Raw genomic sequence first — 57,671 nt, forward strand, 5'->3', positions numbered from 1 at the left:
TTGAAATTAAAAGGCCTGAGTCCGGTAGAATACCGAACCCAGACCCTGAAAGCCGCTTAACATGAACTGTCCAACTTTACGGGGTCAGTCCAAAGTGCGGGCTTTGGCTATCTGTAATCTTGAATCAGTTCAAAAAGGCCGGCTGATTCTTTTCATACTCGGTGATAGACGCTTCGTGTTGCAGCGTCAGGCCGATGCTGTCTAATCCGTTGATCATACAGTGACGACGGAAGCTGTCGATTTCAAACGGATAGCTTTTGCTACCCGCCTGAACGACCTGATTTTCCAGATCGACGATGAAGTTAATGCCTTCCTGCCCGTCAACCAGCTTGAACAGTTCGTCTATTTCCGCGTCGCTCAGTTTCACCGGCAGCAGTTGGTTGTTAAACGAGTTGCCGTAGAAGATATCAGCGAAGCTTGGGGCGATAACGACTTTGAAGCCGTAATCGGTCAGCGCCCACGGTGCGTGCTCACGGGAAGAGCCGCAGCCGAAGTTTTCCCGCGCCAGCAGGATGCTCGCCCCTTTGTAATGCGGCTTGTTCAGCACAAACTCAGGGTTAGGCTGTTGACCCGCATCGTCCAGAAAGCGCCAGTCGTGGAACAGATGTTGGCCGAAACCGGTACGCGTCACCTTTTGCAGAAACTGCTTGGGAATGATGGCGTCGGTATCGACGTTAGCGGCATCCAGAGGAACCACCAGACCAGTGTGTTGAGTAAATTTAGCCATGTCGGTTTCTCTCTTAATTCAACTCGCGGACGTCGGCAAAGCGACCCGTTACCGCGGCAGCCGCAGCCATTGCCGGGCTGACCAGATGGGTGCGGCCAGCGCGCCCCTGACGGCCTTCAAAGTTACGGTTGCTGGTTGAAGCGCAACGTTCGCCGGGGTTCAGGCGGTCATTGTTCATCGCCAGACACATAGAGCAGCCCGGTAAGCGCCACTCAAAACCCGCTTCGATGAACACTTTATCCAGCCCTTCCAGCTCTGCCATGGTTTTGACCGGGCCGGAGCCAGGTACAACGATAGCCTGAACGCCAGCGGCGACTTTGCGCCCTTTGGCGATTTCTGCCGCAGCGCGCAAATCTTCGATACGCGAGTTGGTGCAGGAGCCAATGAAGACTTTATCGATCTTCACGTCGGTCAGTTTAATGCCGGGTTGCAGATCCATATAGGCCAGCGCTTTGGCCGCGGAGGCGCGTTCTACCGGATCGCTGAAAGAGTCAGGGCTAGGGATTTCCTGATTGACGGCGATAACCTGACCGGGGTTGGTGCCCCAGGTAACCTGCGGTGCGATCTGCGCGGCGTCCAACGTGACAACCGTATCGAACTGCGCATCATCATCCGATTTCAGCGTGTTCCAGTATGCAACGGCGGCATCCCAGTTGGCGTCTTTCGGCGCAAACTGACGGCCTTTCAGGTAATTGAAGGTGGTCTCGTCCGGCGCGACCAACCCGGCTTTCGCACCCATTTCAATCGCCATGTTGCACAGCGTCATACGGCCTTCCATGCTCAGCGCACGAATAGCGGTGCCGCAGAATTCAACCACATGACCGGTGCCGCCTGCGCTACCGGTTTTACCGATGATCGCCAGCACGATGTCTTTTGCGGTGATGCCGTGTGGCGCATCGCCGGTGACTTCAATCTTCATGGTTTTAGCGCGACCCTGCTTCAGGGTTTGTGTCGCCAGCACATGTTCCACTTCCGACGTACCGATGCCGAAAGCCAGTGAACCAAATGCGCCGTGCGTTGCCGTGTGCGAATCACCGCAGACAATGGTCATGCCCGGCAGCGTCATTCCTTGCTCAGGCCCAATAACGTGAACGATGCCCTGATACGGGTGGTTCAGGTCATACAGCTGAACGCCGAATTCCGCACAGTTTTTGATCAGCTCCTGCATCTGGATGCGAGCCATCTCGCCGCTGGCGTTGATGTCTTTGGTTTGCGTGGACACGTTGTGGTCCATGGTCGCGAAGGTTTTCCCCGGCTGACGAACCTTGCGGCCCATCGCGCGCAGGCCGTCGAAAGCCTGCGGGGAAGTTACTTCGTGTACCAGATGTCTGTCGATATACAGCAGCGGCGTTTCGTTTGGCGCTTCATGAACCACATGCGCTTCGAACAATTTTTGATATAACGTCTTACCCATGGTTATGCCCCTTGCGCCACAAAACGCGCAATCACGTCGCCCATTTCATTGGTACCAATCGCGTTGCTGGTACTTGCCAGGTCGGCGGTGCGGTAGCCTTCAGCCAGTGCGGTATTGACCGCTTTTTCGATCGCCTCTGCGGCATCATCCGCGCCCAGGCTGTAACGCAGCAGCAGCGCCAGTGACAGAATCTGCGCGATCGGGTTGGCAATGTCTTTACCCGCGATATCCGGTGCAGAACCGCCAGCAGGCTCGTACAAACCGAAGCCTTGCTCATTCAGACTTGCGGAAGGCAGCATGCCCATTGAGCCAGTAATCATAGCGCACTCGTCGGACAGAATGTCACCGAACAGGTTAGAACACAGCATCACGTCAAACTGAGACGGATCTTTAATTAACTGCATTGTCGCGTTATCGATATACAGATGGGACAGCTTCACGTCTGGATAGGCTTTGGCGACTTCCGTGACGATCTCACGCCACAGAATAGAACTTTGCAGCACGTTGGCTTTATCGATAGAGGTCACGATGCTGCGACGCTTACGGGCGGATTCAAACGCGATGTGTGCGATACGCTCAATCTCGAAACGGTGATACACCTCGGTATCGAAAGCACGCTCATACTGACCGCTACCTTCACGTCCTTTAGGCTGACCGAAGTAGATGCCACCCGTCAGTTCGCGGACGCACAGAATATCAAAGCCCTTCGCGGCGATGTCGCTGCGCAGCGGGCAAAACGCTTCCAACCCCTGATACAGGCGAGCAGGGCGCAGGTTGCTGAACAGTTTGAAGTGCTTACGCAGAGGCAACAACGCACCGCGCTCCGGCTGCTCTGCCGGTGGCAAATGTTCCCATTTCGGGCCGCCCACGGAACCGAACAGAATCGCATCGGCCTGCTCGCAGCCTGCGACAGTCGCTTGCGGCAGCGGCGTGCCCTGACGGTCAATGGCGATACCGCCAACGTCGTATTCGCTGGTGGTAATGCGGATGCCAAAACGCTGGCGTACCGCATCCAGCACTTTGTGCGCCTGTGCCATTACTTCCGGGCCAATGCCGTCTCCGGGTAAAACGGCGATATGGTAGCTCTTTGTCATCACACTGTTTCCTGACTGTTTTGTTGTTTGCTATCGTTTTGTTGTTGGTTATTGTGCTGCTGCAGACGTTGAATTTCTTTTTCTACCTGCTGAGCACGTTTGATGTTGTTTAATACATTTACCATTGCCTGTGCGGAAGATTCAACGATATCCGTCGCCAGACCGACACCGTGGAAACGGCGGCCCTGATAATCTGCAACGATATCAACCTGACCCAGCGCATCACGACCCTGACCTTTGGCGGTCAGTTGGTATTTAACCAGAGAAACCTGATAGCCCGTAATGCGGTTGATTGCCTGATAAACGGCATCTACCGGGCCATTCCCCGTCGCGGCTTCTGACTGGGTTTCTTCACCACAGATCAGTTTGACAGAAGCGGTGGCCATCACGCTGGAACCGGACTGAACGCTGAAATAATCCAGATGGTAGAACTCTGGCTCTTCCTGCTGACGGTTGATGAAGGCCAGCGCTTCCAAGTCGTAATCAAAGACCTGGCCTTTCTTATCGGCCAGTTTCAGGAAGGCGGAGTACAGATCGTCCAGATTGTAATCGCTATCCTGATAGCCCATCTCTTCCATACGGTGTTTCACCGCGGCACGACCGGAACGGGAAGTCAGGTTCAATTGCACTTCTTTCAGGCCGATGGATTCCGGCGTCATGATTTCGTAGTTTTCACGGTTCTTCAGCACGCCATCCTGGTGAATACCGGAAGAGTGGGCGAAGGCGTTGGCACCCACAACCGCTTTGTTAGCGGGGATAGGCATATTACAAATCTGGCTGACTAACTGGCTGGTGCGGTAGATTTCCTGATGATTGATATTGGTATGCACATTCAGGATGTTATGGCGGGTTTTGATCGCCATGATGACTTCTTCCAGTGAACAGTTACCAGCACGCTCGCCGATACCGTTCAATGTGCCTTCTACCTGACGAGCGCCTGCGTGCACTGCCGCCATGGCGTTGCCAACGGCTAAACCCAGATCGTCATGGGTGTGAACAGAAATAATGGCTTTATCGATATTAGGAACGTGTTGGTACAACGAGGAGATGATGTTGCCGAACTCATGCGGCATGGTGTAGCCGACGGTGTCCGGGATATTAATGGTACGAGCACCCGCGTTGATGGCGGCCTCAACCACGCGACACAGGTCTGGGATTGGCGTACGACCCGCATCTTCACAGGAGAACTCGACATCGTCTGTGTAGTTACGCGCGCGCTTAATCATGTAGATAGCGCGTTCGATGACTTCGTCCAGCGTGCTGCGCAGCTTCGTGGCGATGTGCATCGGTGAGGTTGCGATAAAAGTGTGAATACGGAAGGCTTCTGCGACACGCAGCGCTTCTGCGGCAACATCGATATCCTTTTCGACGCAGCGGGTCAGGCCACACACACGACTGTTTTTGATATTGCGGGCAATAGTCTGAACGGATTCAAAATCGCCGGGAGAGGACACAGGAAAGCCAACTTCCATGACATCAACACCCATACGCTCCAGGGCGAAGGCGATTTGCAGTTTTTCTTTTACACTCAGACTCGCCTGTAAAGCCTGTTCACCATCGCGTAATGTGGTATCAAAAATAATGACTTGCTCGCTCATTGGTTTAGTTCCTTGTCGTGTCTACTTGTACTTGGCGCTCGGCGAGTAAAAAAAAACCCGCGCATTAGCGCGGGTTTTTTGTATCGTGTGGCGAGAAACTTAGTTCTGAACTCTGCCCACAAACCTACCGCGCAAGAAGGATGCGTTTAGTAGTAGGCCTAGTAGGACAGTAAAGTTGAACATGGTGTCTCGTCATCTAAAATTCAGTGTTGCTTTATTGGTACGCGATTATTGGGGCTATGTCAACTTTTGATTGGTGTGATGTGCGTCAAGTAAACCAGCGATAGCCTGCGACGAATGAACGAAAGATCGTTGCGGTTTTGAACAAGGACGGTAGACTGCACGCCAAATAATGTACAGCTGTACGCTGAAACGCTGTCGACTTCACTTCCCTTATAAATTCTTTTACAGATGACTAATCATTTACAGCCATATCATGTGGTGCACCGGGTTCAAGATCGGATCAATCACTGCGCGGGTCGTATTGCGCTGCGCGAGTGGACGCCTGCGGGCGAACAACAGCTCACCTGGACACAGGCCGGACAGCGCATTCGGCGGATTGCCAGCGCGCTCCTGGCGCTGAGAGTCGACGTTCAGGAACGAGTCGCGATTTTCTCTCATAACTCGATGAATTGGTCGCTGGCCGACCTGGCGCTGCTGCACCTGCGTGCGATCAGCGTGCCAATCTATGCCACTAATACGGCGGCACAGGCGGCGTTCATCATCAATGATGCCGATATCCGTACGATATTCGTTGGTGGTCAGGAGCAGTTGGATGCGTTGCTGTCGTTACGCGAGAGCTGCCCGCAACTGCGAAATATTATCGTGATGGATGAGGGCGTTAACCTGCGCGGTAGCGACATTGTTCAGTCCCTACATGAGTTTGAAGCGCAGGCGGTAGATGATTTCTGGCGTGATGAATGGCAAACGCGCGTCGACAGCCGCGATCTCAACGATCTGTTTACGCTGATTTATACCTCTGGCACCACCGGTGAGCCGAAAGGCGTCATGCTGGATTACACCAACATGGCGATGCAGCTTAAGCTACACGACGATCGTCTGGATATGTCAGAAAATGACGTATCGCTCTGTTTCTTACCGCTTTCCCACGTATTTGAGCGCGCCTGGAGCTTTGTCATTATGCACCGCGGCGCGCAGAACGTGTATCTCAGCAACACGAATCTGGTGCGTGAGGCAATGCAGGCGGTGAGGCCAACGGTGATGTGCGCCGTACCGCGTTTTTATGAGAAAGTGTATAGCGCAATCCATGAAAAAGTGGCGCAGGCGCCGTGGTATCGCCAGCGGCTCTTCAACTGGGCTGTTACGCAGGGGAAACACGTGTTTCTGGCTAGTCAGACGGCGAAAAAAGCAGGGCTCTTCCGCCGCGTTATGCATCGCTATGCCGATCGTCTGGTGTTAGGGAAACTTCGCCAGCTTCTGGGAGGCGAGATTCGCTTTATGCCAGCGGCAGGCGCGCGGCTGGATGACAACATCATTCTGTTTTTCCGCTCGATCGGGATTCGTATCATCTATGGTTACGGCATGACCGAAACCTGCGCGACGGTTTCCTGCTGGGAAGAGAACCATTTCCGCTTAGGCTCTATTGGTACGCCGCTGCCGGGCATTGAAGTCCGCATTGGCGAGGAAAAAGAGATTCAGGTGCGCGGGGCGACCATCATGCGCGGCTATTTCCATCGCCCTCAGGAAACCGCAGAAACCTTTACCGAAGACGGCTGGTTGAGAACCGGCGATGCGGGAGAGCTGGATGCCAACGGTAACCTGTTTATTACCGAGCGCTTGAAAGATCTGATGAAAACCTCGGGCGGTAAATATATTGCCCCGCAGCATCTGGAAGGGACGCTGGGACAGGATCGCTTCATCGAACAGGTTGCCATTATCGCAGACACGCGTAAGTACGTATCTGCGCTGATTGTTCCCTGTTTCGAGGCGTTGGAGGAATACGCGCACTCGATCAACCTGAAATACCACGATCGTCTGGAGTTGCTGCGCCACAGCCATATTATTGAGCTGTTCGAGCAGCGCCTGCGGGAGATGCAGAAGGAACTTTCCCGCGTGGAGCAGGTAAAGAAATTCACGCTGCTGCCTGTGCCGTTTTCGATGGCGGAAGGGGAGCTGACGCCAACGCTCAAGCTGCGCAGAAAGATCATCAACCAGCGTTACCAGCTGGAAATTGATGCGATGTACGCGGAATCCTGATGGCGTTGGAGGCCGGATAACCCGTTTCCTGAAAAGAAAGAGGGTTTTTCGGCCTCAAGATTTCACTCTGTAATTTATGGCCTTCATGGACGATCTCTCAGGTTTGAAGGTTCCCGGTTAGTATTTTATCTCAGTTCTTTTTTCCCTCACGTTCGATTCCCCCTAGTCCTGATTAAGGGCGGTGGTTTTTTGCCGTTTGTCTGCGTCATAATCTGGCGTTATGTTAATGGGTTATCAGTAATCCCTATAATATTTCGTATTCTTGTACTAAAAGTTAACAGTATTAATACAATGTGAGTTCGGGGATTTCTCCCGAATCAATACAGAAGCGGATTCCGCTTTCTGAACAAAAGAGGCAGACCCATGGAGATGTTGTCAGGCGCCGAAATGGTGGTCCGATCGTTGATCGATCAGGGCGTAAAACATGTGTTCGGTTATCCGGGCGGTGCGGTGCTGGATATTTATGATGCCCTGCATACGGTTGGGGGAATCGAGCATATTTTGGTGCGGCATGAGCAAGGTGCGGTACATATGGCCGATGGCTACGCGCGTGCGACGGGCGAGGTCGGCGTTGTGCTGGTCACGTCCGGCCCCGGTGCGACCAACGCGATTACCGGTATCGCCACGGCGTATATGGACTCCATTCCTATGGTGGTGTTGTCCGGTCAGGTTGCGACTTCGTTGATTGGCTATGATTCCTTTCAGGAATGCGACACGGTCGGCATTTCCCGTCCTATCGTGAAGCACAGTTTTCTGGTCAAGAAAGCGGAAGATGTCCCGACGATTCTGAAAAAAGCGTTTTATCTGGCATCGACCGGACGCCCAGGGCCGGTGGTGGTCGACCTGCCGAAAGACATCATGAATCCGGCGAATAAACTGCCGTACGTTTATCCTGAAAGCGTCAGCATGCGTTCCTATAATCCGACGGTTCAGGGCCACAAAGGTCAGATTCGTCGCGCGCTGCAAACCCTGCTGGCAGCAAAAAAACCGATTATCTACAGCGGCGGCGGCGTAATTAATGCGGAATGTCACGAAGAGCTGCTGACGCTGGCGGAAAAACTGAACCTGCCAGTGACCACCTCTCTGATGGGGCTGGGCGGCTTTCCCGGCACGCACCGTCAGTGCCTCGGTATGCTGGGGATGCACGGGACGTATGAAGCCAATACGGCTATGCATAACGCCGATGTGATTTTCGCCGTAGGGGTGCGTTTCGACGACCGTACGACGAACAATCTGGCGAAGTACTGCCCGAATGCGACGGTACTGCATATTGATGTCGATCCCGCGTCGATTTCCAAAACGGTAAACGCCGATATCCCTATCGTTGGCGATGCTAAACAGGTGTTAACCCTGATGCTGGAGTTGCTGGCACAGGATGGCGCACAGCAGCAGTTTGATGCGCTGCGCGACTGGTGGCAGGGTATTGAACAGTGGCGTGGGCGTCACTGTCTGAAATACAGCACCGAAGGCGACAAGATTAAACCGCAGGCGGTGATTGAAACGCTGCATCGGCTGACCGAAGGTAAAGCCTATGTGGCATCGGACGTCGGCCAGCACCAGATGTTCGCCGCGCTGTATTATCCGTTCGATTTACCGCGTCGCTGGGTGAACTCCGGTGGGTTGGGCACGATGGGCTTTGGCCTGCCTGCGGCACTGGGTATTAAACTCGCGTTGCCGGAAGAGACTGTGATTTGCGTAACGGGCGATGGCAGTATTCAGATGAATATTCAGGAGCTTTCTACGGCGCTGCAATATGATTTGCCTGTGGTGGTAATTAACCTGAACAACCGTTTCCTCGGTATGGTGAAGCAGTGGCAGGATATGATCTACTCTGGCCGCCATTCCAGTTCTTACATGGAATCGTTACCGGATTTCGTCAAGCTGGCTGAAGCGTACGGTCACATCGGGATTTCTATCGATACGCCGGACGAACTGGAAAGTAAGCTGTCGCAAGCGCTGGCACAGAAAGATCGTCTGGTGTTTGTTGATATCAACATCGACAGCAGCGAGCATGTTTACCCCATGCAGATTCGTGGCGGGGCGATGGATGAAATGTGGCTGAGCAAAACGGAGAGGACCTGATCATGCGGCGGATTTTATCAGTATTACTTGAGAATGAATCGGGCGCCTTGTCACGTGTCGTCGGCCTGTTTTCCCAGCGCGGCTACAACATTGAAAGCCTGACGGTAGCCCCAACCGAAGATCCTACGCTATCCCGTATGACGATTCAGACGGTAGGCGATGAGAAAGTGCTGGAGCAGATCGAAAAGCAACTGCACAAGCTGGTGGATGTCCTGCGCGTCAGTGAACTGGGGCAGGGCGCGCACGTTGAGCGTGAGATCATGCTGGTGAAGCTGCAAGCCACAGGATATGGTCGCGAGGAAGTGAAACGCTGCGCCGATATTTTCCGCGGCCAGATCGTGGATGTTACCGCTTCGCTTTATACCGTACAGCTTGCTGGCACCAGCGATAAACTGGACGCCTTCCTCAGCGCGGTGCGTGAAGTTGCAGAAATTGTTGAAGTGGCACGCTCTGGTATCGTCGGCGTATCACGCGGCGATAAAATCATGCGTTAATCGACTTTTCGCTGCTTTTTCTTTTAAGAGGCCCGATAATAGTATTGGGCCTTTTTATTTCCCTTATCTTATATATACCCGTCATACTTCAAGTTGCATGTGCGTTGGCTGCGTTCACTCACCCGAATCACTTACCTGAGTAAGCTCATCGGGATTCCTTCTCTTGCCGCCTTCCTGAAACTCGAATTATTTAGGGTATAGGCGCAATATATTTCAGGTTAAAAGACGTCCATTATTGATATGGCAGCTTGAAATATGTCGGTAACGTGATAAAAGCAGTTGCCGTACAAAAGCTTCTGCTGTTAGATCTACGCCATATCCATGATGATTTTATGGTCATCACACTATTTATTGAGCCGGCCTACTTATTTTCCGGCCTACTAAGGGGTTACCGTGAAACTGGATGAAATCGCGCGTCTTGCGGGTGTTTCACGCACGACAGCCAGCTATGTCATTAACGGGAAAGCAAAACAATATCGCGTTAGCGATAAGACCGTTGAGAAAGTCATGGCTGTCGTCAGGGAGCACAATTATCATCCCAACGCCGTCGCGGCTGGATTACGTGCTGGACGCACACGTTCAATTGGTTTGGTTATTCCCGATTTGGAAAATACCAGCTATACACGCATCGCCAATTATCTGGAGCGTCAGGCCAGACAGCGCGGATATCAGCTATTAATTGCGTGTTCAGAAGATCAGCCAGACAATGAGATGCGGTGTATTGAGCATCTGTTGCAGCGCCAGGTTGACGCGATTATTGTGTCTACCGCATTACCGCCGGAGCACCCGTTTTATCAACGTTGGATAAACGGCAGCCTGCCGATTATTGCGTTAGACAGGGCGTTAGATCGTGAGCACTTCACCAGCGTGGTGGGGGCCGATCTTGAAGATGCCGAAATGCTGGCGCAGGAATTACGCAAAGTGCCTGCGAAATCGGTACTGTATCTTGGCGCCTTGCCTGAGCTTTCCGTCAGCTTCTTGCGTGAGCAAGGGTTTCGTCAGGCGTGGGCGGGCGATCCGCGTGAAGTGAATTACCTTTATTCTAATAGCTATGAACGCGTAGCTGCCGCTGCCGCGTTTATGGATTATTTGAAAAATAATCCTATGCCCGAAGCGTTATTCACCACTTCATTCCCGCTATTGCAGGGAGTGATGGACGTCAACCTGAAGATTAACGGTCGCTTGCCGAATAATCTGGCTATTGCGACCTTTGGTGATAATGAGCTGTTGGATTATCTGGAATGCCCGGTATTGTCTGTCGCTCAGCGCCATCGTGAAGTCGCGGAACGCGTACTGGAACTGGTGCTGGCCAGTCTGGATGAACCGAAAAGGCCTAAGCCAGGTTTGAATCGTATCCGGCGTAACCTGTACCGTCGTGGCTCACTGAGCCGCGCGTAATCTCTCTCTGCCTTTATGCGCCATAGATGACTATGGCGCTTCTCTTTGACTACTTTCTACTGCTCAATCTCAATTCACGGCCCACGCTTACTTCGCTTTTATGGCAATGCCACGCGGAATAGCCGACGGCAATATTCCAGGAAATAACCGTATATCACGCCTGTCACCATCGATATCACCAGGTTACTGGTAACGGCCGTCAGGATTTGGGCGGGATTCGCCCCGATAGACCAGAGAATGATGGCGTAAACTGGGGATTGGAAACTGACATAGGCAAACAGATCGGCAACGCTGCGCACTAGAAAATGCTCACCACCGTGACGTCTGGCGATATTCAACACGCGATCGCGATACTGCCCGTACGGCCAGGCAATGGCAATATTCACGGGGATAGACAGTAAACGTGAAGACAGCGATTGCTCGAAGCTCATCCCGGAAAGCATGATTTCTATTGCCATGCCGGTGATGAAACAATAGACAACGAGCGCAAAGGTATCTGCGGTGGCACTTCGCAATCGTGACGTCGGGGAAAACATACCGGGCTGCTCCATTCTTAGGGCGGATAAACTGGTGTAATGGATTTGTATGGTTTTTTGTCATGACTTATTTTGTTTGTGTAGTTTACATCACTGAATGATTGGCTTTGTACTAGGTAAAAATATTTATTTGTGATTGTTTTTTATACTTTCCCGCTACTTTATGTCTATCCGATAAATTTCCCGTTTTTTTATCGCGACAAGAGATTTAAAATTATTTAAAAACAAATCGTTATGGTTTTTTCAGTACGAGGCGTTTCCGCGGGGAGGTAATTGCATTAAAGCGTTAAAGGAAGTGAGTAAATGACCGATAAAAAAGGGCTGCTTGTGACGCCGCTTTTCATGCTTCTCTTGGGGGAGGCGTTGCACACGTAATTCGACCCGTTTTCTGAGCCTGTATTCCTGTTCAGAAAGCCGTATTCGTTGGTGAGGGGAGCCTTGAGTAAGGTAAATCAGCTGATTAATCAAGAATCGATGATGTTGATGTTAAAAATGTGACATTGAGCAACTGTTACCCATAGCGGTATGATTCTGCAGACTCACGCAGGCCTTGGTATTCAAGGTGTTCTGGGCTAGTAAGACAATTCTGAAAACCGTTGTCTTTGGTATCTGCTTGTGACAAGAAAAATAATCGAGATGTTGATGTGGATAGCGATATGTGTGTAATGCTCCCATTCCGTTATGAATTTTTCTCAAATTATCATGACGTTAATCTTCGTTAATTTTGACTCCTTATTCCTTTTATCTCTATGCCGGCCCCAATTCATTCAGGAATAATCCCAAAGCGCGCCAGCTCTGGCTTGACAAGGTTTTCATACCCTCCGTACACTCTTAAAGGTGGGATTTTGTGGGATAAAGTGGTGAAAAAGGTTATGAAGGGGTAACTCAGGTATGTTTCGTGGGGCTACGCTGGTTAACCTCGACAGTAAAGGGCGCCTTGCTGTGCCTACCCGATACCGGGAAATGCTGAACGGGGAATCGCAAGGTCAAATGGTTTGCACCATTGATCTGCATCAGCCATGCCTGCTGCTTTATCCCTTACCTGAATGGGAAATCATTGAACAAAAGCTGTCTCGCTTATCGAGCATGAACCCAGCTGAACGCCGCGTTCAGCGGCTGTTATTGGGGCATGCCAGCGAGTGCCAAATGGATAGTGCAGGGCGTTTGTTGATTGCGAATACGTTAAGGCAGCATGCGGACCTTAAAAAAGAAGTGATGCTAGTCGGACAGTTCAACAAGTTTGAGCTGTGGGATGAACAGACTTGGTATCAACAGGTCAGGGATGATATTGACGCTGAACAATCGACTCAGGAACCCTTGTCTGAGCGGTTGCAGGACCTATCGCTATAGTCATGCTGGAAAATTATAAACATACCACCGTCCTGTTGGATGAGGCCGTAAATGGTCTGAACATTCGCAGCGGCGGCATATACATCGACGGCACATTTGGCCGCGGTGGTCACTCTCGTCTGATTCTTTCCCAACTGGGGCCGGAAGGACGTCTGTTAGCTATCGATCGCGATCCTCAGGCTATTGAAGCTGCCAAGGCGATTGACGATCCTCGTTTCTCTATTATTCACGGGCCGTTTTCCGCTATGGCGGAGTATGTGGCGGAACTCGGGCTGACCGGGCAGATCGACGGTGTTCTGCTCGATCTTGGCGTTTCTTCCCCACAGCTTGATGACCCTGAACGTGGATTCTCATTTATGCGCGATGGCCCGCTGGATATGCGTATGGATCCGACGCGCGGCTTGTCTGCTGCCGAATGGTTGATGAAAGCGGAAGCTGACGACATTGTCTGGGTCTTGAAAACGTTCGGCGAAGAGCGTTTTGCTAAACGCATTGCCCGCGCGATTGTCGAGCGTAATCGCACTGAGCCGATGACGCGGACAAAAGAGCTGGCCGAATTGATTGCGGCAGCCAGCCCGGTGAGAGAAAAACATAAGCACCCGGCGACACGCAGTTTTCAGGCGATCCGCATTTACATCAACAGTGAGCTGGAAGAGATCGAGCGTGCGTTAGAAGGCGCGTTAAGCGTACTGGCTCCGCAGGGACGTCTGTCGGTTATCAGCTTCCACTCGTTAGAAGATCGAATCGTGAAACGGTTTATTCGCCATCAGAGCCGTGGGCCACAGGTGCCTGCTGGCCTGCCGTTAACGGAAGAGCAGTTGCGCAGTCAGGGCGGCCAGACGTTAAAAGCCGTCGGAAAGAAACTGATGCCTTCGGAAGCAGAAATTGCAGAAAACCCGCGCGCGCGTAGCTCCGTGCTGCGGTTCGCTGAGAGACTGCCGGCATGATCGGTAACGAACGGCACACTCTGGTTGGCGTCATCGGTGAGGATCTGCTGCGTAATGCAAAGCTCCCCATGTTGCTGATGATTGCCGTACTGGTTTCTGCCGTTTTTGTGGTGACAACGGCGCACAAGACGCGCTTGCTGACTGCGGAGCGCGAGCAGCTTCTGCTGGAGCGTGATGCGCTGGATATCGAATGGCGAAATCTGATCCTGGAGGAGAACTCTCTCGGGGATCATAGCCGCGTTGAGCGGATCGCGACGGAAAAGCTGCAAATGGGGCATGTCGATCCGTCACAGGAAAATATTGTGGTTAAGCAATGAACTCAATAGGCAACTAGTCAAGCATGAAAGCAGCCCGTACAGGAAAGTTAAAGCGTCAGGAAGATCAAGCCAGCTTTGTTAGCTGGCGTTTTGCGTTGCTTTGCGGCTGTATCCTGCTTGCGATGTTTGGCTTGATGGCGCGCGCGGCTTACCTTCAGGTGATCAACCCAGACAAACTGGTGCGCGAAGGCGATATGCGTTCCCTGCGCGTGCAGGAAGTGCCGACGGCACGCGGTATGATCAGCGATCGCGCAGGTCGTCCTTTGGCTGTCAGCGTACCGGTGAATGCCGTTTGGGCAGATCCGAAAGAAGTGAACGATCGTGGCGGTATTACGTTGGATACGCGCTGGAAAGCACTGTCTGACGCGCTCGATATCCCATTGGATCAATTGGCCACGAAGATCAACGCTAACCCGAAAGGGCGCTTTGTTTACCTCGCTCGCCAGGTGAATCCTGCTATTGGCGAATACGTCCATAAACTGAAACTGCCGGGCATTAATCTGCGGCAGGAATCTCGTCGGTACTATCCTTCCGGACAAGTGACCTCTCACCTTATCGGATTCACTAATATCGATGGACAGGGCATTGAAGGGGTAGAGAAAAGCTTTGATCGCTGGCTGACCGGGCAACCCGGTGAACGAACCGTGCGTAAAGACCGGTTTGGTCGTGTGATTGAAGATATCTCCTCTGTCGATAGTCAGGCGGCGCATAATCTGGCGCTGAGTATTGATGAACGTTTGCAGGCGCTGGTTTACCGTGAACTCAACAACGCGGTTGCCTTTAACAAAGCCGAGTCAGGTACGGCCGTGCTGGTTGATGTGAATACCGGTGAAGTGCTGGCGATGGCGAATAGCCCGTCTTATAACCCGAACAATTTGGCGGATACGCCGAAAGAGATTATGCGTAACCGCGCCATCACCGATATCTTCGAACCGGGTTCTACGGTGAAACCGATGGTGGTGATGACGGCGCTGCAACGCGGTGTCGTCAAAGAAAATAGCGTGCTCAACACGCTGCCTTACTACATCAATGGTCATGAAATCAAAGACGTGGCGCGCTACAGCGAATTGACGCTGGCGGGCGTGCTGCAGAAATCGAGTAACGTCGGTGTTTCCAGACTGGCGTTAGCGATGCCTTCCTCTGCGCTGGTAGATACTTACTCGCGTTTTGGATTAGGAAAAGCGACCAATTTGGGGTTGGTCGGAGAAAGCAGTGGCTTATACCCTCAAAAACAACGGTGGTCTGACATAGAGAGGGCCACCTTTTCTTTCGGCTACGGGCTGATGGTAACACCGTTACAGTTAGCGCGAGTCTATGCCACGATCGGCAGTTTCGGCATTTATCGTCCGCTGTCGATTACTAAAGTTGATCCACCGGTTCCTGGCGAGCGTGTCTTCCCTGAAGCGCTGGTGCGTTCCGTGGTGCACATGATGGAAAGCGTTGCGCTGCCCGGCGGCGGCGGTACCAAAGCGGCTATCAAAGGCTACCGTATCGCGATTAAAACCGGTACAGCTAAAAAAGTCGGCCCGGATGGTAAGTACATCAATAAATATATTGCTTATACAGCGGGCGTAGCTCCAGCCAGTAACCCGCGTTTTGCTCTGGTTGTCGTGATCAACGATCCGCAGGCAGGGAAGTACTACGGCGGTGCAGTTTCTGCACCAATCTTTGGCGCCATCATGGGTGGCGTTCTGCGTACGATGAATATCGAACCGGATGCGTTGCCGTCAGGCGACAAAAACGAGTTTGTAATTAATAGAGAAGAGGGATCAGGTGGCAGATCGTAATTTGCGCGATTTACTTGCGCCGTGGGTGCAAGACACCCCGGTGCGCGCGCTGCGGGAAATGACATTAGACAGCCGCGTTGCGGCTGCCGGGGATCTGTTTGTCGCGATTGTCGGGCACAAAACAGATGGACGGCGCTATATTCCGCAGGCAATTGCGCAAGGCGTAGCAGCGATCGTTGCTGAAGCAGAAGGTGAAGCTGCCGATGGCACCGTTCGCGAAATGCACGGTGTGCCAGTGGTCTACCTCAGTAATCTGAACCAGCGGCTTTCCGCGCTGGCGGGCCGTTTTTATCAGCAACCCGCGGAAAAGTTACAGCTGATTGGTGTAACAGGAACCAACGGAAAAACGACGACGACTCAGCTTCTGGCGCAGTGGAGCCAGGCGCTGGGCGAAACGAGTGCCGTAATGGGCACCGTAGGCAACGGCCTATTAGGCCGGGCTATTCCGGCAGAAAATACGACTGGGTCGGCTGTCGATGTTCAGCAGGTGCTGAGCCAGTTGGTAGAACAGGGCGCGACATTTGCCGCAATGGAAGTCTCTTCCCACGGGTTGGTGCAGCATCGTGTAGCGGCATTGCCATTCGCGGCAGCGGTGTTCACTAACCTGAGCCGCGATCATCTTGATTACCACGGCGATATGGAAAGCTATGAAGCGGCCAAATGGTCGCTGTTCGCCGAGCATCGTGTTGGGCAGATGATTATCAATGCCGATGATGAGGTCGGGCTGCGCTGGTTGGCGAAGTTACCGGATGCAGTTGCTGTAACCATGGGAAATAATCTGGTTCCTGGTTGCCGTGGGCGCTGGCTGAAGGCGACACAGATTGATTATCACGACAACGGGGCCACGATTGCATTTGATTCAAGCTGGGGGCACGGCGAAATCGAAAGTCGCCTGATGGGCGCGTTTAACGTCAGCAATATGCTGCTGGCGCTGGCAACGCTGCTGTCTCTTGGCTATCCGCTCGACAAGTTGGTCATTGCGGGCTCTCAGCTGCAACCCGTATGTGGCCGCATGGAAGTTTTCCATGCAGAAGGAAAACCAACGGTCGTTGTTGATTACGCCCACACGCCGGACGCGCTGGAAAAAGCGCTGGAAGCGGCGCGTTTGCACTGCCAGGGAAAACTTTGGTGTGTGTTTGGCTGCGGCGGCGATCGTGATAGAGGTAAGCGCCCACTTATGGGCGGCATCGCAGAACAACTGGCCGATCGCGTTGTGGTGACTGATGATAACCCGCGCAGCGAAGAACCGCAGGCCATTGTTGCCGATATTCTCTCCGGGCTGCTGGATGCCGGGCGCGTTCAGGTTATTCACGGACGTGCTGAAGCGGTCACTAGCGCGATTATGCAGGCGCAGGAAAATGACGTGGTGCTGGTTGCGGGTAAAGGGCACGAAGACTACCAACTGGTCGGCAATCAGCGTCTTGATTATTCCGATCGTATCACCGTTGCTCGTCTGCTGGGGGTGATTGCATGATTCGCGTCTCCTTGCAGCAACTTGCCACGGTGCTGAATGCGCAGCTGATTGGCGAAAGCATTGATATTGAAGATGTTTCAACCGATACGCGTAAGCTGATGTCTGGCGGTTTATTTATCGCGCTGAAAGGCGAGAAATTCGACGCGCATGATTACGCTGCGGATGCAGTGAAAGGCGGTGCGGCGGCTCTGTTAGTCAGTAAGCACTTACCTGTCAATGTGCCACAGCTGCTGGTGAGCGATACGCGTCTGGCGCTGGGCCAATTGGGTGCCTGGGTTCGTCAGCAGTCAACGGCGCGCGTTGTCGCCCTGACAGGCTCTTCCGGCAAAACCTCAGTTAAAGAAATGACGGCAGCGATTCTGCGCCAGTGTGGCTCCGTGTTGTATACCGCTGGTAACTTCAACAACGATATCGGTGTGCCGCTCACGCTGTTGCGTCTGACGGCGGAACACCAGTTCGCCGTGATTGAGCTGGGGGCAAATCACATTGGTGAGATTGCCTATACCACCGATCTGGTGCGGCCGGAAAGCGCGCTGGTCAACAATCTGGCTGCCGCGCATTTGGAAGGTTTTGGTTCATTAGCTGGTGTAGCGCAGGCGAAAGGTGAGATTTTTGCCGGTTTGCCAGCAGACGGCGTGGCGATTGTGAATGCAGACAGCAACGATTTCCCGCACTGGCAGGTCATGCTGAATCATAAAACTGTTTGGCGTTTCTCGCCGCAGGCCGCTTGCGATATCGATTTTTTTGCCAGCGACGTAGACGTTTTGGCGCAGGGTACGCGCTTCACTCTGCACACGCCATTTGGTGAAACGCAGGTTCTGCTGCCTTTACCAGGTCGACATAACATTTCTAATGCACTGGCGGCGGCTTCGCTGGCGATGTCCGTCGGGGCGACGCTGGAAGCGGTTAAAACCGGGTTATCCCAACTGCAGGCAGTGCCGGGGCGGCTGTTCCCGATTGCCCTGTCTGAAGGCAAGCTGCTGCTGGATGACAGCTACAACGCTAATGTTGGCTCAATGACGGCGGCGGCACAGGTATTGGCGGAGATGCCGGGTTACCGCGTGATGGTCGTTGGTGATATGGGCGAACTGGGTGATGAAGCCCCTGAATGTCATCGTCAGGTGGGTGAAGCGGCGCGGGTTGCGGGCATCGATCGCGTACTGAGTGTAGGAACGTTGAGTGAATTGATCGGCACTGCCAGTGGCAATGGTGAGCATTTTCAGGATAAAGCTGCGCTGGTTTCACGTTTGAAGGTACTGATGTCAGAACATAACGTCATCAGTGTATTGATCAAAGGCTCACGCAGTGCTGCGATGGAGCAGGTTGTACATGCATTACAGGAGAATGCTCAATGTTAGTATGGCTGGCCGAACATTTGGCCAAACTTTATACCGGCTTTAACGTCTTTTCTTATTTGACGTTCCGCGCCATTGTCAGCCTGCTGACCGCATTGGTTATTTCCCTATGGATGGGGCCGCACATGATCGCCTGGCTGCAACGTTTGCAGATTGGTCAGGTGGTGCGTAACGAAGGGCCTGAATCACATTTCAGTAAGCGTGGAACCCCGACGATGGGGGGCGTGATGATCCTGGTGGCGATTATCGTTTCCGTTTTGATGTGGGCGAATCTGTCTAACCCGTATGTCTGGTGCGTACTGCTGGTGTTAGCGGGCTACGGCGCGGTCGGTTTTGTCGATGATTACCGCAAAGTGGTCCGTAAGGATACCAAAGGGCTGATTGCCCGCTGGAAATATTTCTGGCAGTCCGTGATTGCGCTTGTGGTGGCTTTCACCATGTATTCCATCGGTAAAGATACGCCAGCTACACAGCTTGTTGTGCCGTTTTTCAAAGATGTGATGCCGCAACTGGGCCTGCTTTATGTTGCGTTAGCCTACTTTGTGATTGTCGGCACCAGTAATGCCGTAAACCTGACTGATGGTCTGGACGGACTGGCAATCATGCCGACCGTGTTTGTCGCTGCTGGCTTTGCGCTGGTTGCATGGGCAACAGGAAACATGAATTTTGCCGGCTACCTACATATCCCGTATATCCGCCATGCCAGTGAACTGGTGATCGTCTGCACCGCGATTGTGGGCGCAGGGCTTGGGTTCCTGTGGTTTAACACTTATCCGGCACAGGTCTTCATGGGGGACGTCGGGTCGCTAGCGCTGGGTGGCGCGTTGGGCACTATCGCGGTTCTCCTGCGTCAGGAGTTTTTGTTGGTGATTATGGGCGGCGTCTTCGTGGTCGAAACGCTGTCGGTGATTCTGCAAGTCGGGTCCTTTAAGTTGCGCGGGCAGCGGATTTTCCGCATGGCGCCGATTCATCATCATTATGAACTTAAGGGCTGGCCGGAACCGCGCGTGATTGTGCGTTTCTGGATTATTTCGTTGATGCTGGTGCTGATTGGCCTGGCAACGCTGAAGGTACGATAAGACATGGTGGACTATCAGGGTAAAAAAGTCGTCATTATCGGGTTGGGCCTGACTGGGCTCTCCTGTGTTGATTTCTTTCTCGCACGTGGTGTGGTACCGCGTGTGGTGGATACCCGTATCAGTCCGCCGGGTTTGGATAAGCTGCCTGAGCAGGTAGAGCGACACCTCGGCAGTCTGAATGAAGACTGGCTGATGAACGCGGATTTGATCGTCGCCAGCCCCGGTGTTGCGTTGGCGACACCGGTTCTGTGTGATGCCGCCGACGCTGGCATTGAAATCGTTGGCGATATTGAACTGTTCTGCCGTGAGGCGCAGGCTCCGATTGTGGCGATTACCGGTTCTAACGGTAAAAGCACGGTGACGACGCTGGTCGGTGAAATGGCGCGTGCTGCAGGCTGGCAGGTGGGGGTTGGCGGTAATATCGGTCTCCCCGCGCTGCAACTGCTTGAGCAGCCCGCTCAGCTTTATGTGTTGGAGCTGTCGAGTTTCCAACTCGAAACGACGAGCAGCTTGCACGCGGCTGCGGCAACCATTCTGAACGTGACGGAAGATCACACCAACCGTTATCCGTTTGGTCTGCAGCAGTATCGGGCAGCGAAATTGCGTATTTATGAACACGCAGATTTGTGTGTTGTGAATGCTGATGATGCGCTGACTATGCCGGTTCGCGGTGCGGATGCGCGCTGCCGTAGCTTTGGTGTCGACGTTGGCGATTATCATCTTAATCGTCAGCAGGGAGAAACCTGGCTGCGGGTTGATGGTGAACGTGTGCTTAACACCCGTGAAATCAAACTTGTTGGCCAGCACAACTATACGAATGCATTGGCGGCGCTGGCGCTGGCGGATGCCGTGAAGATCCCGCGGGCTTCTGCGCTGACGGCGCTGACGACGTTTACCGGGCTGCCGCACCGTTTTCAAATGGCCTTCGAACGCAATGGCGTACGGTGGATCAATGATTCTAAAGCCACGAACGTGGGGAGCACTGAAGCTGCATTGAGCGGTTTGACCGTCGAAGGCTCGCTGCACCTGCTGTTAGGCGGTGATGGAAAATCTGCCGATTTCTCACCGCTGGTGCCGTATTTACAGGGTGAACACATTCATCTGTATTGTTTTGGTCGTGATGGGCAGCAATTGGCTGCGTTACGCCCGGAAATTGCTGAACAAACCGAAACGATGGAACAGGCGATGCGCGTCATCGCCGAACGCGTTAAACCGGGTGATATGGTGTTGCTGTCGCCAGCCTGCGCAAGTCTGGATCAGTTCCGCAGTTTTGAACAGCGAGGCGATGAATTCGCTCGTCTGGCGGAGGAGTTAGGCTGATGCGGTTCTTCGGGATGGCGTTTATCGAACGCATCAAGAGCTGGGTTATGGGAACGCGCGAAAGCGATACGCTGAGCGTGGTTCTCTACGACAGAACGCTGGTGTGGTTGACGCTTGGCCTGGCTGTGATTGGTTTCGTGATGGTGACGTCAGCTTCCATGCCTGTTGGACAACGTCTTGCCAGCGACCCGTTTCTGTTTGCGAAACGCGATGCAATTTATCTCGGGTTGGCATTTGGTTTGTCGTTAGTCACGCTGCGTGTCCCGATGGAGATATGGCAGCGCTACAGCCCGGTGCTGTTATTGCTCGCGATGGTCATGCTGTTGGTGGTGCTGGCGGTGGGAAGTTCGGTCAACGGCGCATCTCGCTGGATTTCGCTGGGGCCGCTGCGTATTCAGCCTGCGGAGTTATCCAAGCTGGCGTTGTTTTGCTACCTGTCCAGCTACATGGTGCGCAAAGTTGAAGAAGTGAGAAATAACTTCTGGGGTTTTTGCAAACCGATGGGTGTGATGGTGGTGTTGGCGGTGCTGCTGCTGGCGCAGCCTGACCTCGGTACCGTGGTTGTGCTCTTTATTACTACGCTGGCGATGCTGTTTCTGGCCGGTGCCAAGATGTGGCAGTTTTTGGCGATTATCGGCTGTGGTGTGTTTGCCGTTGGTCTGTTGATTGTCGCTGAGCCTTACCGTATGCGACGTGTGACGTCTTTCTGGAATCCGTGGGACGATCCGTTCGGCAGCGGTTACCAGTTGACGCAATCCCTGATGGCATTTGGGCGCGGCGAATTCTGGGGGCAAGGGCTGGGGAATTCAGTACAGAAACTGGAATATTTGCCGGAGGCGCATACCGATTTCATTTTCTCTATTTTAGGTGAGGAACTCGGCTATATCGGTGTGGTTTTGGCGTTGTTAATGATATTCTTCGTCGCTTTTCGCGCGATGTCTATCGGGAAGCGGGCGCTGGAGATCGATCAGCGTTTTTCGGGCTTTCTGGCATGTTCTATCGGTATCTGGTTCAGTTTTCAGACGCTGGTAAACGTAGGCGCGGCGGCGGGGATGCTACCGACGAAAGGGCTGACGTTGCCGCTGATCAGTTACGGCGGTTCAAGTTTGCTGATTATGTCGACGGCGATTGTTTTGCTGTTACGCATTGATTTTGAAACGCGTCTGACGAAAGCGCAGGCGTTTACGAGGGGTGCCCGATGAGTGGCGAAGGCAAGCGTTTGATGGTGATGGCTGGCGGTACGGGCGGGCATGTTTTCCCCGGGCTGGCGGTTGCGCACCACCTGATGGCGCAGGGCTGGCAGGTTCGCTGGTTAGGTACGGCGGATCGCATGGAAGCCGATTTGGTGCCTAAGCATGGCATCGAAATTGATTTTATCCGTATTTCTGGATTGCGTGGTAAAGGCATTCGGGCGCAGTTAAGCGCACCGATTCGTATTTTTCAGGCGGTACGCCAGGCGCGAGCAATTATGCGCCGCTACCAGCCTGATGTGGTGCTGGGGATGGGGGGGTACGTTTCCGGCCCCGGCGGTTTGGCCGCCTGGCTGTGCGGCATTCCAGTCGTACTGCATGAGCAGAATGGGATCGCAGGGTTGACCAACCGCTGGTTATCCCACATCGCAAAAAAAGTATTGCAGGCGTTTCCGGGCGCGTTTCCCAAAGCGGATGTTGTGGGTAACCCGGTCAGAACCGACGTGCTGGCGCTGCCTGCACCGGAAACACGATTAGCCGATCGCTCAGGCCCTGTGAGAGTGCTGGTTGTCGGCGGTAGTCAGGGCGCAAGAGTGCTGAACCAAACGCTACCTGGCGTGGCGGCACAGTTGGGCGAGCATGTGACGATTTGGCATCAGGTCGGTAAAGGTGCGTTATCAACTGTTCAACAGGCTTATCAGGATGTTGGACAGACGCAGCACAAGATTACCGAGTTTATTGATGACATGGCGGAAGCTTACGCCTGGGCGGATGTTGTGGTGTGCCGTTCTGGTGCATTAACCGTCAGTGAAATTGCGGCGGCTGGGCTGCCAGCACTGTTTGTACCGTTCCAGCATAAAGATCGGCAGCAGTATTGGAATGCGCTGCCGTTGGAAAAAGCGGGCGCAGCAAAAATTATTGAGCAGCCACAGTTTAACGTGGCGGCTGTCAGCGAGGTGCTGTCCGGTTGGGATCGTGCAACCTTGCTGACAATGGCGCAGAAAGCCCGCGCAGTGGCGATTCCAGATGCAACCGATCGGGTTGCTGCGGAAGTCAGTGCAGCGGCAGGCAGTCGGGCCACACATGTGGCTCACGGTTAATTAATACAGCGTGGTCGGGCAGAAGGCTGTGCGACCGCGCAACAAGGTAGCGATAGAATAAAGTGAATACTCAACAACTGGCGAAACTACGTTCAATCGTGCCCGAGATGCATCGCGTCCGGCACATACACTTTGTCGGCATCGGCGGTGCTGGCATGGGTGGTATCGCCGAAGTGTTGGCCAACGAAGGTTATGAAATTAGCGGCTCCGATCTGGCACCGAATGCGGTGACGCAGCAGTTAACTGAACTCGGCGCGCAGATTTATTTCCACCACCGTGCGGAGAACGTTCTGAACGCCAGCGTGGTGGTGGTCTCGAGTGCGATTACTGCGGATAACCCTGAGATCGTCGCTGCGCATGATGCACGTATTCCGGTGATTCGTCGTGCCGAGATGTTGGCGGAATTGATGCGTTTTCGTCACGGTATTGCGATTGCGGGGACGCACGGCAAGACGACGACAACAGCGATGGTCACCAGTATTTACGCGGAAGCGGGACTGGATCCAACGTTTGTGAACGGTGGATTGGTGAAGGCGGCGGGAACGCATGCGCGTTTGGGCTCAAGCCGTTACCTGATTGCGGAAGCGGATGAAAGCGATGCGTCTTTCCTGCATTTGCAGCCGATGGTGGCGATTGTGACCAACATTGAAGCCGACCATATGGACACCTATCAGGGTGATTTTGAAAACCTGAAGCAGACGTTCATCAATTTTCTGCACAACCTGCCGTTTTACGGGCAAGCGGTGATGTGTATTGATGATGCAGTAATCCGTGAACTGCTGCCACGCGTGGGTCGTCATATCACCACGTATGGTTTTAGCGACGATGCTGATGTGCGGGTTTCAGGATATCGCCAGGTTGGCGCGCAGGGGCACTTTACGCTGGAGCGGAAAGATAAACCGCTGCTAACCGTTACGCTGAATGCACCGGGGCGTCACAATGCGCTTAACGCAGCGGCGGCGGTTGCCGTAGCGACCGACGAAGGCATTGATGATGAAGCGATTCTGCGCGCGCTTGAGCGTTTCCAGGGGACAGGGCGCCGCTTTGATTTTCTCGGCGAATATCCGCTTGAGCTCGTGAATGGACAAAGCGGTACGGCGATGTTGGTGGATGATTACGGCCACCATCCGACGGAAGTCGATGCCACGATTAAAGCTGCCCGCGCAGGGTGGCCGGATAAGCGGTTGGTCATGATTTTTCAGCCGCATCGCTATACGCGAACCCGCGATTTGTATGACGATTTTGCACACGTATTATCACAGGTTGACGTGCTTCTGATGCTGGATGTGTATTCCGCAGGAGAATCGCCGATTCCGGGGGCGGACAGTCGTTCGCTGTGCCGTACGATTCGCGGAAGAGGTAAGATTGATCCGATTCTGGTGACGGATGTGGATACTTTACCGGAACTGTTGTCACAGGCGCTGCGAGGTGAAGACCTGATTTTGGTTCAGGGCGCCGGCAACATCGGTAAACTGGCACGTAAACTGGCTGATTCCAGATTACAGCCACAGATGAGTGAATGAGGAACATCATGACTGAGAAAGTTGCTGTATTGCTTGGTGGAACCTCTGCCGAACGTGAAGTGTCGTTACTTTCCGGTCAGGCGGTTTTGGCTGGTCTGAAAGAAGCGGGCATCAATGCGCACGCGGTTGATACCCGTGACGTCTCTGTGACGAAATTGAAAGAAGAAGGCTTTACCAACGTTTTCATCGCTTTACATGGTCGTGGTGGCGAAGATGGTACATTGCAGGGCGTTCTGGAATTCCTGGGATTGCCTTATACCGGTAGCGGCGTCATGGCATCTGCGCTGACGATGGATAAACTCCGCACCAAACAGGTGTGGCAAGCGGTGGGATTACCGGTGTCGCCTTACGTGGCGCTGGATCGCCGTCAGTATTCAGAGATGGCGGCAAACGCATTGTTGGCGAAGTTCACACATCTCGGGTTGCCGCTGATCGTCAAGCCAAGCCGCGAAGGCTCCAGCGTCGGTATGAGCAAAGTGAATACGCTGAGTGAACTGCCCGCGGCACTGGAAGAAGCATTCCGTCACGATGACGATGTTCTGGTCGAAAAATGGCTGAGTGGCCCAGAGTATACGGTTGCTATTCTGGGCGATGAGGTGTTGCCTTCTATCCGTATTCAGCCTGCGGGTACGTTTTACGATTATGAAGCGAAGTATTTATCGGATGATACGCAGTATTTCTGCCCGAGTGGTCTGCCGGACGAGCAAGAACAGGCGCTAGCTGGATTGGCGATGGCGGCCTATCGTGCGGTGGGTTGTCGCGGGTGGGGACGCGTTGATTTTATGCTGGATAGCGACGGTGCCTTCTATCTGCTTGAAGTGAATACGTCTCCGGGGATGACGAGCCACAGTCTGGTTCCGATGGCAGCGCGTCAGCGTGGCCTTACTTTCTCGCAGTTGGTCGTGAAAATTTTGGCGCTCGCTCGCTGATATGTCGCAGGCAGCGCTGAATACACGCGGACGAGAGCCTGAAACGAAAGGAACACGTCGCAGTAATGGTGGCCAATTGGCAGGGATGATTTTCCTGCTGATGGTGGTAGGGACTATCGTCTGGGGAAGCTGGATGGTGGTGGGGTGGATGAAGGATGCCAGCCGTTTACCGCTTTCCCGCATGGCTGTAACCGGGGAAAGACAGTACACCACCAATGACGATATCCGTCAGGCCATTTTGTCATTGGGGTCGCCGGGCACGTTCATGACACAGGATGTGAATGTGCTCCAGCAGCAGATTGAACGTTTGTCGTGGATAAAACAGGCCAGCGTGCGTAAGCAGTGGCCGGACGAATTAAAGATTCATCTGGTTGAATATGTTCCGGTAGCACGTTGGAATGATCAGCTAATGGTTGATGCGGAAGGAAATTCGTTCAGTGTACCTGCCGAACGTATTGGCAATCGCAAGATGCCGTTGCTGTATGGCCCGGAAGGTAGCGAGACAGAAGTGCTGGAAGGCTATCGCACAATGAGTCAGACGCTAGCCGCCGGGAAGTTTACGTTAAAGACGGTAGCGATGAGTGCGCGGCATTCGTGGCAACTGGGATTAGACGATGATACTCGCCTTGAATTGGGGCGGGATGATAGGGCCAAACGTCTGCAACGCTTTATCGAGCTGTATCCGCTGTTACAGCGGCAGGCTCAGAGCGAAAACAAACGTATCAGCCATGTGGACTTGCGGTACGACAGCGGGGCTGCAATTGGTTGGGCTCCAGCCTTGCTTGATCAGCAAAATGTTGATCGGCAACGAGTTGGTCAGCAATAAGACATTGATCAGCAACAGAACAGTAACCAGAAACAGGCACAGGCTAAACAACAATGATCAAGTCGACGGACAGAAAACTGGTAGTTGGGCTGGAAATCGGTACAGCAAAAGTGGCTGCGCTGGTAGGGGAAGTTCTGCCCGATGGCATGGTCAATATTATTGGCGTAGGCAGTTGCCCGTCACGCGGTATGGATAAAGGCGGCGTAAACGATCTGGAATCGGTCGTTAAATGTGTTCAGCGCGCTATTGATCAGGCTGAGTTGATGGCAGACTGCCAGATCTCTTCCGTGTATCTGGCGCTCTCGGGAAAACACATCAGCTGCCAGAATGAAATAGGGATGGTGCCTATTTCAGAAGAAGAGGTCACGCAGGACGACGTGGAAAGCGTGGTGCATACCGCTAAATCCGTGCGCGTGCGCGATGAACATCGTGTTCTCCATGTGATTCCACAGGAGTATGCGATCGATTATCAGGAAGGGATTAAAAACCCAGTTGGCTTATCCGGCGTGCGCATGCAGGCGAAAGTCCATCTGATAACCTGCCATAACGATATGGCGAAGAATATTGTTAAAGCCGTTGAGCGCTGTGGTTTAAAAGTCGACCAGCTGATTTTTGCGGGACTGGCTTCCAGTTATGCGGTTCTGACAGAAGACGAACGTGAGCTGGGTGTGTGCGTAGTGGATATCGGTGGCGGTACAATGGATATCGCGGTCTACACGGGCGGCGCGTTGCGACACACTAAAGTGATTCCGTATGCGGGCAATGTGGTTACCAGCGATATTGCCTACGCATTTGGTACGCCGCCGACGGATGCCGAAGCGATCAAGGTACGTCACGGTTGTGCATTAGGCGCGATCGTTGGCAAAGATGAGAATGTGGAGGTCCCGAGCGTTGGAGGACGTCCACCCCGCAGTCTGCAAAGACAGACACTGGCGGAAGTGATTGAACCACGTTACACCGAGCTGTTGAACTTGGTGAACGATGAACTTTTACAGTTGCAGGAGCAGTTACGTCAACAAGGCGTGAAACACCATCTGGCAGCGGGGATTGTGCTGACGGGCGGTGCCGCGCAAATAGACGGTCTGGCGGCCTGTGCGCAGCGTGTGTTTCATACACAGGTGCGTATTGGACAACCAATGAATATAACAGGGCTGACGGATTATGCCCAAGAGCCTTATTACTCAACGGCGGTTGGGTTGCTGCATTACGGAAAAGAATCTCATCTGGGTGGTGAGCATGAAGTCGAAAAACGAGCCTCAGTGAGCAACTGGTTCAAACGAATCAACAGCTGGTTGAGGAAAGAATTTTAATTTTATCAAAGAGATCACCTGGCACAGTTTTATGATCTCGCAGTTACAGGCACAAACGGAGAGAAATTATGTTTGAACCAATGGAATTAACCAACGACGCGGTGATTAAAGTCATCGGCGTCGGTGGCGGCGGCGGTAATGCCGTTGAACACATGGTGCGTGAGCGCATCGAAGGCGTCGAATTCTTCGCAGTTAACACGGATGCGCAGGCATTACGTAAAACGGCTGTTGGCCAGACGATTCAGATCGGTAGTGGCATTACTAAAGGTCTGGGCGCGGGTGCTAACCCGGAAGTCGGCCGTAATTCGGCTGAAGAAGATCGCGAAGCACTGCGTTCAGCACTGGAAGGTGCGGACATGGTGTTTATCGCCGCAGGTATGGGCGGTGGTACAGGTACCGGTGCTGCACCAGTTGTGGCCGAAGTCGCAAAAGACCTGGGTATCCTGACCGTCGCTGTGGTGACCAAGCCTTTCAACTTTGAAGGCAAAAAGCGTATGGCGTTTGCGGAGCAGGGTATCGCCGAGCTGTCTAAGCACGTCGACTCGCTGATCACCATTCCAAACGACAAACTGCTGAAAGTGCTCGGGCGCGGCATTTCTCTGCTGGACGCATTTGGTGCGGCAAACGATGTGCTGAAAGGCGCGGTGCAAGGTATCGCTGAATTGATCACGCGTCCGGGTCTGATGAACGTCGACTTTGCTGACGTGCGTACCGTGATGTCCGAAATGGGTTATGCCATGATGGGCTCCGGCGTTGCTCGCGGCGAAGACCGTGCAGAAGAAGCCGCTGAAATGGCAATCTCCAGCCCACTGCTGGAAGATATCGATCTGTCCGGCGCGCGCGGCGTGTTGGTTAACATCACGGCGGGCTTTGACCTGCGTCTGGATGAGTTCGAAACGGTCGGTAACACCATCCGTGCATTCGCGTCCGACAATGCGACAGTGGTAATCGGTACGTCGCTTGACCCAGAAATGAACGATGAACTGCGTGTAACGGTCGTTGCAACGGGTATCGGCATGGACAAACGTCCTGAGATTACGCTGGTGACGAACAAGCAGGCCAGCCAGCCTGTGATGGATCATCGCTATCAGCAGCACGGTATGACGCCACTGGCGCAAGAAAAACCGGCTGCCAAAGTGGTTAACGACCAGAATCCGCAGACGAATAAAGAGCCAGACTATCTGGATATCCCGGCGTTTCTGCGTAAGCAGGCAGACTAATTTGCTGCCAGATAACGTTGGAATCTCCGCTCTTTGTGCTAAACTGTGCCACCGAGCCTGGTGTATACTAGGTCGGTAGGTTCAGTAACATGCGAGATAAAATGATGATCAAACAACGTACACTAAAACGTATTGTTCAGGCGACTGGTGTCGGGTTACATACCGGCAAGAAGGTCACGTTGACCATGCGTCCTGCACCGGCAAATACCGGGGTCATCTATCGCCGCACAGACTTGAATCCCCCGGTTGATTTTCCGGCTGATGCAAAATCCGTGCGTGATACCATGCTCTGTACTTGCCTGGTTAATGAGCATGACGTGCGTATTTCTACGGTGGAGCATCTTAACGCTGCGCTTGCAGGGTTGGGCATTGACAATATTGTCATTGACGTTGACGCACCAGAAATTCCAATCATGGATGGCAGCGCCAGCCCGTTCGTTTACCTGCTGTTAGATGCGGGTATTGAAGAGCTGAATTGCGCCAAGAAATTCGTGCGTATCAAACAGTCCGTTCGCGTTGAAGATGGCGACAAGTGGGCCGAAATGAAACCGTTTAACGGCTTCAGTCTGGATTTCACTATCGACTTCAACCACCCGGCGATCGATGCGGGCAACCAGCGCTATCGTTTGGATTTCTCTGCTGATGCGTTTGTTCGCCAGATCAGCCGTGCGCGTACATTCGGCTTCATGCGCGATATCGAATACTTGCAGTCTCGTGGGTTGTGCCTGGGCGGCAGTATGGATTGTGCCATCGTCGTTGACGATTACCGCGTATTGAACGAAGACGGTCTGCGTTTTGAAGATGAGTTTGTCCGCCATAAAATGCTGGATGCCATCGGTGACCTGTTTATGTGTGGTTACAACATCATCGGTGCGTTTTCTGCGTTTAAATCCGGCCATGCTCTGAACAACAAACTGTTGCAGGCTGTGTTGGCCAATCAGGAAGCGTGGGAATACGTGACCTTTGAAGACGAAGCTGAAATGCCGCTGGCGTTTAAAGCACCGTCTATCGTGCTGGCGTAACGCTTAGCGTCGTTACTTCTTATTACGACTGGTTTTACTGGTACTCTCTCCGGCCAGTGAAGCCAGTCGTTCTAATAGCTTTCCGAGTTTTTCCGGGCTATTTCCTGCCAACGTCCTCAATGTCTCCGCACTTTGTTCGCTCAACTGACGCAGCGGTTTATCATCGGTATTTTCCGTCGCTGAAATGTCACTATTTTTCACGATTTCATGCCCTTTTGCGGCAAGCGTTGGATTAATCCTGATGTCGATTGAAGCCAATGATGGTAGTATTTGTGCGCGTAATGCAGAGAGCAGCGCTGGTTGTTCGTAACGTAACCGCATCAGCCAACTGGCGTTAGCGGTTTCCAGTATCAGTAAACCTTGCCGGTAATTAGCGACGCGGCACCATGGGTGCAACGGTGCAGGCAGTAATCCGCGCACGGCACGGTTAAGTTTTAATAAGGCGATAGCGCGCTGTTGCACATCTTGTAGCGGGCCTTTACCCGACTTGGATGCGCTATCAAACAGAAATTCCAGTGATTGTGGGCGGCTATCACGCATAGACCTGGCTCCGGTGGATGTTACTCGTGATTGGTATTCTAAATCGTTGGCGACAATTTGGCAGACGTTATTTCTGGCCGCATCTCTTATTAGGGATGGTCGCGGCGAGTCTTGGTCTGCCGACAAGTCTGAACGACTCACAGGACATCACCTCACTCCCCAATTCAAGCTCCAGCGTTAGTCGCCAGAATAACGTATCGCTGAGCCTTACCGATCTGGTAGCACTGAAAGAAGCGCATCGACGCTCATCCTACAGCGTAGATTATTGGCATCAGCATGCGATCCGTACGGTAATTCGCCACCTTTCTTTTGCGTTGACGACGCCACAAACGGTCAATGCCCAGCAGGCTGACGAACTAGAACCTCATTCTCTGGTTTTGCTGGATACGTTAAATGCGTTGCTGACGCAGGATTCCCAGTACCCTCTTGTGATCTCCCCCCACGCTGGGCGAGTGACTTTTTATCCCCAAGCTCATCATCAAATCGGCATTTGGCTTGCTCAAATTCGCGGCATCCGTGCAGGGCCATACCTTCTCAGCTGAACGTGTAATGATAATTAGCTGAAGAAATTTCTCCCGTTTTTCACTGAGTTTCTCAGATTTTCGATGTTGTGTTGCCACTGGATACGTGGCACTTGTGAGATTAAAAATTATTATGGTCATGAATATCCTAACCAAAATTTTTGGTAGCCGTAACGATCGTACGCTGCGCCGTATGCGTAAAAACGTTGATGTCATCAATCGCTTAGAACCTGAAATGGAAAAGCTGTCGAATGAGGAACTGCAAGCGAAAACGCTGGAGTTTCGTGTTCGTCTGGAAAAAGGTGAGTCGCTGGAGAACCTGCTGCCGGAAGCTTTCGCTGTCGTACGTGAATCCAGTAAGCGTGTATTTGGCATGCGTCACTTCGATGTGCAGCTTATCGGCGGTATGGTACTGAACGAGCGTTGCATTGCGGAGATGCGTACTGGTGAAGGTAAAACGCTGACGGCAACGTTGCCTGCCTACCTGAATGCGCTGACTGGCCGCGGCGTACACGTGGTGACCGTGAACGACTATCTGGCACAGCGTGATGCCGAAAATAACCGTCCATTGTTTGAATTCCTTGGCCTGAGCGTTGGTATCAACCTGCCGGGAATGCCTGCCCCTGCGAAGCGTGAAGCCTATGCTGCAGATATCACCTACGGTACCAATAACGAATACGGTTTTGACTACCTGCGTGACAACATGGCGTTCAGTCCGGAAGAGCGCGTACAGCGTAAATTGTACTACGCGCTGGTGGATGAGGTTGACTCCATCCTGATCGATGAAGCGCGTACGCCGCTGATCATTTCTGGCCCGGCTGAAGATAGCTCCGAGCTGTATATCAGCGTTAACAAAATTATCCCTCACCTGATCCGTCAGGAGAAAGAGGATTCGGATACCTTCCACGGTGAAGGCCACTTCTCTGTTGATGAGAAAGCGCGTCAGGTTAACCTCACCGAGCGCGGTCTGGTTCTGGTCGAAGAACTGCTGGTGAAAGAAGGCATTATGGAAGAGGGGGAATCATTGTACTCCCCAACGAACATCATGCTGATGCACCATGTGACCGCTGCGTTGCGTGCGCATGTGTTGTTTACCCGCGATGTTGATTACATTGTGAAAGACGGTGAAGTGATCATCGTTGACGAACACACCGGCCGTACCATGCAGGGGCGTCGCTGGTCCGACGGCCTGCATCAGGCGGTGGAAGCAAAAGAGAAGGTAACGATTCAGAATGAAAACCAGACGCTGGCTTCCATTACCTTCCAGAACTACTTCCGCCTGTATGAAAAACTGGCGGGTATGACCGGTACGGCAGATACCGAAGCGTTCGAGTTCAGCTCTATTTACAAGCTGGATACGATTGTGGTGCCGACTAACCGTCCGATGATTCGTAAAGACTTGCCTGATCTGGTCTACATGACCGAGCAGGAAAAAATCGATGCCATCATTGAAGATATCAAAGAGCGCTCAGCAAAAGGTCAGCCGATTCTGGTCGGTACGATCTCTATCGAGAAATCGGAAGTGGTTTCTCATGCGCTGGAAAAAGCGGGTATCAAACATAATGTGTTGAATGCGAAGTTCCACGCTATGGAAGCTGATATTGTTGCTCAGGCGGGTCAGGCTGGAGCGGTGACCATCGCGACCAACATGGCCGGTCGTGGTACGGATATCGTCTTGGGGGGAAGCTGGCAGTCGGAAGTGGCACTTCTAGAGAACCCGAGTGACGAGCAAATTGCAGAAATCAAAGCGGCCTGGAAAATACGTCACGATGCTGTATTAGCTGCGGGTGGTTTGCACATCATCGGTACGGAGCGCCATGAGTCTCGTCGTATCGATAACCAGCTGCGTGGTCGTTCCGGTCGTCAGGGGGATGCGGGTTCATCACGTTTCTATCTGTCGATGGAAGATGCGCTGATGCGTATTTTTGCCTCCGATCGTGTTTCCAACATGATGCGTAAGCTGGGTATGAAGCCAGGTGAAGCCATTGAGCACCCGTGGGTCACGAAGGCGATTGCTAACGCTCAGCGTAAAGTGGAAAGCCGTAACTTTGATATTCGTAAGCAACTGTTGGAATACGATGATGTGGCGAACGACCAGCGTCGTGCGATCTATACGCAGCGTAACGAGCTGTTGGACGTGTCTGATATCAGCGAAACCATCACCAGCATTCGTGAAGATGTGTTCAAAGCGACGATCGACAGCTACATTCCGCCACAGTCTCTGGAAGAAATGTGGGATGTAGAAGGTCTGGAACAGCGTTTGAAGAACGATTTCGATCTGGATATGCCAGTCAAAGCGTGGCTGGATAAAGAACCAGAGCTGCACGAAGAAACGCTGCGTGAGCGTATTTTCGAGCAGGCTATTGAGATTTATCAGCGCAAAGAAGAAGTGGTCGGCAGCGAAGTCATGCGCAACTTTGAAAAAGGCGTGATGTTGCAGACGCTGGATTCACTGTGGAAAGAGCATCTGGCAGCAATGGATTATCTGCGTCAGGGCATCCATCTGCGTGGCTATGCACAGAAAGATCCGAAGCAAGAATATAAGCGTGAGTCGTTCTCTATGTTTGCCGCGATGTTGGAATCACTGAAATATGAAGTGATCAGCACGCTGAGCAAAGTCCAGGTGAGAATGCCGGAAGAGATCGAAGCGCTGGAGCAGCAACGCCGCGAAGAAGCTGAACGTTTGGCACGGCAGCAGCAACTGAGCCATCAGGAAGAAGATAGCCTGAACACCGGTTCCCCAGCGCAGGCGGATCGTAAAATCGGACGTAACGATCCTTGCCCATGTGGTTCAGGCAAGAAATATAAGCAGTGCCACGGCCGCTTACAGAAATAACTGGCCGCTGAAATCAGCAAATAAAATGTGATAAGTGCAAAGGAAAGGCGGTCATTGACCGCCTTTTACTTGATAAGAACCTGATAGGAAGTGTCATGACGCAAAAACAGTTATCCGTCGCGGTAGGCATCATCCGCAATGCGGAACAGCAATATTTCATTGCTCGTCGCCCAGATGGCGTTCACATGGCAGGGATGTGGGAGTTTCCCGGCGGTAAAATTGAAGAAGGGGAAACGCCAGAGCAGGCGCTGATTCGTGAGCTGCGTGAAGAGACGGGCATCGATGCTAGCGCACCGCAGTCGCTAAACAACAAAACGTTTTCCACGCCGGAAAGAATCATTACCCTTCATTTCTTCCTGGTTGAAACATGGCAGGGGGAACCCTATGGTCGGGAAGGTCAGGAATCTCGCTGGGTGAGCGTAGAAGAATTGCGTGAGGAAGAATTTCCGCCAGCGAATGCGGAGATGATCCGCTGGCTGAAATCGCTTTAATCTAGCCTTACTTTTTCCTGTCTGAAAAACTCTGCCTGAAAATTATAGCGGTGAAACGCGGTGGTTACCGCGTTTCGCTCCAGTCTTCACTATCAGAAACCATATCATCACTTGGAATGCGCTTTTCTTCATCAGCCCATTCACCTAAATCGATGAGCTGACAACGCTTGCTGCAAAATGGGCGATAGAGGCTGGTTTCATCCCAGATGACCGCTTGCTTGCAGGTCGGGCACTTCACCGTCGTAATTTCTGTCGTCATAAGGCTCTTTTCACTCTATTTGATACTGAATACATGCTTGGTGCTTAACACATTTTTCTGTCAGGACTGGGTCTAGCAACAGGCCAGTTCAAACGTTAAACGAGGAGGAATGTGGCCGTTTTCGCTATCTAATGGCAGAAAACGGATAGCATAGCGTGTTTTATGGCCAGATATTTGCGGGTAGAGCTGGTGCGCCTGTTCAAGACGCAAGCGCAGCAGATCGGCATCGGAAGCATTGTCCTGAAAGAAACCGTTCAGGCTGATCTGCGGGCGAAACGTACCGGAGTGGCGGATCAGTTCCAGGATCATGTCCAACGCTTGTTTGAGCGGAGACAGTGAGCCAAGCCAGCCAAAAACCAGCCTCTCACGAAGTTCCTGGGGCTGATGCAACCAGCTATGCAGCGTCGGTAAGTCGAAACTGCAACACCCGCCGGGAATACCGAGCCGCTGCCGCACCATGCCAATCAGGCGATCTTCCCGTAAGAATTGCCCCATCCGCGGTGCTGCCATCAGCGTGTTGGCCAGATCTTTCAACTGGCGTCTCAACGTATGGATGCGTTCCATGTCTACGCCCGGCACATCACTCCATTGCAGCAGTTTTTGCTGTTGTCGCTCCAGTTCTTTCAGCAGTTCGGTACGCACATCTCCACGTTCCAGCACATCAAGCAACTCGGCGACAGCGCGAAAAAATGTTAGCGCGCTTCCCATATCGGTCAGGGAGTGGTTTTGATGCAACTGCTGTAATAATGATTCGATACGCAACCAGGTACGTGTTTTTTCGTTCAGCGGGTATTCGAATAAAATGGTTGAGGAAACGTCACTCATTCTTAGTCATCCTGTCGGCTGCGGAGGCGGCTAGCTCAAGGTAATGGCGGTGTAATCCCGCAACCTGTGACGCCAGCTCGCTTGGGCATCGACTGTTATCAATAATATCATCGGCATAAGCCAGGCGCTGTTCTCGGGTAGCCTGTGCTGCCAGTATGTTTTCTGCTTGCTGCTGACTGATGCCATCGCGGGCCAGCGTGCGTTCAAGCTGTGTGTCTCTGTCTACATCAACGACCAGAATACGCTGTGCTCGCTGTTGTAAACCGTTCTCCACCAGTAGGGGGACGACCCATAGAATGTACGGTGCGGATGCAGCCTGAAACTGGGCCTGTGTTTCCTGATGGATCAACGGGTGGAGTAAATTATTCAGCCACTGTTTCTCTTCTGGCGAGGAAAAAATCCGTTGGCGTAGTGCGGTGCGGTTCAATGAACCATCGGTATTGAGTATAGCGTCGCCAAACCGGAGCCTGATGGCATCCAGCGCGGGCTTTCCAGGCTCGACTACCTGACGTGCGATGATATCCGCGTCAACGATAGTGGCCCCTAATTTGGCAAATTCATCGGCCACGGTGCTTTTGCCGCTGCCGATACCACCTGTTAAGGCTACGATGTATGTCATTGCACCCATGTTGAAAAGTTAACATTGCTACTATTTTCAAGGGGGACAAATACCTTCCCGTTCCCCTGAAGCCAATCAGGCATAAACCGCAGTGTGCTTCACGTTATCACTTTGCTTGGTGATAGGTAAATTTCTCTGATTTTATCCCAAATAAAGCGAAAATCGCAGTCTTGCCGCAGGATTATTACTGCGTATGATAACGTCACTGGTAAAGGGCATTATTTTTTCAGAAATGATTATACCCGTCATACTTCAAGCTGCATGTGTGTTGGCAATACTCGGCTCATCACTGAGCCTCGCCCTGAAGGGCCGCCGTAAACGGCGTTCAAATTGGCTAAACCAATTTGTCCTTGCTCACCCCAGTCACTTACTTGAGTAAGTGACTGGGGATTCGTGCGGTCGCCGCCTGCCTGCAACTCGAATTATTTAGGGTATCGCCCAGTAACGATACTGAGCATTCCGCCGTCACTAACCAGGAACTCGAACCTCATGCGTATTGAAGAAGATTTAAAGTTAGGCTTTAAAGACGTTCTCATCCGGCCAAAGCGTTCGACGCTGAAAAGCCGTTCCGACGTTGAACTGGAACGTCAATTCACCTTCCTCCATGCCGGCGGCAACTGGTCCGGTGTACCGATTATCGCAGCCAATATGGATACTGTGGGTACGTTTAGTATGGCGGAAGTCCTGTCCTCTTTTGATGTGCTGACGGCCGTCCATAAACACTATTCTGTCGAGCAATGGTCCCAATTCGTGCAACGCGTACCGGCATCGGTACTGCGCCATGTTATGGTCTCGACCGGGACGTCTGACGCTGACTTCATCAAGTTAAAACAGATTCTGGCGCTGTCATCCGAGCTGAAATTTATCTGTATCGATGTGGCAAATGGTTACTCTGAACACTTTGTGACCTTCCTGCAAAAAGCGCGTGAGGCTTGTCCAGACAAGGTTATCTGTGCAGGGAACGTCGTGACCGGCGAAATGGTTGAGGAACTGATCCTCTCCGGTGCGGACATCGTGAAGGTTGGCATTGGCCCCGGTTCTGTCTGCACGACGCGCGTTAAAACGGGCGTTGGCTACCCTCAGCTTTCCGCGGTGATTGAATGCGCCGATGCGGCACATGGTCTCGGTGGGCAAATCGTGAGCGACGGCGGTTGCGCTATGCCGGGCGATGTAGCGAAAGCCTTTGGTGGTGGAGCCGATTTTGTCATGTTGGGCGGCATGCTGGCAGGACATGATGAATGTGAAGGCACCATCGTCGAAGAAAACGGTGAGAAAATGATGCTGTTCTACGGCATGAGCTCTGCGTCCGCGATGGAGCGCCATGTCGGCGGCGTAGCGGAGTACCGGGCAGCGGAAGGAAAAACCGTGAAGCTGCCACTGCGCGGTCCGGTGGACAATACCGTCCGCGATATTCTTGGCGGCCTGCGTTCGGCCTGTACTTATGTCGGTGCATCCCGTTTGAAAGAGTTAACGAAGCGTACAACGTTTATTCGCGTGGCCGAGCAGGAAAACCGTATTTTCAACGGATAGCTGCTGCAGTTTCGCGCCGTCTTTCTGCCGCTAACGGTGGCGGGTACGGTGTAGCTTGTCGCTTTTTGGTGCTGTATTGGTCGGTTCAGGCTCCGGCCAATACGTTTCCCAACTGGAAGATAGGCAAATACATGCCAACCACCAGCGCCCCAACCATTCCTCCAACAACCATCATCAGCAGCGGTTCCAGCGTTTGGGTCAGCATGTCGGCCTGCTGTTGTACTCGTCTTTCATGCCATTCTGCCAGCTGTGTAAAGATCGCATCCAGCGCTCCGGTTTCTTCCCCAACCCGAATCAACTGCGAACAGGGCGCAGGGAACAGCGTGGTGTGATGCTGTGTGGCATGGTAGAGCGATGTGCCCTGATGCAGCTGTGTCTGTATCTGTTGAATCGCATTCTGATAAAGCGGGTGACGGATTGTCGCGGCGGCATCGAGCCCTTCAGGCAGCGTCAAACCGGCCTGTTGCGTCATAGACAGAATCGTGAATATCTGGTTCAGCGACTTACCGCGTAACAGGCTGGAGACGATGGGAAGCTTCAGTAGCCATTCTTGCTCTCTGGTTTTCCATAAGGGCCTTTTCTGCCTTAAACGGACATATCCCGCTATCAGACCACTAAGAGACAGCAATCCAATTAATCCGTAGCCCGTGATGACCTCTGCCAGATAAAGCAATTGCCGAGTAAACCACGGTAACGGTGTATCAAATGAGGAATAGAGCGTCGCAAATTCGGGCAGAACCAGCGTCAACATCATCATGCTGACCAGTACTGCGATTGCCAAAACAAAGCAGGGATAGCGTAGTGCTTTGATGACTTTCTGTTGCAGTCTGGACTGTTTTTCTTGCTGTTGTGCCAACTGTAGGCAGCACGCGTCTAACTTCCCGGTCAACTCGCCGACAGCAATGAGGGAACGATACAGAACGGGAAAGATATGCGGGTATTCCTGTAACGCCTCAGAGAACGAATTTCCCTGAGCAACACGGGTACGGACATCCCGTAATACGCAGCGCCAGCCGGGGCGCTCATGTTGTTCCGATATCAGTTTTAATGCTTCCAGCAGCGGCAATCCAGCGTGTAGCAGGGCAGCAAGCTGTTTGATTAATTCGCCTAGCTGCTCGCGTTTCCAATAGCGGAGCGACAGATAATGGCCAGCCTTTACGATGACCGGCTGGTAGCCCTGGGCAATCAGGCTGGCGTAGGCGTGCTGGCGTTGTGTGCTAATGAGTTCTCCGTCGACAAAATCGCCCTCTGACGTAATCGCCTGCCAGTGATATAAGCGCGCTAGCCTCATTGTGCCTCCTGATTCATGGCGTGTTCATCGCCCACAACACGATAGACTTCAGCGAGTGAGGTCAGACCGTCGTTGACCAGCTCAATACCCGCAGCCAACAACGTTGGGAAACCTGAGTGGCGAGACAGCGCAGATAATTCCCCTGCGCTGGCGTTGCCCGCTAGCGCTGCCTGAAAATCTGGCGTGATAGGCAGTAATTCATAGAGCGCGACGCGGCCATAGTAGCCAGAGAAACAGTGGCTACAGCCGCGGGCTTGCCAATGGTGTAGTGGCCCTTGCCATACGTCGTTTGGCAGCGAAAGCAGTGGTTCTCCCGGCGCCTTACAGTGTGGGCATAACCGCCGCACAAGGCGTTGTGCGATGATGAGTTTTAGTGCTGCGGCTAACAGATAACCGGGGATACCCAGATGATTGAGGCGAGTCAGCGTTTCGACGGCAGAGTTGGTGTGCAACGTGGACATGACCAGATGGCCGGTTTGCGCGGCTTTGACCGCAATTTCTGCGGTTTCGGCATCGCGTATTTCGCCGATCATGATGACGTCTGGATCCTGCCGCAGCAGCGCACGTAAGACTCGGCCAAATCCCAGTTCAGCTTTGGGATTGATTGCCGTTTGGTTGATGCCCGGCAAGGGGATCTCGATGGGATCCTCTACGCTACAGATATTGCGGCTGCATTCGTTCAGCCAGCGTATCGCGCTGTAAAGCGTGACGGTTTTTCCACTGCCTGTCGGGCCCGTAACTAACAGCATCCCCTGTGAAGCACTCAGCACGTTAATCACCTGCTGTAATGCTCTTGCGGTAAGCCCGAGTTTATCTAGCACCAGTTCCTGCTGGTGCGTTTGCAAAATACGCAACACGACTTTTTCTCCCTGCTGCACAGGGAGCGTAGCGATGCGCAACGAGTAGGCTTGTTGATCCAGCATCAGGCTGAACTGGCCGTCTTGCGGCAATCGTCGTTCGGCGATGTTCAACTTGCCCATGATTTTCAGCCGCGCGGTAATACGGTTTGTCAGCTCGGAAGGCGGGGCGGATATGGCCTGTAGCACGCCATCAATGCGCAGCCGCACGCGATAGCTGTCTGGTAAGGGCTCAAAGTGGATATCAGAGGCACGACGCTGAACGGCGAGACGCAGCGTTTGATGGATAAATTGTGCAACGGGGGAGTCGTCGTCATGATCCTGTTGCCCGGTGCTGTTGTGATACGTGCTGGCATGGTAGGTTTCTGCGGGTTCGGCAACGGCGTTCACGGGGTTAAGCTGCTGTTCCATTCTGGCCTGCGGCCATTGCTCCACCATAATGCGGCGATTGCTGGCAAAACGCAGCGCGGCAATCATCTCTGCCGAAGGGGATGTCGTGACGGCGACCGACAGCGTTTGTTCATCAAGACTAAGCAATAATGCCTGATAACGTCGGCACAGTGTCTGTAGTTCGCTGAGCGTATGCTCGGAGGCGGAGGAGGAGTCTGTCATGATTAACCTGCCGTATTATCGAAACGGAAAACGTCCTGACAAGCGGCTTGCAGGCTCTCTGCGCCGTTATCTGTGGCACAGTTTTTCGTCCAGCGTGAGGCGCCGGTTTCGCTATCCCACATTGGCGTCAGAATAACGCGTAGCCCTTGCAGAGTGGATTGTCCGGTCAGCGTAATTACCCCTTGGGCGACGCTAACGGCGCTGACATAGCGTGAAGATTTACTGCCTGGAATCCCCTGATTACCTGCGCTACAGGCGGTAAAGGCGGCATTTTCCAGACCGCAGAGATCGACCGGTGTTTTATAAGACACCATGGTTTGCAGCATGTCCGTCAGCGCCGCTTTTTGCAGATAGCCTTGATAGGCGGGAACGCCAATGGCGCTGAGGATGGCGACGATCGCAATGACGATCATCAGTTCAATCAGTGTGAATCCTTGTTGTGTGGTCATGTTGATTTCCCTGTTGTGGCGCATAAATAGGGTGGCGCATAAATACATACGGACGGCTGGCAGCATAGAAAAGGGTGTGAAGGCTGGCTAGCGGAGGAAATGAAAATAGGAAAGCGCTACGACATGTTTTTAGATATTTGCAGAGCGTTGAAAAATTTTTTGCGAGCAGAGGCGCAATTTTCTTGCTATCAGGGCAGAACATTTGCGCAGGGCAGGAAGATCGTATCGTGACGGTGTTATGGGGAAATATGAGATAAATAAACGAGAACGAGGTGCGAGAGGGCACCTCGTCGGAAAGAAAAAAACGCTTAGATAAAACGCATGGATAAATCCAGCGCTTGTACGTGCTTGGTGAGCGCCCCCACCGAGATATAGTCCACGCCGGTTTCCGCATAGCCACGCAGCGTGTCGAGGGTGACATTACCGGATATCTCCAGCAGTGCGCGGCCTTGTGTGGTGTTAACGGCTTCCCGGATGTTATCCAGACTGAAATTATCCAGCATGATGATATCGGCACCTGCGTCCAGCGCCTGCTGTAATTCATCCAGTGATTCGACCTCAACCTCTACCGGAACATCACTGCGCAGAGACTGTGCTTTTTCGACCGCATTTTTGATTGAGCCAGCGGCGATGATATGGTTTTCCTTGATCAGGAAAGCATCGGATAGGCCGAGCCGATGGTTATCTCCACCGCCGCATGATACGGCGTATTTCAGTGCGGTTCGCAGTCCTGGCAACGTTTTACGTGTATCCAGCAGCCGAGTGCGCGTTCCCTGCAATACCGCGACATAGCGGCTGACTTCCGTTGCGACGCCTGACAGCGTTTGCAGGAAATTCAGCGCCGTGCGTTCGCCGGTCAGAAGCTGTTTGGCCGGCCCCGTGATGTCACATAGCGCTTGGTTGGGGGTGATGGCATCGCCATCGGCGACGTGCCAGACGATCGTTGTCGTGTTGCCCAATTGAGAAAAGACTTCTTCAAGCCAACGCGCACCGCAGAATATGCCCGCTTCACGCGTGATAATGCGTGCGCTGACGGTCTCGTTGTCGGGTAACAGAAGCGCGGTAATGTCTTGATTAGCATCGACGATGCCACCTAAATCTTCACGCAATGCCAGTTGCACACTGGCGGGGATATCTTGTGCAATACGAGCAAGCAAGGCTTGTTGGCGTTGTTCCTGACTGTAGCGACGCGTTGACATGACAAAACTCCGAAGGGGGATTCGGATGTCTATGCTACCTTGTTTATATCAGGACATCCAGAATGAATAATTATTACAATTCAAACTGTTACTGTTATTAACCTTCCGGCGAACATCCGTGGCCACCGGAAAGGGACATGCGGTTTTAGAAGTTATAACCGACGACCAGATAGTATCCCCAGCCAGTAGATTTCACTTCAAACGGGCCTTTGCCGAAATTGAGTTCTGCGCCATCAGCCCATTGACCGCCGTTATGGAAATAACGTGCGACGAAAGAGTAGTGCCAGTGGTCGTAGCCCAGCGCCAGAATATGGCTGGAGGCAATGGAATTGTTGGTGCGGCTTGCATTCGATTTATCACGCAGCTCTGAGCCAAAATCGAAATTGGTGAAGCTGATATACGAGACGTTGCCGCCCAGCATTGATCCAAGTGGGTAAGAGTATTTCACTTTTACGCGGTAGCCGTCCCACTCGTTTTCATTAGCGGCGCCGTAGTTTTGCCATTGGTATTTGGCATAGCCGTTCAGTGACAGAGACAGGTCGGTGCCGGTATCAATATCGGTGCCTAAGCCCATGTACCAGGTGCTCTGGCGTGAACCGCTGTTGCGACCCTGATCGTAAATAACGTTATTGGCGATGTACCACTCTTTAAACGGACCAAAGCTCAGGTCAGCTCCTGTCAGTTTATCAATGGAGAAGCGTGGTTCGATCTCGACAAACAGCGGAGAGCCTTTGTCCCAAATACCGCGGCTAGCGGGATCGCCACCAAAGAACTTTGGCGCATCGGCGTAGCCGTAGAAATCGAACCAGTCTTTACGCGCAAACGCTTCGTATTCCAGATAGGTCGTACTGTTCAGTTGCGGTCCAAAACGTGTGTGGGCGCTGCCGACGACGTTAATGCTCTGATGCCACCAGTCGGAGAGGTATTCGGCTTTATTGCTGTCGGCAAGAACAGGCATTGAGCATGACAGTGCGAGCAAAGCGCCTGCTGCGAAAGTTTTCTTCATGTTAAGTACCATTGTGTTAGACGTTATTTACGTCGTGCGTAAGAGCGCGGAATAAGTTTTGGTAATATCTAAAAAAATCAGAAGATAATTTTGTCATGCATTTTAAGTAAAAATAGACGCAATGCACGAAAACGATTGCCTTTTATTGCGCTATTACATTTGTAATGTGATTTTAATCACATTATGGTGTTGGGGATTTCACCTGACGAAAAGGGTGTTAGGAGAGGATGCAGACAGGAAAGCGAAGGTAACATCACAAAACGAATGGTAAAACCTATTGATATCCGGTTGGATAGATAGGATGGCGCGAAACATGGTATCTTGGATACAAGGACTTTTGGCTACAATTGTTTTTACACTGACGTTGTTTTTACTCCTGAAATTGATTTTTCGCCTGATTCAGCCGGCAAACGACACGATGCGAGGTTATCGCCGATGCTTTTGGAAAATGGCTGGTTATCCGACATTACACACACGCCTTCAGCACATTATGATGGCCGTCCGAATAATGAGGTGCCTTCCTTACTGGTGATCCACAATATCAGTCTGCCGCCCGGCGAGTTTGGCGGCCCCTATATTGATCAACTATTTACGGCGACGTTGGATCCCACCGCGCATCCCTATTTCGCTGATATTTCTCATTTACGCGTTGCGGCACACTGCCTGATTCGCCGCGACGGGCAAATTACGCAGTATGTGTCGTTCGATCAGCGTGCCTGGCATGCCGGAGTGTCGGTGTTTGAAGGTCGCGAACGCTGTAACGATTTCTCTATTGGCATTGAGTTGGAAGGGACGGATACGCTGCCTTTTACCATGGAGCAATATCACTCTCTGGTGGCGATTACACGCCTATTAATGCGGGTTTACCCCATCACTTTATCGCGAATTACCGGACACAGCGACATCGCTCCGGGCCGTAAAACCGATCCCGGCCCGGCATTTGACTGGGATGGCTATCATCGTCAGCTACAAGAAAACTGAACAGAGAACAAAGGGAGCCTAGATTAATGACGCTGTTTACACTGTTGCTTACGTTGGCCTGGGAGCGCTTGTTCAAACAGGGGGAGCACTGGCAGATCGATCATCGACTTGAAGCCGTGTTCCGGCACGTTTCATCCCCGTCTTTATTTCAAACGCTGTTCCTGACATTGTGCAGCATGGGCATCGTGGCGGGGCTGCTATGGCTCACCAGCGGCATTTTGTTCGGCCTGATTTCTCTTCTGTTGTGGATTGTTATCAGCCTGATGTGCGTTGGCGCGGGTGAAATTCGTCAGCACTATCGGCGCTATTTGCAGGCCGCGCAGCGCGGTGAGGCGGATGCCAGTCGGGAAATGGCGGCAGAACTGGCGTTGATTCACGGTCTGCCCGTTGGCACGAGCGAAAGCGAGCAGTTGAAAGAGCTGCAAAACGCGCTGCTGTGGATCAATTTCCGCTTTTATTTAGCCCCGCTGTTCTGGTTCATCGCAGCCGGGCCATACGGGCCGATTGCGCTGATGGGATATGCATTTTTGCGCGCCAGACAGACCTGGCTTGCTCGCCACCATACTCCGCTGGAGCGCGCGCAGTCTGGTGTTGATAGCTTGCTGCATTGGCTTGACTGGATTCCTGCGCGTTTGGCCGGTGCCGCTTACGCTTTGCTGGGGCATGGCGAAAAGGCGCTGCCCGCCTGGTTCGCCTCGCTGGGAGATTTTCGCAGCTCGCAATATTGGGTGTTAACGCAGTTGGCCCAATTTTCTCTCGCGCGTGAACCCCACATTGAGCCCGTAGAGACACCGAAAGCCGCCGTGACGCTGGCTAAAAAGGTGACGCTGGTGCTGGTGGTTGTGGTCGCGATTTTGACGATATACGGTGCGTTGGTGTGATGTTTGTTGTGGGTTGGTAGGAAAAATAATGGCCGACAGAGTCGGCCATGGAAAAGGACGGGGTAAACGCTGTAACGACTTAATTCGCCTGGTTTTTCTTTTTGATGAAGTAACCCACGCCCAGAATCACCAGCCAGACTGGAATCAGCAGAACGGAAATCTGAATGCCCGGTGTCAGGAACATGATGACCAGTATACCAGCCAGGAACAGCAGGCAGAGGTAGTTACCCAGCGGGTAAAACAGCGCCTTAAACTTGGTCACCGCACCTTCTTTGTCTTTTTGCGCACGGAACTTCAGGTGCGCCAGACTGATCATCGCCCAGTTAATCACAAGCGCGGACACGACCAGCGCCATCAACAGCTCGAAGGCTTTACCTGGAATGAGGTAGTTGATCAGCACGCACAGCGCTGTCGCCAGCGCGGAGATACCGATAGCGACAACCGGAACGCCACGGCCGTCGACAGTTTCCAGCACTTTCGGCCCATTCCCCTGTTTCGCCAGACCGAACAGCATGCGGCTGTTGCAGTACACACAGCTGTTATAAACGGACAGCGCTGCGGTCAGTACCACGATGTTCAGCACCGTCGCCACGACGTTGCTGTTCAGTTCATGGAAGATCATGACGAATGGGCTACCGCCTTCTACAACCTTGCCCCACGGGTAAAGTGACAGCAGGATAGCGAGCGAGCCGATGTAGAAAATCAGGATGCGGTAGATCACCTGATTGGTCGCGCGTGGAATGCTTTTCTCTGGGTCATCCGCTTCTGCGGCGGTAATCCCCACCAGTTCCAGGCCGCCAAATGAGAACATGATAACAGCCATCGCCATCACCAGGCCGAGCATGCCGTTCGGGAAGAACCCGCCCTGCGCCCACAGGTTGGTCACAGTGGCTTCCGGCCCGCCCGTGCCGCTGAGCAGCAGCCAGCCGCCAAAGACGATCATGCCAATAATCGCGGCGACTTTGATGATGGCAAACCAGAACTCCATCTCACCGTAGACTTTGACGTTTGCCAGATTGATGGCGTTAATCAGCAGGAAGAACACGGCAGCGGACACCCAGGTCGGAATATCTGGCCACCAATACTGGACGTAAATTCCCACGGCGCTGAGCTCGGCCATCGCGACCAGAACATACAGCACCCAGTAGTTCCATCCCGATGCAAATCCAGCGAAATCGCCCCAGTATTTATAGGCAAAGTGGCTGAACGATCCGGCTACCGGCTCTTCAACCACCATCTCGCCCAACTGACGCATAATGAGAAACGCGATCAGCCCGCCAATCGCATAGCCTAGCAGGACCGATGGCCCTGCCATTTTGATTGTTTGCGCAATACCAAGAAAGAGGCCAGTACCTACCGCGCCACCCAAGGCAATCAACTGAATATGACGGTTTTTCAAACCACGTTTTAGCGTGCCGTCCGTTTGTTGATTATCCATCAAATTTAACCCTCTGCCAGTGCAAGTAAAAAACACGGTGTGAACGAACACGCGTATTAGTGACTGTACGTTTATGTAATTTTATTTTTACGGTGCCATATTTCTTAAAATAAGAAAAAACCTACCGTTTGCCAGAGAATAGTGGTAAGTGCGCAAGATTGCACTGATTTCTTATAGTCTGATAATTAAAAACTATCGCTACATCAAAATTTTTACCTTTCCTTGATTAAGCCCCTGATCAGGAGAAGATCGGTGAGGGATGTGGGAGGGGGAGTACCTCTTTGGGTTTACTCCCTTTTATTATCTCTTTATCCCTGCTGTAAAAACGGTGTTGACCATGATGAGGGTGGGTGGGGAACCCTCTCTTTTTTGATGAATAAAAATTCTCATTTTATGAATTAAAACTCACTATTTGCGCATTTAAACGGTTCAGCAATGCCTGCTTTACGTTTCAAAAAAGTTAAAATATAGACAGAGGGGATTAATGGTAATACCACAGGCGGGCTATCACTTTGCCGCATGTTTCTCGTGCATTTGTTAAAATCTGGTGGGATTGGTGATTTAGCTCAAGGTCCTTATGGACAGAAGGTGAATACTTTGTTACTTTAGCGTCACGTTTTTGAAATTGGTATTACCAATTGACTCCGCGCCATTCGCAGAGAAGAATTCACTATGGCATACAGCAAGATCCGTCAGCCCAAACTGTCAGATGTGATTGAGCAGCAGTTGGAGTTTCTGATACTTGAGGGAACCTTGCGCCCCGGCGAGAAGCTCCCACCGGAGCGCGAACTGGCAAAACAGTTCGATGTTTCCCGCCCTTCTCTGAGAGAAGCCATTCAACGCCTGGAAGCCAAAGGTCTCCTTTTGCGCCGTCAGGGTGGTGGTACCTTCGTTCAAGCCAATCTATGGCAAAGCGTCAGCGATCCGCTGGCAGAATTACTGAGCACACATCCCGAATCACAGTTCGATCTTCTGGAAACGCGTCATGCGCTGGAAGGCATTGCTGCCTACTACGCTGCACTGCGTGGCACAGAGTCGGATCTTCAGCGTATCCGGGATTGTCATGCCGTGATTGAGAAGGCGAGGGAAGCGGGCGATCTGAACGCCGAGTCAGAAGCCGTTATGCAGTATCAGGTTGCTGTAACAGAAGCCACGCATAATGTGGTTTTGCTGCATTTGGTGCGCTGTATGGGGCCGATGCTCGAACAGAACGTGAGGCAGAATTTTGAATTGCTTTATTTGAGCCGTGAAGTGTTGGCTCAGGTGAGCATTCATCGCGCCAGCATTTTTGAGGCGATTGTTGCCCGTGAGCCGGAGAAGGCGCGCGAAGCATCACACCGTCATCTGGCGTTTATTGAGGAAGTATTGCTGGATCTTAACCGGGAACATAGTCGGCGCGAGAGATCGCTGCGCCGGCTCCAGCAACGCAGGGACTGAGCACCCATATTTTGGTGCTCTGAATGCGGTAATCACGACGATGAGCCTGTCTTCATGCGTTTTGCTTATGGCCAAATCTAAGCCAGAATGCAGGAAGACAGGCTCCAACAAACCAACTTATTAGAGAAGATAAGGAATAACCATGTCAGATCGTTTAAATAATGACGTGGATCCGATCGAAACCCGCGACTGGCTGCAGGCGATCGAATCGGTCATCCGTGAAGAGGGTGTTGAACGCGCCCAGTTCCTGATTGATCAGGTTCTGAGTGAAGCACGTAAAGGCGGTGTCAGCGTTGCTGCTGGTACGGCTGCACGTCAATACATCAACACCATCGCAGTGGAAGACGAGCCGGAGTACCCTGGTAATCTGGATCTGGAACGTCGTATTCGCTCAGCAATCCGCTGGAACGCGATCATGACGGTACTGCGTGCTTCGAAAAAAGATCTGGATCTGGGTGGCCACATGGCTTCTTTCCAGTCTTCCGCCACTTTCTATGAAGTGTGCTTTAACCACTTCTTCCGTGCTCGCACTGCGCAGGACGGCGGCGACCTGGTCTACTTCCAGGGCCACATTTCTCCGGGCGTTTACGCTCGTGCCTTCCTTGAAGGCCGTCTGACCGAAGACCAGATGAACAACTTCCGTCAGGAAGTTCACGGTAACGGTCTGTCTTCTTATCCGCACCCGAAACTGATGCCGGACTTCTGGCAGTTCCCGACCGTCTCTATGGGTCTGGGCCCGATTGGTGCTATCTACCAGGCTAAATTCCTGAAGTATCTGGAAAACCGTGGTCTGAAAGATACCTCTAAGCAAACCGTTTATGCCTTCCTGGGCGACGGTGAAATGGACGAACCAGAATCCAAGGGTGCGATCACTATCGCGACCCGTGAAAAACTGGACAACCTGGTGTTCGTCATCAACTGTAACCTGCAACGTCTTGATGGCCCAGTTACCGGTAATGGTAAGATCATCAACGAGCTGGAAGGTATCTTCAGCGGCGCTGGCTGGGATGTGATCAAAGTCATGTGGGGCGACCGTTGGGACGAACTGCTGCGTAAAGACACCAGCGGTAAACTGATCCAACTGATGGAAGAAACCGTCGACGGTGACTACCAGACCTTCAAATCCAAAAACGGTGCCTATGTGCGTGAGCACTTCTTCGGTAAATACCCGGAGACGGCAGAACTGGTTAAAGACTGGACTGACGATCAGATTTGGTCACTGAACCGTGGTGGTCACGATCCGAAGAAAGTCTACGCTGCACTGAAAAAAGCGCAGGACACCAAAGGCAAACCAACCGTTATTCTGGCGCATACCATTAAAGGTTATGGTATGGGCGACGCGGCTGAAGGTAAGAACATCGCTCACCAGGTTAAGAAAGTTAACATGGATGGCGTGCGTTACTTCCGTGACCGCTTCAACGTGCCAGTGTCTGATGCCGATATCGAAAAACTGCCGTACATCACTTTCGATAAAGAGTCTGAAGAGTACAAATACCTGCACGAGCGTCGTCAGGCGTTGGGTGGCTACCTGCCGTCTCGTCAGCCGAACTTTGATGAGAAGCTTGAACTGCCAACGCTGGAAGATTTCAGCACCCTGCTGGAAGAGCAAAACAAAGAAATCTCTACCACTATCGCATTTGTTCGTGCCCTGAACGTGATGCTGAAGAACCAATCTATCAAAGATCGTCTGGTTCCAATCATCGCCGACGAAGCACGTACCTTCGGTATGGAAGGTCTGTTCCGCCAGATCGGTATTTATAGCCCGAAAGGCCAGCAGTACACCCCGCAGGACCGTGAGCAGGTTGCTTACTACAAAGAAGACCAGAAAGGTCAGATTCTGCAGGAAGGTATCAACGAACTGGGCGCAGGTTCATCCTGGCTGGCGGCGGCAACGTCTTACAGCACCAACAATCTGCCAATGATCCCGTTCTACATCTACTACTCCATGTTCGGTTTCCAACGTATCGGCGACCTGTGCTGGGCAGCGGGTGACCAACAGGCGCGTGGCTTCCTGATCGGTGGTACTTCAGGTCGTACGACGCTGAACGGCGAAGGTCTGCAGCACGAAGATGGTCACAGCCACATTCAGTCGCTGACCATCCCGAACTGTATCTCCTACGATCCAGCATTCGCCTATGAAGTCGCGGTCATCATGCATGACGGTCTGCACCGCATGTACGGTGAAGCGCAGGAAAACATTTACTACTACATCACCACGCTGAACGAAAACTACCACATGCCTGCGATGCCGCAGGGTGCGGAAGAAGGTATCCGTAAGGGTATCTACAAGCTGGAAACGGTTGAAGGTAGCAAAGGTAAAGTGCAACTGCTGGGTTCAGGTTCTATCCTGCGTCACGTACGTGAAGCGGCTCAGATTCTGGCAACAGACTACGGCATCGGTTCTGACGTATTCAGCGTGACTTCCTTCACCGAACTGGCACGTGAAGGCCAGGATTGTGAGCGTTGGAACATGCTGCATCCAACCGAAACGCCACGCGTACCTTACGTGGCTCAGGTACTGAGCGATGCGCCAGCGGTAGCATCTACTGACTACATGAAGCTGTTTGCTGAGCAAATCCGTAACTTCATCCCAGCGAGCGATTATCGCGTACTGGGTACTGACGGTTTCGGTCGTTCTGACAGCCGTGAGAACCTGCGTCACCACTTCGAAGTGGACGCGTCTTACGTCGTGGTTGCGGCTCTGGGTGAACTGGCTAAACGCGGTGAAATCGATAAGAAAGTGGTTGCTGATGCCATCACTAAATTCAACATCGATGCAGATAAAGTTAACCCGCGTCTGGCATAAGAGGTAAAGATTACATGGCTATCGAAATCAACGTACCGGATATCGGTGCAGATGAAGTTGAAGTCACCGAAGTGCTGGTGAAGGTTGGCGACAAAGTTGAAGCTGAACAGTCGCTGATCACGGTGGAAGGTGATAAGGCTTCTATGGAAGTCCCTTCTCCGCAGGCTGGTGTCATTAAAGAGATTAAAGTCTCTGTAGGTGACAAAGTTGAAACTGGCAAACTGATCATGATTTTCGATTCCGCCGACGGTGCAGCTGACGCTGCGCCTGCCAAGGCAGAAGAGAAGAAAGAAGCGGCGCCGGCTGCAGCACCTGCAGCAGCGGCAGCGAAAGACGTCAACGTACCGGATATCGGCGGCGACGAAGTTGAAGTGACCGAAGTGCTGGTTAAAGTGGGCGACACCGTTGCTGCTGAACAGTCTCTGATCACCGTAGAAGGCGACAAAGCCTCTATGGAAGTTCCGGCACCTTTCGCAGGTACGGTTAAAGAGATCAAAATCAGCACCGGCGATAAAGTCTCTACCGGTTCTCTGATCATGGTATTCGAAGTGGCGGGTGCTGCACCTGCTGCCGCTCCGGCACAAGCCGCTGCTCCAGCAGCCGCTGCGCCAGCGGCCTCTGCCGCTAAAGACGTTAACGTACCGGATATCGGCGGTGACGAAGTCGAAGTGACTGAAGTGATGGTTAAAGTTGGCGATAAAATCGCGGCTGAGCAATCACTGATCACCGTAGAAGGCGACAAGGCTTCGATGGAAGTGCCTGCGCCATTCGCGGGTACGGTTAAAGAAATCAAAATCAGCACCGGCGATAAAGTGAAAACCGGCTCACTGATCATGGTCTTCGAAGTAGAAGGCGCTGCACCTGCTGCGGCCCCGGCTGCCAAGCAAGAAGCCGCGGCTGCACCGGCTCCGGCGGCGAAATCTGCTGCGCCAGCACCGGCTGCAAAAGCGGAAGGCAAGAGCGAATTCGCAGAGAACGACGCTTACGTTCACGCGACGCCGGTTATCCGTCGTCTGGCACGTGAATTCGGCGTGAATCTGGCGAAAGTGAAGGGGTCTGGTCGTAAAGGCCGTATCCTGCGCGAAGACGTTCAGGCTTACGTGAAAGATGCCGTGAAACGCGCTGAGTCTGCACCAGCAGCTGCCGCTGGCGGCGGTCTGCCGGGTATGCTGCCATGGCCGAAAGTCGACTTCAGCAAGTTTGGTGAAGTGGAAGAAGTGGAACTGGGCCGTATCCAGAAAATCTCTGGTGCTAACCTGAGCCGTAACTGGGTGATGATTCCGCACGTTACGCACTTCGACAAAACTGACATCACCGATCTGGAAGCGTTCCGCAAACAGCAGAACGCCGAAGCTGAGAAGCGCAAACTGGATGTGAAATTCACCCCAGTTGTCTTCATCATGAAAGCTGTTGCCGCTGCGCTTGAGCAGATGCCACGCTTCAACAGTTCCCTGTCTGAAGATGCGCAACGTCTGACGCTGAAGAAATACATCAACATCGGTGTTGCGGTTGATACCCCGAACGGTCTGGTGGTTCCGGTCTTTAAAGACGTGAACAAGAAGAGCATCACTGAGCTGTCTCGCGAACTGATGGCGATCTCCAAGAAAGCCCGTGATGGTAAGCTGACGGCTGGCGAAATGCAGGGCGGATGCTTCACGATCTCCAGCCTGGGCGGCATCGGGACTACGCACTTTGCGCCGATCGTCAACGCGCCGGAAGTCGCTATTCTTGGTGTGTCTAAGTCCGCGATGGAACCGGTCTGGAATGGTAAAGAGTTCACGCCGCGTCTGATGATGCCGATGTCTCTGTCCTTCGACCACCGTGTCATTGACGGTGCTGATGGTGCGCGCTTCATTACCATCATTAACAACATGTTGTCTGACATCCGCCGTCTGGTGATGTAATCGAAAAGCCGGCCTGACGGCCGGCTTTTTTCTGATAAGCTGTAATTTGTTACCGCTGTCAGTGATTAAGGACAAATCGTTAGTCGCTTGTTGTTTCAAAATTGTTAACGATTTTGTAAACTACTGCGGCAAAGACACGTCCCGGTGGAAGAGGGCGTTAAGACTCAATAACAATGACGTCACAGACCCGCCGGAAATCAATTAAGAGGTCATGATGAGTACTGAAATTAAAGCTCAGGTAGTGGTACTTGGTGCCGGCCCCGCGGGTTACTCTGCTGCATTCCGCGCGGCGGACTTGGGTCTGGAAACCGTACTGGTAGAGCGCTACTCCACGCTAGGTGGGGTGTGTCTGAATGTTGGTTGTATTCCTTCCAAAGCCCTGCTGCACGTCGCTAAAGTCATTGAAGAAGCCAAAGCGCTGGCGGAACACGGTATCGTGTTCGGTGAACCTAAAACCGACATTGATAAAATCCGTCTGTGGAAAGAAAAAGTCATCACCCAATTGACCGGTGGTCTGGCTGGTATGGCGAAAGGCCGTAAAGTTAAAGTCGTTAACGGTCTGGGCAAATTTACCGGTGCTAACACGCTGGAAGTCGACGGTGAAAACGGCAAAACGACAATCAACTTCGATAACGCTATTATCGCTGCGGGTTCACGTCCGATCCAACTGCCTTTCATTCCTCATGATGACCCGCGCGTATGGGATTCTACCGATGCGCTGGAGCTGAAAAGCGTCCCTGGACGCCTGTTGGTTATGGGCGGCGGTATCATCGGTCTGGAAATGGGTACCGTTTACCACGCTCTGGGTTCACAGATTGACGTTGTTGAAATGTTCGATCAGGTGATTCCGGCAGCTGACAAAGACATCATCAAAGTCTTCACCAAACGTATCAGCAAGCAGTTCAATCTGATGCTGGAAACCAAAGTGACGGCAGTAGAAGCCAAAGAAGACGGCATCTATGTGACGATGGAAGGTAAAAAAGCGCCAGCCGAACCACAGCGTTACGACGCGGTTCTGGTCGCTATCGGCCGTGTGCCGAACGGCAAAAACCTGGATGCTGGCAAAGCGGGCGTGGAAGTTGACGATCGCGGCTTCATCCACGTTGATAAGCAAATGCGTACCAACGTGCCGCACATCTACGCTATCGGCGACATCGTCGGTCAGCCGATGCTGGCGCACAAAGGCGTGCATGAAGGCCACGTTGCTGCCGAAGTTATCTCCGGTAAGAAACATTACTTCGATCCGAAAGTGATTCCTTCTATTGCCTATACCGAACCGGAAGTGGCATGGGTGGGTCTGACTGAGAAAGAAGCGAAAGAGAAAGGCATCAGCTACGAGACCGCGACCTTCCCATGGGCAGCGTCTGGCCGTGCGATCGCGTCTGACTGCGCTGACGGTATGACCAAACTGATTTTCGACAAAGAAACTCACCGTGTTATCGGTGGTGCGATTGTCGGTACTAACGGTGGTGAACTGTTAGGTGAAATCGGTCTGGCGATCGAAATGGGCTGCGATGCAGAAGATATCGCACTGACCATCCATGCGCACCCAACGCTGCATGAGTCTGTTGGTCTGGCTGCTGAAATCTTTGAAGGCAGCATCACCGACCTGCCGAACCCGAAAGCGAAGAAGAAGTAAGTTCGCTCAGGTTCGACTAGCGTGAATTCAATCCGGCACCTATACAGGTGCCGGATTTTTTTATGTATCAGAAGCGGGAAATACCCGCGCGCAGAGGAAATCCACGAATGCCCGTACTTTTGGTGACGGGTGCTTGCTGGCTGGCCATAGCACATGGAAGACGCCGCTGCGTTCCACGTAGTCGGTCAGAATCGGCTGTAGTTGCCCTCCTGCCAACTGCTCACGGATAGAGAAATCCGGCAGGTAGGCGATTCCCAGCCCTTGCAGTGCAAAACAAACGCGCGTTTCGATATTGTTGCAGATCATTGAGGTGGGCAATGGCAACTCGGGTTCGCCGGGGGGGGAATCGCAGCGCCCATTGCTCCAGTTTGCCGCTGTTAGGGAAGCGATAGTGCAGACAGGCATGCTGTATCAGGTCGGCAGGTGTCTGGGGGCAACCGTACCGGGCAAGGTAGTCTGGCGCGGCCACCACCAGAAAACGGAAAGTGCCCAGCCTGCGCGCGGTGAGGCGCGAATCCACGGGGTCACCTGTCCGTACGACAGCATCGAAGCCTTCCTCAATCACGTCCACCATGCGGTCGGTGAAGTCTAAATCCAGTTCAATGTCGGGGTATTCGCGCATGAATTCGCCGAGTACGGCTAACACCAGTGAACTGACCAACGGCAGACTTACCCGCAGGCGCCCGCGCGGGGCGGCGCTGGTCTGCGATATCTCCAGTTCTGCCGCCTCGATCTCAGCCAGAATACGCCGGCTACGTGCCAGAAAGAGTGAGCCTTCGGCGGTCAATGTGATGCTGCGCGTACTGCGGTGAAATAGCCTCACGCCCAGTTTTTCTTCAAGCCGTGCGACGCTTTTGCCAACGGCAGATGCTGATACGCCCAGTAGTCGGCCAGCGGCAATAAAACTGCGCGTTTCGGCCACCTGCACAAATACCGCTAAGCCATTCAAGCTGTCCATATATCCTCTCTATTGCGGACAATTTATTCCTTATATTAAGGAACAGTAGCCTACTTTTTCTTTAATTGCTGATTTTCTATCGTAACGGGAACGCTCATTGATAAAAGGAACACGCCGTGATAACTCCCGTATTGGCTCTGGATACCCATGCTTCAACAGCCCCTTTCTCTGCCCGAATTCAGGCCGTCGTTCAACAGGCGTTGGACGATGGGCGTTTGGTCGGCGCTGTCGTGCTGGTCGTGCGCAACGGAGAATTGATTCATCAGCAGGCAGCAGGGTGGGCTGACCGGGAGAATGCCCGCCCGATGGCGCTGGACGCTATCTTCCGGTTTGCTTCTGTCAGCAAGCCCATCGTGTCTGTGGCGGCTATGGTGCTGGTGGCGCAAGGTCGGCTCGATCTGGATGAGGATATCACTCGCTGGATACCGACGTTCCAGACCCGACTGCCCGACGGCAGCCCAGCGCGCATTACCGTGCGGCAGTTACTCAGCCACACTGCGGGTCTGGGCTACCGTTTTTTTGAACCCCATGCGGACGGCCCCTATGCGCTGGCGGGGGTCTCAGACGGTATGGATGCCTCCGGCATCAGCTTGACTGAGAACCTGCGTCGCATCGCCAGCGTTCCTCTGCAATACGCGCCGGGAGAGGCCTGGGGCTATTCGCTGGCAACAGACGTATTGGGAGCCTTGATCGAACGCGTTCACGGTACGTCATTGGACGAGGTGGTTCGCCAACTGGTGACTGACCCGCTGGACATGCACGACACCGGCTTCACGGTGCGTGATCCATTGCGCCTGGCTACCGCGTACGTGAATGACACCCCGCAGCCGCATCGTCTGGCCGAAGGCGAAACGGTTTCTCCCTTTGAGGGGGCAATTGGCATCGCGTACAGCCCTGCCCGTATCTTTGACTCTCAGGCCTTCCCGTCAGGTGGTGCAGGTATGGCAGGGACGGCTTGGGATCTGCTGCGTCTGTTGGAAGCCCTGCGTAAAGGGGGAGGCGTGCTGCTGCCTGACGCGCTGATCGAGGATATGGGGCGCGATCAAACGCAGGGGCTGGAACTGCCCAATGCACCGGGCTGCGGTTTTGGCCTCGGTTTCTCGGTCTTGCGCGATCCGCAGTTAGCCGAGTCGCCAGAATCGTCAGGCACCTGGCGCTGGGGGGGAGCTTACGGTCATTCATGGTTTGTCGATCGACAACAAGGTTTGAGCGTGGTGGCTTTCACCAACACCATGTACGAGGGGATGTCGGGGCGTTTTGTCACCGATCTGCGTGATGCCGTGTATGGCTCGTTGGAGTCAATACGATGACGGCCTCATTGGCCGATATACACCGTGACAGACTGCCTGTTGCCTCATTGCTGGCATTAGCCACGGCAGCCTTCATCACTATCCTGACCGAAGCGCTGCCAGCGGGCTTGCTGCCGCAAATGGCGCAAGGTCTGGCGGTGTCTGAAGCCTGGGTCGGGCAAACTGTCACTATCTATGCCGTGGGTTCTCTAGTGGCCGCGATCCCGTTGACCGCCGCGACGCAAGGTGTGCGTCGCCGCCTGCTGCTGCTATCAGCCATCGCAGGCTTCGTCGTTGCCAATACGATTACCGCGTTTTCCGGCAGCTATGTATTGACGATGGCGGCGCGTTTTCTGGCGGGTGTTTCAGCCGGGTTGCTGTGGGCGCTACTGGCAGGCTACGCGGCGCGTATGGTGCCTGAACATCAGAAGGGGCGCGCTATTGCGATAGCGATGGTGGGTACCCCCTTGGCGCTGTCGCTCGGTGTGCCCGCTGGCACCTTTCTGGGTAACTTACTCGGCTGGCGCATGTGCTTCGGTATGATGAGTGGTTTGGCATTAATACTCATGCTGTGGGTTCGTATTCAGGTGCCGGATTTCGCTGGGCAATCGGCAGATAAGAGGCTGTCGCTGGGGCAGGTGTTCACGGTGGCAGGCGTGCGATCCGTATTATGCGTCGTGTTGGCCTTTGTGCTGGCGCATAACATCCTCTACACCTATATTGCGTCGTTTCTCGCGGCGGTGGGTATGGTCGCACAGACCGGTCTGGTGCTGCTGGTATTCGGTGTGGCATCGCTACTGGGGATCTGGATGATTGGCGTGCTGATTGACCGCTATTTACGCGGCCTGACGCTTGCCTGTTCGGCATTGTTCTGCGTATCCGTACTGGCACTTGGCGTGGCGGGTGAGGGACATGCTGTGGTCTATGGGGCTGTGTCCGTCTGGGGGCTTGCTTTCGGCGGCGCGGCGACATTGTTCCAAACGGCAATAGTCAG

Annotated in this window: 47 protein-coding genes and 1 pseudogene (1 of these 48 running past the window's edge); 32 read left to right on the top strand and 16 right to left on the bottom strand. The window is 53.0% G+C overall.

Annotated features, from left to right (window positions below; all coding sequences use genetic code 11):
* Positions 1 to 124: 124 nt before the first annotated feature.
* From leuD to leuA, 4 genes are read right to left on the bottom strand one after another with little or no spacing between them, the layout of a single operon-like run.
* Positions 125 to 727, bottom strand: a complete 603-nt coding sequence (gene leuD / locus WCT94_RS19065; RefSeq protein ID WP_336871175.1) for a 3-isopropylmalate dehydratase small subunit — start codon at positions 725 to 727, stop codon at positions 125 to 127.
* 13 nt (positions 728 to 740) lie between these two features.
* A complete protein-coding gene (gene leuC / locus WCT94_RS19070; protein ID WP_336871178.1) occupies positions 741 to 2,141 on the bottom strand; it encodes a 3-isopropylmalate dehydratase large subunit in 1,401 nt (466 codons plus the stop codon).
* 2 nt (positions 2,142 to 2,143) lie between these two features.
* A complete protein-coding gene (gene leuB / locus WCT94_RS19075) occupies positions 2,144 to 3,235 on the bottom strand; it encodes a 3-isopropylmalate dehydrogenase (protein ID WP_336871180.1) in 1,092 nt (363 codons plus the stop codon).
* Positions 3,235 to 4,833: a 2-isopropylmalate synthase gene (gene leuA, locus WCT94_RS19080; protein WP_015841738.1), complete on the bottom strand. Its 1,599-nt coding sequence runs from the start codon at positions 4,831 to 4,833 to the stop codon at positions 3,235 to 3,237. The genes leuB and leuA overlap by 1 nt, the downstream gene beginning before the upstream one ends.
* A 411-nt stretch (positions 4,834 to 5,244) precedes the next feature.
* On the opposite strand from leuA, the gene WCT94_RS19085 reads away from it, so the two are divergent.
* From WCT94_RS19085 to cra, 4 genes are all read left to right on the top strand, one after another.
* A complete protein-coding gene (locus tag WCT94_RS19085) occupies positions 5,245 to 7,050 on the top strand; it encodes an AMP-dependent synthetase/ligase (RefSeq protein ID WP_336871182.1) in 1,806 nt (601 codons plus the stop codon).
* A 363-nt stretch (positions 7,051 to 7,413) separates the two neighbouring features.
* The gene (gene ilvI / locus WCT94_RS19090; RefSeq protein WP_015841736.1) at positions 7,414 to 9,132 is read left to right on the top strand and encodes an acetolactate synthase 3 large subunit; all 1,719 of its coding nucleotides are present in this window, start codon (positions 7,414 to 7,416) and stop codon (positions 9,130 to 9,132) included.
* Between the two features lie 2 nt (positions 9,133 to 9,134).
* Positions 9,135 to 9,626 (top strand): acetolactate synthase small subunit, encoded by a 492-nt coding sequence (gene ilvN / locus WCT94_RS19095; protein WP_005975253.1) that lies wholly within the window; start codon positions 9,135 to 9,137, stop codon positions 9,624 to 9,626.
* A 393-nt stretch (positions 9,627 to 10,019) separates the two neighbouring features.
* On the top strand, positions 10,020 to 11,024 hold the full coding sequence (cra, locus tag WCT94_RS19100; protein ID WP_039278293.1) for a catabolite repressor/activator: 1,005 nt from the start codon (positions 10,020 to 10,022) through the stop codon (positions 11,022 to 11,024).
* Between the two features lie 98 nt (positions 11,025 to 11,122).
* On the opposite strand, the gene WCT94_RS19105 is transcribed toward cra, so the two are convergent.
* Positions 11,123 to 11,560 (bottom strand): L-alanine exporter AlaE, encoded by a 438-nt coding sequence (locus WCT94_RS19105; protein ID WP_336871184.1) that lies wholly within the window; start codon positions 11,558 to 11,560, stop codon positions 11,123 to 11,125.
* Between the two features lie 891 nt (positions 11,561 to 12,451).
* Here WCT94_RS19105 and mraZ point away from each other — a divergent pair.
* The 16 genes from mraZ to lpxC all read left to right on the top strand — a co-directional run bounded on the left by mraZ (position 12,452) and on the right by lpxC (position 30,309).
* On the top strand, positions 12,452 to 12,910 hold the full coding sequence (gene mraZ, locus WCT94_RS19110) for a division/cell wall cluster transcriptional repressor MraZ (protein ID WP_010298042.1): 459 nt from the start codon (positions 12,452 to 12,454) through the stop codon (positions 12,908 to 12,910).
* A gap of 2 nt (positions 12,911 to 12,912) precedes the next feature.
* Positions 12,913 to 13,857 (top strand): 16S rRNA (cytosine(1402)-N(4))-methyltransferase RsmH, encoded by a 945-nt coding sequence (gene rsmH / locus WCT94_RS19115; protein ID WP_336871186.1) that lies wholly within the window; start codon positions 12,913 to 12,915, stop codon positions 13,855 to 13,857.
* Positions 13,854 to 14,174 carry a cell division protein FtsL gene (ftsL, locus tag WCT94_RS19120; protein WP_180741529.1) on the top strand — a complete coding sequence of 107 codons (321 nt, stop codon included), beginning with the start codon at positions 13,854 to 13,856 and terminating at the stop codon, positions 14,172 to 14,174. The genes rsmH and ftsL overlap by 4 nt, the downstream gene beginning before the upstream one ends.
* Before the next feature lie 23 nt (positions 14,175 to 14,197).
* Complete coding sequence (locus WCT94_RS19125) at positions 14,198 to 15,961, top strand: peptidoglycan glycosyltransferase FtsI (protein ID WP_431891255.1); 1,764 nt, start codon at positions 14,198 to 14,200, stop codon at positions 15,959 to 15,961.
* A complete protein-coding gene (gene murE, locus WCT94_RS19130) occupies positions 15,948 to 17,435 on the top strand; it encodes a UDP-N-acetylmuramoyl-L-alanyl-D-glutamate--2,6-diaminopimelate ligase (protein WP_336871190.1) in 1,488 nt (495 codons plus the stop codon). Before WCT94_RS19125 ends, murE begins: the two co-directional genes overlap by 14 nt.
* Entirely contained in the window at positions 17,432 to 18,793 is a 1,362-nt protein-coding gene (gene murF, locus WCT94_RS19135) for a UDP-N-acetylmuramoyl-tripeptide--D-alanyl-D-alanine ligase (RefSeq protein WP_336871192.1), read from the top strand. Before murE ends, murF begins: the two co-directional genes overlap by 4 nt.
* Entirely contained in the window at positions 18,787 to 19,869 is a 1,083-nt protein-coding gene (mraY, locus tag WCT94_RS19140) for a phospho-N-acetylmuramoyl-pentapeptide-transferase (protein ID WP_010298023.1), read from the top strand. The genes murF and mraY overlap by 7 nt, the downstream gene beginning before the upstream one ends.
* Positions 19,870 to 19,872: 3 nt before the next feature.
* Complete coding sequence (gene murD / locus WCT94_RS19145; protein ID WP_336871194.1) at positions 19,873 to 21,189, top strand: UDP-N-acetylmuramoyl-L-alanine--D-glutamate ligase; 1,317 nt, start codon at positions 19,873 to 19,875, stop codon at positions 21,187 to 21,189.
* Positions 21,189 to 22,391: a cell division protein FtsW gene (gene ftsW, locus WCT94_RS19150; protein WP_336871196.1), complete on the top strand. Its 1,203-nt coding sequence runs from the start codon at positions 21,189 to 21,191 to the stop codon at positions 22,389 to 22,391. The genes murD and ftsW overlap by 1 nt, the downstream gene beginning before the upstream one ends.
* Positions 22,388 to 23,479, top strand: a complete 1,092-nt coding sequence (gene murG / locus WCT94_RS19155; RefSeq protein WP_336871199.1) for an undecaprenyldiphospho-muramoylpentapeptide beta-N-acetylglucosaminyltransferase — start codon at positions 22,388 to 22,390, stop codon at positions 23,477 to 23,479. The genes ftsW and murG overlap by 4 nt, the downstream gene beginning before the upstream one ends.
* 62 nt (positions 23,480 to 23,541) lie before the next feature.
* Positions 23,542 to 25,002, top strand: coding sequence for a UDP-N-acetylmuramate--L-alanine ligase (gene murC, locus WCT94_RS19160; RefSeq protein ID WP_180741537.1), 1,461 nt, complete (start codon positions 23,542 to 23,544; stop codon positions 25,000 to 25,002).
* 8 nt (positions 25,003 to 25,010) lie between these two features.
* Positions 25,011 to 25,931 carry a D-alanine--D-alanine ligase gene (locus WCT94_RS19165; RefSeq protein WP_336871201.1) on the top strand — a complete coding sequence of 307 codons (921 nt, stop codon included), beginning with the start codon at positions 25,011 to 25,013 and terminating at the stop codon, positions 25,929 to 25,931.
* 1 nt (position 25,932) lies between these two features.
* Complete coding sequence (gene ftsQ, locus WCT94_RS19170) at positions 25,933 to 26,757, top strand: cell division protein FtsQ (RefSeq protein ID WP_336871204.1); 825 nt, start codon at positions 25,933 to 25,935, stop codon at positions 26,755 to 26,757.
* A 53-nt stretch (positions 26,758 to 26,810) separates the two neighbouring features.
* Positions 26,811 to 28,067: a cell division protein FtsA gene (ftsA, locus tag WCT94_RS19175; protein ID WP_010298002.1), complete on the top strand. Its 1,257-nt coding sequence runs from the start codon at positions 26,811 to 26,813 to the stop codon at positions 28,065 to 28,067.
* A 68-nt stretch (positions 28,068 to 28,135) separates the two neighbouring features.
* The gene (gene ftsZ, locus WCT94_RS19180) at positions 28,136 to 29,287 is read left to right on the top strand and encodes a cell division protein FtsZ (RefSeq protein ID WP_005975217.1); all 1,152 of its coding nucleotides are present in this window, start codon (positions 28,136 to 28,138) and stop codon (positions 29,285 to 29,287) included.
* A gap of 104 nt (positions 29,288 to 29,391) precedes the next feature.
* Positions 29,392 to 30,309, top strand: coding sequence for a UDP-3-O-acyl-N-acetylglucosamine deacetylase (lpxC, locus tag WCT94_RS19185; RefSeq protein ID WP_029367880.1), 918 nt, complete (start codon positions 29,392 to 29,394; stop codon positions 30,307 to 30,309).
* Between the two features lie 12 nt (positions 30,310 to 30,321).
* Here lpxC and WCT94_RS19190 read toward each other — a convergent pair whose 3' ends face one another.
* Positions 30,322 to 30,849, bottom strand: coding sequence for a DUF721 domain-containing protein (locus tag WCT94_RS19190; RefSeq protein ID WP_336871206.1), 528 nt, complete (start codon positions 30,847 to 30,849; stop codon positions 30,322 to 30,324).
* A gap of 26 nt (positions 30,850 to 30,875) precedes the next feature.
* Between WCT94_RS19190 and secM the strand changes: the two genes are divergently transcribed.
* The 3 genes from secM (at position 30,876) to mutT (ending at position 34,697) form a co-directional block, all read left to right on the top strand.
* Positions 30,876 to 31,391, top strand: coding sequence for a secA translation cis-regulator SecM (secM, locus tag WCT94_RS19195; RefSeq protein ID WP_180741543.1), 516 nt, complete (start codon positions 30,876 to 30,878; stop codon positions 31,389 to 31,391).
* Between the two features lie 112 nt (positions 31,392 to 31,503).
* Positions 31,504 to 34,206: a preprotein translocase subunit SecA gene (gene secA, locus WCT94_RS19200; RefSeq protein ID WP_336871244.1), complete on the top strand. Its 2,703-nt coding sequence runs from the start codon at positions 31,504 to 31,506 to the stop codon at positions 34,204 to 34,206.
* 95 nt (positions 34,207 to 34,301) lie between these two features.
* A complete protein-coding gene (gene mutT, locus WCT94_RS19205) occupies positions 34,302 to 34,697 on the top strand; it encodes an 8-oxo-dGTP diphosphatase MutT (protein WP_180778517.1) in 396 nt (131 codons plus the stop codon).
* A gap of 64 nt (positions 34,698 to 34,761) precedes the next feature.
* Here mutT and yacG read toward each other — a convergent pair whose 3' ends face one another.
* From yacG to coaE, 3 genes are all read right to left on the bottom strand, one after another.
* Positions 34,762 to 34,956: a DNA gyrase inhibitor YacG gene (gene yacG / locus WCT94_RS19210; protein ID WP_336871209.1), complete on the bottom strand. Its 195-nt coding sequence runs from the start codon at positions 34,954 to 34,956 to the stop codon at positions 34,762 to 34,764.
* Positions 34,957 to 35,028: 72 nt separating this feature from the next.
* On the bottom strand, positions 35,029 to 35,781 hold the full coding sequence (zapD, locus tag WCT94_RS19215) for a cell division protein ZapD (protein ID WP_336871212.1): 753 nt from the start codon (positions 35,779 to 35,781) through the stop codon (positions 35,029 to 35,031).
* Positions 35,774 to 36,400 carry a dephospho-CoA kinase gene (gene coaE / locus WCT94_RS19220; RefSeq protein WP_336871214.1) on the bottom strand — a complete coding sequence of 209 codons (627 nt, stop codon included), beginning with the start codon at positions 36,398 to 36,400 and terminating at the stop codon, positions 35,774 to 35,776. Before coaE ends, zapD begins: the two co-directional genes overlap by 8 nt.
* Before the next feature lie 489 nt (positions 36,401 to 36,889).
* On the opposite strand from coaE, the gene WCT94_RS19225 reads away from it, so the two are divergent.
* On the top strand, positions 36,890 to 37,930 hold the full coding sequence (locus tag WCT94_RS19225; protein ID WP_336871217.1) for a GMP reductase: 1,041 nt from the start codon (positions 36,890 to 36,892) through the stop codon (positions 37,928 to 37,930).
* Positions 37,931 to 38,015: 85 nt separating this feature from the next.
* Here WCT94_RS19225 and hofC read toward each other — a convergent pair whose 3' ends face one another.
* From hofC to WCT94_RS19250, 5 genes are all read right to left on the bottom strand, one after another.
* Positions 38,016 to 39,221, bottom strand: a complete 1,206-nt coding sequence (gene hofC, locus WCT94_RS19230; RefSeq protein ID WP_336871220.1) for a protein transport protein HofC — start codon at positions 39,219 to 39,221, stop codon at positions 38,016 to 38,018.
* Entirely contained in the window at positions 39,218 to 40,690 is a 1,473-nt protein-coding gene (gene gspE / locus WCT94_RS19235) for a type II secretion system protein GspE (RefSeq protein WP_336871221.1), read from the bottom strand. The genes hofC and gspE overlap by 4 nt, the downstream gene beginning before the upstream one ends.
* A 2-nt stretch (positions 40,691 to 40,692) precedes the next feature.
* Positions 40,693 to 41,139, bottom strand: a complete 447-nt coding sequence (gene ppdD / locus WCT94_RS19240; RefSeq protein WP_336871223.1) for a prepilin peptidase-dependent pilin — start codon at positions 41,137 to 41,139, stop codon at positions 40,693 to 40,695.
* Between the two features lie 308 nt (positions 41,140 to 41,447).
* Positions 41,448 to 42,338 carry a carboxylating nicotinate-nucleotide diphosphorylase gene (gene nadC, locus WCT94_RS19245; RefSeq protein WP_336871225.1) on the bottom strand — a complete coding sequence of 297 codons (891 nt, stop codon included), beginning with the start codon at positions 42,336 to 42,338 and terminating at the stop codon, positions 41,448 to 41,450.
* A gap of 145 nt (positions 42,339 to 42,483) precedes the next feature.
* Positions 42,484 to 43,344 carry a nucleoside-specific channel-forming protein Tsx gene (locus WCT94_RS19250; protein WP_336871228.1) on the bottom strand — a complete coding sequence of 287 codons (861 nt, stop codon included), beginning with the start codon at positions 43,342 to 43,344 and terminating at the stop codon, positions 42,484 to 42,486.
* Positions 43,345 to 43,779: 435 nt separating this feature from the next.
* On the opposite strand from WCT94_RS19250, the gene ampD reads away from it, so the two are divergent.
* Together ampD and ampE are read left to right on the top strand one after the other, a co-directional pair.
* A complete protein-coding gene (gene ampD / locus WCT94_RS19255) occupies positions 43,780 to 44,325 on the top strand; it encodes a 1,6-anhydro-N-acetylmuramyl-L-alanine amidase AmpD (protein ID WP_336871230.1) in 546 nt (181 codons plus the stop codon).
* 26 nt (positions 44,326 to 44,351) lie between these two features.
* Positions 44,352 to 45,206: a beta-lactamase regulator AmpE gene (ampE, locus tag WCT94_RS19260; protein WP_336871231.1), complete on the top strand. Its 855-nt coding sequence runs from the start codon at positions 44,352 to 44,354 to the stop codon at positions 45,204 to 45,206.
* A 79-nt stretch (positions 45,207 to 45,285) separates the two neighbouring features.
* Here the strand turns inward: ampE and WCT94_RS19265 are convergent, their stop codons facing one another.
* Entirely contained in the window at positions 45,286 to 46,644 is a 1,359-nt protein-coding gene (locus tag WCT94_RS19265) for an amino acid permease (protein WP_336871234.1), read from the bottom strand.
* 672 nt (positions 46,645 to 47,316) lie between these two features.
* On the opposite strand from WCT94_RS19265, the gene pdhR reads away from it, so the two are divergent.
* The 4 genes from pdhR to lpdA all read left to right on the top strand — a co-directional run bounded on the left by pdhR (position 47,317) and on the right by lpdA (position 54,430).
* Entirely contained in the window at positions 47,317 to 48,081 is a 765-nt protein-coding gene (gene pdhR, locus WCT94_RS19270; protein WP_194431087.1) for a pyruvate dehydrogenase complex transcriptional repressor PdhR, read from the top strand.
* A 142-nt stretch (positions 48,082 to 48,223) separates the two neighbouring features.
* Positions 48,224 to 50,887: a pyruvate dehydrogenase (acetyl-transferring), homodimeric type gene (gene aceE / locus WCT94_RS19275; RefSeq protein ID WP_014916631.1), complete on the top strand. Its 2,664-nt coding sequence runs from the start codon at positions 48,224 to 48,226 to the stop codon at positions 50,885 to 50,887.
* 14 nt (positions 50,888 to 50,901) lie between these two features.
* Positions 50,902 to 52,791 carry a pyruvate dehydrogenase complex dihydrolipoyllysine-residue acetyltransferase gene (gene aceF, locus WCT94_RS19280; protein WP_336871237.1) on the top strand — a complete coding sequence of 630 codons (1,890 nt, stop codon included), beginning with the start codon at positions 50,902 to 50,904 and terminating at the stop codon, positions 52,789 to 52,791.
* A 214-nt stretch (positions 52,792 to 53,005) separates the two neighbouring features.
* Positions 53,006 to 54,430 (top strand): dihydrolipoyl dehydrogenase, encoded by a 1,425-nt coding sequence (gene lpdA / locus WCT94_RS19285; protein WP_039278363.1) that lies wholly within the window; start codon positions 53,006 to 53,008, stop codon positions 54,428 to 54,430.
* 60 nt (positions 54,431 to 54,490) lie between these two features.
* Here the strand turns inward: lpdA and WCT94_RS19290 are convergent.
* Positions 54,491 to 55,388: pseudogene (locus tag WCT94_RS19290) on the bottom strand (LysR family transcriptional regulator).
* 116 nt (positions 55,389 to 55,504) lie between these two features.
* Between WCT94_RS19290 and WCT94_RS19295 the strand changes: the two are divergent.
* Together WCT94_RS19295 and WCT94_RS19300 are read left to right on the top strand one after the other, a co-directional pair.
* Positions 55,505 to 56,698, top strand: a complete 1,194-nt coding sequence (locus WCT94_RS19295) for a serine hydrolase domain-containing protein (protein WP_336871239.1) — start codon at positions 55,505 to 55,507, stop codon at positions 56,696 to 56,698.
* Positions 56,695 to 57,671: the 5' portion of an MFS transporter gene (locus WCT94_RS19300; RefSeq protein WP_336871240.1), read on the top strand. The gene runs 208 nt beyond the window's last position; the window shows 977 of its 1,185 coding nt (coding positions 1-977); it begins with the start codon at positions 56,695 to 56,697; the stop codon falls past the right edge of the window. The genes WCT94_RS19295 and WCT94_RS19300 overlap by 4 nt, the downstream gene beginning before the upstream one ends.

This window comes from Pectobacterium sp. 1950-15, from assembly GCF_037136835.1.
Classification (GTDB): Bacteria; Pseudomonadota; Gammaproteobacteria; order Enterobacterales; family Enterobacteriaceae; genus Pectobacterium.

Coding starts and splice junctions, on each gene's coding strand:
- leuD (WP_336871175.1), bottom strand. CDS start 727: ATGGCTAAATTTACTCAACACACTGGTCTGGTGGTTCCTCTGGATGCC.
- leuC (WP_336871178.1), bottom strand. CDS start 2,141: ATGGGTAAGACGTTATATCAAAAATTGTTCGAAGCGCATGTGGTTCAT.
- leuB (WP_336871180.1), bottom strand. CDS start 3,235: ATGACAAAGAGCTACCATATCGCCGTTTTACCCGGAGACGGCATTGGC.
- leuA (WP_015841738.1), bottom strand. CDS start 4,833: ATGAGCGAGCAAGTCATTATTTTTGATACCACATTACGCGATGGTGAA.
- WCT94_RS19085 (WP_336871182.1), top strand. CDS start 5,245: ATGACTAATCATTTACAGCCATATCATGTGGTGCACCGGGTTCAAGAT.
- ilvI (WP_015841736.1), top strand. CDS start 7,414: ATGGAGATGTTGTCAGGCGCCGAAATGGTGGTCCGATCGTTGATCGAT.
- ilvN (WP_005975253.1), top strand. CDS start 9,135: ATGCGGCGGATTTTATCAGTATTACTTGAGAATGAATCGGGCGCCTTG.
- WCT94_RS19105 (WP_336871184.1), bottom strand. CDS start 11,560: ATGTTTTCCCCGACGTCACGATTGCGAAGTGCCACCGCAGATACCTTT.
- mraZ (WP_010298042.1), top strand. CDS start 12,452: ATGTTTCGTGGGGCTACGCTGGTTAACCTCGACAGTAAAGGGCGCCTT.
- rsmH (WP_336871186.1), top strand. CDS start 12,913: ATGCTGGAAAATTATAAACATACCACCGTCCTGTTGGATGAGGCCGTA.
- ftsL (WP_180741529.1), top strand. CDS start 13,854: ATGATCGGTAACGAACGGCACACTCTGGTTGGCGTCATCGGTGAGGAT.
- WCT94_RS19125 (WP_431891255.1), top strand. CDS start 14,198: ATGAAAGCAGCCCGTACAGGAAAGTTAAAGCGTCAGGAAGATCAAGCC.
- murF (WP_336871192.1), top strand. CDS start 17,432: ATGATTCGCGTCTCCTTGCAGCAACTTGCCACGGTGCTGAATGCGCAG.
- mraY (WP_010298023.1), top strand. CDS start 18,787: ATGTTAGTATGGCTGGCCGAACATTTGGCCAAACTTTATACCGGCTTT.
- murD (WP_336871194.1), top strand. CDS start 19,873: ATGGTGGACTATCAGGGTAAAAAAGTCGTCATTATCGGGTTGGGCCTG.
- ftsW (WP_336871196.1), top strand. CDS start 21,189: ATGCGGTTCTTCGGGATGGCGTTTATCGAACGCATCAAGAGCTGGGTT.
- murG (WP_336871199.1), top strand. CDS start 22,388: ATGAGTGGCGAAGGCAAGCGTTTGATGGTGATGGCTGGCGGTACGGGC.
- WCT94_RS19165 (WP_336871201.1), top strand. CDS start 25,011: ATGACTGAGAAAGTTGCTGTATTGCTTGGTGGAACCTCTGCCGAACGT.
- ftsQ (WP_336871204.1), top strand. CDS start 25,933: ATGTCGCAGGCAGCGCTGAATACACGCGGACGAGAGCCTGAAACGAAA.
- ftsA (WP_010298002.1), top strand. CDS start 26,811: ATGATCAAGTCGACGGACAGAAAACTGGTAGTTGGGCTGGAAATCGGT.
- ftsZ (WP_005975217.1), top strand. CDS start 28,136: ATGTTTGAACCAATGGAATTAACCAACGACGCGGTGATTAAAGTCATC.
- lpxC (WP_029367880.1), top strand. CDS start 29,392: ATGATCAAACAACGTACACTAAAACGTATTGTTCAGGCGACTGGTGTC.
- WCT94_RS19190 (WP_336871206.1), bottom strand. CDS start 30,849: ATGCGTGATAGCCGCCCACAATCACTGGAATTTCTGTTTGATAGCGCA.
- secA (WP_336871244.1), top strand. CDS start 31,504: ATGGTCATGAATATCCTAACCAAAATTTTTGGTAGCCGTAACGATCGT.
- mutT (WP_180778517.1), top strand. CDS start 34,302: ATGACGCAAAAACAGTTATCCGTCGCGGTAGGCATCATCCGCAATGCG.
- yacG (WP_336871209.1), bottom strand. CDS start 34,956: ATGACGACAGAAATTACGACGGTGAAGTGCCCGACCTGCAAGCAAGCG.
- zapD (WP_336871212.1), bottom strand. CDS start 35,781: ATGAGTGACGTTTCCTCAACCATTTTATTCGAATACCCGCTGAACGAA.
- coaE (WP_336871214.1), bottom strand. CDS start 36,400: ATGACATACATCGTAGCCTTAACAGGTGGTATCGGCAGCGGCAAAAGC.
- WCT94_RS19225 (WP_336871217.1), top strand. CDS start 36,890: ATGCGTATTGAAGAAGATTTAAAGTTAGGCTTTAAAGACGTTCTCATC.
- hofC (WP_336871220.1), bottom strand. CDS start 39,221: ATGAGGCTAGCGCGCTTATATCACTGGCAGGCGATTACGTCAGAGGGC.
- gspE (WP_336871221.1), bottom strand. CDS start 40,690: ATGACAGACTCCTCCTCCGCCTCCGAGCATACGCTCAGCGAACTACAG.
- ppdD (WP_336871223.1), bottom strand. CDS start 41,139: ATGACCACACAACAAGGATTCACACTGATTGAACTGATGATCGTCATT.
- nadC (WP_336871225.1), bottom strand. CDS start 42,338: ATGTCAACGCGTCGCTACAGTCAGGAACAACGCCAACAAGCCTTGCTT.
- WCT94_RS19250 (WP_336871228.1), bottom strand. CDS start 43,344: ATGAAGAAAACTTTCGCAGCAGGCGCTTTGCTCGCACTGTCATGCTCA.
- ampD (WP_336871230.1), top strand. CDS start 43,780: ATGCTTTTGGAAAATGGCTGGTTATCCGACATTACACACACGCCTTCA.
- ampE (WP_336871231.1), top strand. CDS start 44,352: ATGACGCTGTTTACACTGTTGCTTACGTTGGCCTGGGAGCGCTTGTTC.
- WCT94_RS19265 (WP_336871234.1), bottom strand. CDS start 46,644: ATGGATAATCAACAAACGGACGGCACGCTAAAACGTGGTTTGAAAAAC.
- pdhR (WP_194431087.1), top strand. CDS start 47,317: ATGGCATACAGCAAGATCCGTCAGCCCAAACTGTCAGATGTGATTGAG.
- aceE (WP_014916631.1), top strand. CDS start 48,224: ATGTCAGATCGTTTAAATAATGACGTGGATCCGATCGAAACCCGCGAC.
- aceF (WP_336871237.1), top strand. CDS start 50,902: ATGGCTATCGAAATCAACGTACCGGATATCGGTGCAGATGAAGTTGAA.
- lpdA (WP_039278363.1), top strand. CDS start 53,006: ATGAGTACTGAAATTAAAGCTCAGGTAGTGGTACTTGGTGCCGGCCCC.